At 69.1% G+C, this 55,301-nt stretch carries 56 protein-coding genes and 2 tRNA genes (2 of these 58 cut by a window edge); 15 read left to right on the top strand and 43 right to left on the bottom strand.

Annotated features, from left to right (window positions below; translation table 11 throughout):
- Both sciP and RN629_RS03485 read right to left on the bottom strand, forming a co-directional pair.
- On the bottom strand, positions 1–196 hold the 5' portion of the coding sequence (gene sciP / locus RN629_RS03490; RefSeq protein ID WP_407033941.1) for a CtrA inhibitor SciP. Its footprint begins 104 nt before the window's first position; only the first 196 of its 300 coding nucleotides appear in the window; its start codon is at positions 194–196; the stop codon falls past the left edge of the window.
- Positions 197–291: 95 nt separating this feature from the next.
- On the bottom strand, positions 292–522 hold the full coding sequence (locus RN629_RS03485; RefSeq protein WP_407033876.1) for a hypothetical protein: 231 nt from the start codon (positions 520–522) through the stop codon (positions 292–294).
- Between the two features lie 169 nt (positions 523–691).
- On the opposite strand from RN629_RS03485, the gene mnmA reads away from it, so the two are divergent.
- Complete coding sequence (gene mnmA / locus RN629_RS03480) at positions 692–1,798, top strand: tRNA 2-thiouridine(34) synthase MnmA (protein ID WP_407033875.1); 1,107 nt, start codon at positions 692–694, stop codon at positions 1,796–1,798.
- A 15-nt stretch (positions 1,799–1,813) separates the two neighbouring features.
- Entirely contained in the window at positions 1,814–2,083 is a 270-nt protein-coding gene (locus RN629_RS03475; protein WP_407033874.1) for a UvrB/UvrC motif-containing protein, read from the top strand.
- Positions 2,084–2,125: 42 nt separating this feature from the next.
- Here RN629_RS03475 and RN629_RS03470 read toward each other — a convergent pair whose 3' ends face one another.
- Together RN629_RS03470 and RN629_RS03465 are read right to left on the bottom strand one after the other, a co-directional pair.
- Positions 2,126–2,818: a VIT1/CCC1 transporter family protein gene (locus RN629_RS03470; protein WP_407033873.1), complete on the bottom strand. Its 693-nt coding sequence runs from the start codon at positions 2,816–2,818 to the stop codon at positions 2,126–2,128.
- A gap of 39 nt (positions 2,819–2,857) precedes the next feature.
- The gene (locus tag RN629_RS03465; RefSeq protein WP_407033872.1) at positions 2,858–3,571 is read right to left on the bottom strand and encodes a DUF4163 domain-containing protein; all 714 of its coding nucleotides are present in this window, start codon (positions 3,569–3,571) and stop codon (positions 2,858–2,860) included.
- A 108-nt stretch (positions 3,572–3,679) separates the two neighbouring features.
- Here RN629_RS03465 and RN629_RS03460 point away from each other — a divergent pair, with 108 nt between their 5' ends.
- The 3 genes from RN629_RS03460 to RN629_RS03450 all read left to right on the top strand — a co-directional run bounded on the left by RN629_RS03460 (position 3,680) and on the right by RN629_RS03450 (position 7,049).
- Positions 3,680–4,924, top strand: coding sequence for a putative DNA modification/repair radical SAM protein (locus tag RN629_RS03460; RefSeq protein ID WP_407033871.1), 1,245 nt, complete (start codon positions 3,680–3,682; stop codon positions 4,922–4,924).
- A gap of 68 nt (positions 4,925–4,992) precedes the next feature.
- Entirely contained in the window at positions 4,993–5,478 is a 486-nt protein-coding gene (locus RN629_RS03455; protein WP_407033870.1) for a hemerythrin domain-containing protein, read from the top strand.
- A 170-nt stretch (positions 5,479–5,648) separates the two neighbouring features.
- The gene (locus RN629_RS03450) at positions 5,649–7,049 is read left to right on the top strand and encodes a UdgX family uracil-DNA binding protein (protein ID WP_407033869.1); all 1,401 of its coding nucleotides are present in this window, start codon (positions 5,649–5,651) and stop codon (positions 7,047–7,049) included.
- Positions 7,050–7,234: 185 nt separating this feature from the next.
- Here RN629_RS03450 and RN629_RS03445 read toward each other — a convergent pair whose 3' ends face one another.
- On the bottom strand, positions 7,235–7,777 hold the full coding sequence (locus RN629_RS03445) for an aldo/keto reductase (RefSeq protein WP_407033868.1): 543 nt from the start codon (positions 7,775–7,777) through the stop codon (positions 7,235–7,237).
- Between the two features lie 123 nt (positions 7,778–7,900).
- Here RN629_RS03445 and RN629_RS03440 point away from each other — a divergent pair, with 123 nt between their 5' ends.
- Positions 7,901–8,536, top strand: coding sequence for a DedA family protein (locus RN629_RS03440; RefSeq protein WP_407033867.1), 636 nt, complete (start codon positions 7,901–7,903; stop codon positions 8,534–8,536).
- Here RN629_RS03440 and RN629_RS03435 read toward each other — a convergent pair.
- From RN629_RS03435 to RN629_RS03390, 10 genes are all read right to left on the bottom strand, one after another.
- On the bottom strand, positions 8,491–9,906 hold the full coding sequence (locus RN629_RS03435) for a hypothetical protein (protein WP_407033866.1): 1,416 nt from the start codon (positions 9,904–9,906) through the stop codon (positions 8,491–8,493). The genes RN629_RS03440 and RN629_RS03435 overlap by 46 nt on opposite strands.
- Before the next feature lie 83 nt (positions 9,907–9,989).
- The gene (tilS, locus tag RN629_RS03430; RefSeq protein WP_407033865.1) at positions 9,990–10,982 is read right to left on the bottom strand and encodes a tRNA lysidine(34) synthetase TilS; all 993 of its coding nucleotides are present in this window, start codon (positions 10,980–10,982) and stop codon (positions 9,990–9,992) included.
- Between the two features lie 195 nt (positions 10,983–11,177).
- Positions 11,178–12,137: a YbgF trimerization domain-containing protein gene (locus tag RN629_RS03425; RefSeq protein ID WP_407033864.1), complete on the bottom strand. Its 960-nt coding sequence runs from the start codon at positions 12,135–12,137 to the stop codon at positions 11,178–11,180.
- A 119-nt stretch (positions 12,138–12,256) separates the two neighbouring features.
- Positions 12,257–13,219, bottom strand: a complete 963-nt coding sequence (locus RN629_RS03420) for a helix-turn-helix domain-containing protein (protein ID WP_407033863.1) — start codon at positions 13,217–13,219, stop codon at positions 12,257–12,259.
- A 91-nt stretch (positions 13,220–13,310) separates the two neighbouring features.
- Positions 13,311–15,584 (bottom strand): phosphoenolpyruvate--protein phosphotransferase, encoded by a 2,274-nt coding sequence (gene ptsP, locus RN629_RS03415; protein WP_407033862.1) that lies wholly within the window; start codon positions 15,582–15,584, stop codon positions 13,311–13,313.
- 92 nt (positions 15,585–15,676) lie between these two features.
- A complete protein-coding gene (locus tag RN629_RS03410) occupies positions 15,677–16,834 on the bottom strand; it encodes a murein hydrolase activator EnvC family protein (RefSeq protein ID WP_407033861.1) in 1,158 nt (385 codons plus the stop codon).
- Positions 16,835–16,836: 2 nt separating this feature from the next.
- Positions 16,837–17,259 carry a 23S rRNA (pseudouridine(1915)-N(3))-methyltransferase RlmH gene (locus RN629_RS03405; protein WP_407033860.1) on the bottom strand — a complete coding sequence of 141 codons (423 nt, stop codon included), beginning with the start codon at positions 17,257–17,259 and terminating at the stop codon, positions 16,837–16,839.
- A gap of 18 nt (positions 17,260–17,277) precedes the next feature.
- Positions 17,278–17,682 carry a ribosome silencing factor gene (gene rsfS / locus RN629_RS03400; RefSeq protein WP_407033859.1) on the bottom strand — a complete coding sequence of 135 codons (405 nt, stop codon included), beginning with the start codon at positions 17,680–17,682 and terminating at the stop codon, positions 17,278–17,280.
- Between the two features lies 1 nt (position 17,683).
- Positions 17,684–18,295 carry a nicotinate-nucleotide adenylyltransferase gene (locus tag RN629_RS03395; protein WP_407033858.1) on the bottom strand — a complete coding sequence of 204 codons (612 nt, stop codon included), beginning with the start codon at positions 18,293–18,295 and terminating at the stop codon, positions 17,684–17,686.
- On the bottom strand, positions 18,292–19,566 hold the full coding sequence (locus tag RN629_RS03390; protein ID WP_407033857.1) for a glutamate-5-semialdehyde dehydrogenase: 1,275 nt from the start codon (positions 19,564–19,566) through the stop codon (positions 18,292–18,294). The genes RN629_RS03395 and RN629_RS03390 overlap by 4 nt, the downstream gene beginning before the upstream one ends.
- A 195-nt stretch (positions 19,567–19,761) precedes the next feature.
- On the opposite strand from RN629_RS03390, the gene RN629_RS03385 reads away from it, so the two are divergent.
- Positions 19,762–22,506, top strand: a complete 2,745-nt coding sequence (locus tag RN629_RS03385; RefSeq protein WP_407033940.1) for a [protein-PII] uridylyltransferase — start codon at positions 19,762–19,764, stop codon at positions 22,504–22,506.
- 376 nt (positions 22,507–22,882) lie between these two features.
- Here RN629_RS03385 and infC read toward each other — a convergent pair whose 3' ends face one another.
- Complete coding sequence (infC, locus tag RN629_RS03380) at positions 22,883–23,416, bottom strand: translation initiation factor IF-3 (RefSeq protein ID WP_037569087.1); 534 nt, start codon at positions 23,414–23,416, stop codon at positions 22,883–22,885.
- 114 nt (positions 23,417–23,530) lie between these two features.
- Entirely contained in the window at positions 23,531–25,534 is a 2,004-nt protein-coding gene (gene thrS, locus RN629_RS03375; RefSeq protein WP_407033856.1) for a threonine--tRNA ligase, read from the bottom strand.
- 341 nt (positions 25,535–25,875) lie between these two features.
- Between thrS and RN629_RS03370 the strand changes: the two genes are divergently transcribed.
- Positions 25,876–27,414: an MFS transporter gene (locus tag RN629_RS03370; RefSeq protein WP_407033855.1), complete on the top strand. Its 1,539-nt coding sequence runs from the start codon at positions 25,876–25,878 to the stop codon at positions 27,412–27,414.
- A gap of 91 nt (positions 27,415–27,505) precedes the next feature.
- On the opposite strand, the gene RN629_RS03365 is transcribed toward RN629_RS03370, so the two are convergent.
- Together RN629_RS03365 and RN629_RS03360 are read right to left on the bottom strand one after the other, a co-directional pair.
- Complete coding sequence (locus RN629_RS03365; protein ID WP_407033854.1) at positions 27,506–28,561, bottom strand: linear amide C-N hydrolase; 1,056 nt, start codon at positions 28,559–28,561, stop codon at positions 27,506–27,508.
- Positions 28,562–28,923: 362 nt separating this feature from the next.
- Positions 28,924–29,013, bottom strand: a tRNA-Ser gene (locus tag RN629_RS03360).
- Between the two features lie 166 nt (positions 29,014–29,179).
- On the opposite strand from RN629_RS03360, the gene RN629_RS03355 reads away from it, so the two are divergent.
- Positions 29,180–29,935 (top strand): EipA family protein, encoded by a 756-nt coding sequence (locus tag RN629_RS03355; protein ID WP_407033853.1) that lies wholly within the window; start codon positions 29,180–29,182, stop codon positions 29,933–29,935.
- Between the two features lie 222 nt (positions 29,936–30,157).
- Here the strand turns inward: RN629_RS03355 and RN629_RS03350 are convergent, their stop codons facing one another.
- A complete protein-coding gene (locus RN629_RS03350) occupies positions 30,158–31,477 on the bottom strand; it encodes a dihydroorotase (RefSeq protein WP_407033852.1) in 1,320 nt (439 codons plus the stop codon).
- A 47-nt stretch (positions 31,478–31,524) separates the two neighbouring features.
- Between RN629_RS03350 and ygfZ the strand changes: the two genes are divergently transcribed.
- Complete coding sequence (gene ygfZ / locus RN629_RS03345; RefSeq protein ID WP_407033851.1) at positions 31,525–32,256, top strand: CAF17-like 4Fe-4S cluster assembly/insertion protein YgfZ; 732 nt, start codon at positions 31,525–31,527, stop codon at positions 32,254–32,256.
- Positions 32,257–32,272: 16 nt separating this feature from the next.
- On the opposite strand, the gene RN629_RS03340 is transcribed toward ygfZ, so the two are convergent.
- The 19 genes from RN629_RS03340 to RN629_RS03250 form a co-directional block, all read right to left on the bottom strand.
- Positions 32,273–32,827 (bottom strand): PilZ domain-containing protein, encoded by a 555-nt coding sequence (locus RN629_RS03340; RefSeq protein WP_407033939.1) that lies wholly within the window; start codon positions 32,825–32,827, stop codon positions 32,273–32,275.
- Positions 32,828–33,099: 272 nt separating this feature from the next.
- Positions 33,100–34,227, bottom strand: a complete 1,128-nt coding sequence (locus RN629_RS03335; protein ID WP_407033850.1) for an OmpA family protein — start codon at positions 34,225–34,227, stop codon at positions 33,100–33,102.
- Positions 34,228–34,343: 116 nt separating this feature from the next.
- A complete protein-coding gene (locus tag RN629_RS03330; RefSeq protein WP_407033849.1) occupies positions 34,344–34,847 on the bottom strand; it encodes a DUF2793 domain-containing protein in 504 nt (167 codons plus the stop codon).
- Positions 34,847–36,979, bottom strand: coding sequence for a phage tail protein (locus RN629_RS03325; RefSeq protein ID WP_407033848.1), 2,133 nt, complete (start codon positions 36,977–36,979; stop codon positions 34,847–34,849). Before RN629_RS03325 ends, RN629_RS03330 begins: the two co-directional genes overlap by 1 nt.
- Complete coding sequence (locus RN629_RS03320; RefSeq protein ID WP_407033847.1) at positions 36,980–37,348, bottom strand: peptidoglycan endopeptidase; 369 nt, start codon at positions 37,346–37,348, stop codon at positions 36,980–36,982.
- Entirely contained in the window at positions 37,345–38,151 is an 807-nt protein-coding gene (locus tag RN629_RS03315; RefSeq protein ID WP_407033846.1) for a DUF2163 domain-containing protein, read from the bottom strand. The genes RN629_RS03320 and RN629_RS03315 overlap by 4 nt, the downstream gene beginning before the upstream one ends.
- A complete protein-coding gene (locus RN629_RS03310) occupies positions 38,148–40,421 on the bottom strand; it encodes a DUF2460 domain-containing protein (protein ID WP_407033845.1) in 2,274 nt (757 codons plus the stop codon). Before RN629_RS03310 ends, RN629_RS03315 begins: the two co-directional genes overlap by 4 nt.
- Positions 40,422–40,423: 2 nt before the next feature.
- Positions 40,424–40,963 carry a tail tape measure protein gene (locus tag RN629_RS03305; RefSeq protein WP_407033844.1) on the bottom strand — a complete coding sequence of 180 codons (540 nt, stop codon included), beginning with the start codon at positions 40,961–40,963 and terminating at the stop codon, positions 40,424–40,426.
- On the bottom strand, positions 40,956–41,156 hold the full coding sequence (locus tag RN629_RS03300) for a phage tail assembly chaperone (RefSeq protein WP_407033843.1): 201 nt from the start codon (positions 41,154–41,156) through the stop codon (positions 40,956–40,958). The genes RN629_RS03305 and RN629_RS03300 overlap by 8 nt, the downstream gene beginning before the upstream one ends.
- Complete coding sequence (locus RN629_RS03295; RefSeq protein WP_407033842.1) at positions 41,153–41,467, bottom strand: gene transfer agent family protein; 315 nt, start codon at positions 41,465–41,467, stop codon at positions 41,153–41,155. The genes RN629_RS03300 and RN629_RS03295 overlap by 4 nt, the downstream gene beginning before the upstream one ends.
- Complete coding sequence (locus RN629_RS03290; RefSeq protein ID WP_407033841.1) at positions 41,464–41,871, bottom strand: phage major tail protein, TP901-1 family; 408 nt, start codon at positions 41,869–41,871, stop codon at positions 41,464–41,466. The genes RN629_RS03295 and RN629_RS03290 overlap by 4 nt, the downstream gene beginning before the upstream one ends.
- Positions 41,872–41,884: 13 nt before the next feature.
- A complete protein-coding gene (locus RN629_RS03285) occupies positions 41,885–42,277 on the bottom strand; it encodes a tail completion protein gp17 (protein ID WP_407033840.1) in 393 nt (130 codons plus the stop codon).
- Positions 42,274–42,804 carry a head-tail connector protein gene (locus RN629_RS03280; RefSeq protein WP_407033839.1) on the bottom strand — a complete coding sequence of 177 codons (531 nt, stop codon included), beginning with the start codon at positions 42,802–42,804 and terminating at the stop codon, positions 42,274–42,276. Before RN629_RS03280 ends, RN629_RS03285 begins: the two co-directional genes overlap by 4 nt.
- Positions 42,805–43,061: 257 nt before the next feature.
- A complete protein-coding gene (locus tag RN629_RS03275; RefSeq protein WP_407033838.1) occupies positions 43,062–44,060 on the bottom strand; it encodes a phage major capsid protein in 999 nt (332 codons plus the stop codon).
- Position 44,061: 1 nt separating this feature from the next.
- A complete protein-coding gene (locus RN629_RS03270; protein WP_407033837.1) occupies positions 44,062–44,442 on the bottom strand; it encodes an HK97 family phage prohead protease in 381 nt (126 codons plus the stop codon).
- Positions 44,439–44,759 carry a DUF6127 family protein gene (locus tag RN629_RS03265; RefSeq protein ID WP_407033836.1) on the bottom strand — a complete coding sequence of 107 codons (321 nt, stop codon included), beginning with the start codon at positions 44,757–44,759 and terminating at the stop codon, positions 44,439–44,441. Before RN629_RS03265 ends, RN629_RS03270 begins: the two co-directional genes overlap by 4 nt.
- Positions 44,756–45,859, bottom strand: coding sequence for a phage portal protein (locus RN629_RS03260; protein ID WP_407033835.1), 1,104 nt, complete (start codon positions 45,857–45,859; stop codon positions 44,756–44,758). The genes RN629_RS03265 and RN629_RS03260 overlap by 4 nt, the downstream gene beginning before the upstream one ends.
- 160 nt (positions 45,860–46,019) lie before the next feature.
- The gene (locus RN629_RS03255; protein ID WP_407033938.1) at positions 46,020–47,330 is read right to left on the bottom strand and encodes a DNA-packaging protein; all 1,311 of its coding nucleotides are present in this window, start codon (positions 47,328–47,330) and stop codon (positions 46,020–46,022) included.
- Entirely contained in the window at positions 47,330–47,830 is a 501-nt protein-coding gene (locus tag RN629_RS03250) for a hypothetical protein (protein ID WP_407033834.1), read from the bottom strand. Before RN629_RS03250 ends, RN629_RS03255 begins: the two co-directional genes overlap by 1 nt.
- Positions 47,831–48,030: 200 nt before the next feature.
- On the opposite strand from RN629_RS03250, the gene RN629_RS03245 reads away from it, so the two are divergent.
- Positions 48,031–48,106: transfer RNA gene (locus RN629_RS03245), tRNA-Val, on the top strand.
- A gap of 71 nt (positions 48,107–48,177) precedes the next feature.
- Here the strand turns inward: RN629_RS03245 and mscL are convergent.
- Positions 48,178–48,630: a large conductance mechanosensitive channel protein MscL gene (gene mscL, locus RN629_RS03240; RefSeq protein ID WP_407033833.1), complete on the bottom strand. Its 453-nt coding sequence runs from the start codon at positions 48,628–48,630 to the stop codon at positions 48,178–48,180.
- Positions 48,631–48,737: 107 nt separating this feature from the next.
- Between mscL and RN629_RS03235 the strand changes: the two genes are divergently transcribed.
- Genes RN629_RS03235 through RN629_RS03220 form a run of 4 tightly spaced genes read left to right on the top strand, consistent with a single transcriptional unit; the run spans position 48,738 to position 51,429 of the window.
- On the top strand, positions 48,738–49,328 hold the full coding sequence (locus RN629_RS03235; protein WP_407033832.1) for a LemA family protein: 591 nt from the start codon (positions 48,738–48,740) through the stop codon (positions 49,326–49,328).
- 10 nt (positions 49,329–49,338) lie between these two features.
- Entirely contained in the window at positions 49,339–50,232 is an 894-nt protein-coding gene (locus tag RN629_RS03230) for a TPM domain-containing protein (protein ID WP_407033831.1), read from the top strand.
- Position 50,233: 1 nt separating this feature from the next.
- Positions 50,234–50,899, top strand: coding sequence for a TPM domain-containing protein (locus RN629_RS03225; protein WP_407033830.1), 666 nt, complete (start codon positions 50,234–50,236; stop codon positions 50,897–50,899).
- Positions 50,896–51,429, top strand: coding sequence for an NUDIX hydrolase (locus RN629_RS03220; RefSeq protein ID WP_407033829.1), 534 nt, complete (start codon positions 50,896–50,898; stop codon positions 51,427–51,429). The genes RN629_RS03225 and RN629_RS03220 overlap by 4 nt, the downstream gene beginning before the upstream one ends.
- A gap of 109 nt (positions 51,430–51,538) precedes the next feature.
- On the opposite strand, the gene RN629_RS03215 is transcribed toward RN629_RS03220, so the two are convergent.
- From RN629_RS03215 to RN629_RS03205, 3 genes are all read right to left on the bottom strand, one after another.
- Positions 51,539–51,820 (bottom strand): ETC complex I subunit, encoded by a 282-nt coding sequence (locus RN629_RS03215; RefSeq protein ID WP_407033937.1) that lies wholly within the window; start codon positions 51,818–51,820, stop codon positions 51,539–51,541.
- 12 nt (positions 51,821–51,832) lie between these two features.
- Complete coding sequence (gene hrpB, locus RN629_RS03210) at positions 51,833–54,298, bottom strand: ATP-dependent helicase HrpB (protein ID WP_407033828.1); 2,466 nt, start codon at positions 54,296–54,298, stop codon at positions 51,833–51,835.
- A 254-nt stretch (positions 54,299–54,552) separates the two neighbouring features.
- Positions 54,553–55,301, bottom strand: the 3' portion of a protein-coding gene (locus RN629_RS03205) for a polyprenyl synthetase family protein (protein ID WP_407033827.1). 262 nt of this gene lie beyond the right edge of the window; the window shows 749 of its 1,011 coding nt (coding positions 263–1,011); its start codon lies off the right edge, out of view; the stop codon is at positions 54,553–54,555.

The raw sequence follows: 55,301 nt of genomic DNA, 5'->3' as shown, positions 1-55,301 counted from the left end.
ACTCCTCGACCGTCAGGCCGTAACGATCGCAGACCTCGTCCACCGACAACAGGCCGCCATTGACGGCCGCCACCACCTCCGCCTTGCGGCGGACGACCCAGCGGGTCGTGCTGGGTGGCGGCAAGGTGTCGAGCGTCAGCGGTTCGCCGAGTGGCCCGATCACCTTGGCGGGGCGGATGTTATGGTTCTCGATCATCATCAACCTCGTCGGGGCTCCTTACCCCATTTTTCCTTTACGCCCCTTGATAACGGGGGCGCTTGAACATCAGCTTAAACCTGCTGGTTATCGCCTCATCCATCCGATCTCCACTGTATCAACGCCCTTGCCACCGTCCCGTTAAATGCCCCGTCGAGCGGCGCGAACAGGATCGGATCGGGGGCCTGGCGCGCAAAGCCCGCCTGCACCGCCGCGGTGCGGCTGGCCGCCTGCCGCGCGGTCACCCCAACCATCAGCACCGCCAGATCCGGCGGCAACACCGTCAGTTCGGTATCCCGATCAAACCGTGTGAAGCTGAGGTCCAAAAGCGCAATCCATCCCTGTCTGGTCAACGACCCGGTTATCGAACGGATATGAAAACCCGGTAAAGGCGCGAAGCCATTCGCGATTTTTCGGAACGGCGCGTCCCGATCCCGCGCATGCGGGGGCCGGCGATTTTTGCATGGCCCGTCCGAAAGCGCTATGGGCCGGACCATGGAGCAGATGGTGGATTTTCAGCTTGGGGGCGACCCCCGGGCCCGGCGGATCGTGGTGGCGATGTCGGGCGGTGTCGACAGTTCGGTCGTCGCCGCGCTGGCCCATGCCACCGGCGCGGAGACGATCGGCGTCACCCTGCAACTCTATGACCATGGCGAGGCCGTCGGCCGCGCGGGAGCCTGCTGCGCGGGCCGCGACATTCGCGACGCCCGCGCGGTCTGCGACCGGCTGGGCATCGCGCATTATGTGTTCGATCATGAGGACAGCTTTCGTGAGCAGGTCGTCGATCGCTTCGCCGACGAGTATCTGGCCGGGCGGACCCCCATTCCCTGCGTCCAGTGCAATATGGGGCCCAAATTCACCGACCTGCTGAAGCTGGCCCGCGATCTCGGCGCGGATTGCCTGGCGACCGGCCATTATGTCCGCCGGATCGCGGGCCCGAATGGGGCGGAACTGCATCGCGGCGTCGATCCCGCCCGCGACCAGAGCTATTTCCTGTTCGCGACCACGCAGGGACAGCTCGACTTTCTGCGCTTTCCGCTCGGCGCCCTGCCCAAGACCCGCGTCCGCGAGATCGCCGCCGAACTGGGCCTGGGCGTCGCCGCCAAGCCCGACAGCCAGGATATCTGCTTCGTGCCCGACGGCGACTATGCCGGGCTGGTCCGCAAGCTGCGGCCCGAGGCGGACACGCGCGGCGATATCGTCGACCTGTCCGGCGCCAAGCTGGGCGAGCATCGCGGCCTGATCCATTATACCGTCGGCCAGCGGCGCGGGCTTGAGATCGGGGGCAGCCCGGAGCCGCTCTATGTCGTCCGGCTGGAGCCCGACACCAAGCGGGTCGTCGTCGGCCCGCGCATCGCGCTGGCGGTGGAGGCTGCGCAGCTCACCGCGATGAACGTGCTCGGCCCGCTCGACGGACCGCTGACGGCCAAGGTCCGGTCCATGGCCATGCCCGTCCCCGCGCGGATGGTCGGCGACCGGCTGGTCTTCGACGCCCCGGAATATGGCGTCGCGCCGGGCCAGGCGGCGGTGCTGTATGACGGCGACCGGGTGCTGGGCGGCGGCTGGATCGCCGCGACCGAAGCGGCACGGATCGCCGCCTGAGGCGTTTCACCCGGCATGACCGGCCCGACCATCGATGACCTGCGCCGCAAGATGGAAGCGGCCGCCGAACGCCTCGATTTCGAGGAAGCCCGAATCCTGCGCGACCGGATCAACCTGCTGCGCGGCGGGGCGGAGAATGTCGAGGTCGACACCAGCGGCCTGACCCGCCAGCGACCCGGCGCGATGGGCATCGGCACCAGCCAGCCCCGCCCCGAACGCCCCATCGGCTGGGTCCCGCCGCCAAAACCCGATCCGATGACGAAGGGGCGCGGACGGCGGCGGTAACGCGCGCTCGGTGGCCTTGCCCGCGCGCGGGACGATCGGCCGCTAGATGGCCGCTCCCGCCAGATGCCCGATCGCCGCCGTCGCCGCCATGGCGAGCGCCCCCCAGATCAGGACACGCCCCGCGCCGCGCCACTTGCCCGCACCGCCCGCCGCCGCGCTGACCGCACCCAGCACCGCCAGGCACAGCATCACCCCGGCAACGATCAGCCCTAGTTCCGACCCATGCGGCGCAACGATCGCGAGCAGCAGCGGCACCGCCGCCCCCACCGCAAAGGAGGCCGCCGAAGCGAGCGCCGCCTGGACCGGCCTCGCCGCGCCGTCATCGGTGATGCCCAGTTCCTCACGCGCATGGGCGGCCAGCGCATCGCCCTGCATCAGTTCGTGCGCGACCCGGCGCGCGGTATCCTGGCTCAGCCCGCGCGCCTGATAGATGGCCGCAAGCTCGGCCTCTTCCGCGACGGGGTCTTCAGCCAGTTCGGCCCGTTCGCGGGCGAGATCGGCCTGTTCCAGATCGGCCTGCGAACTGACCGACACATATTCGCCCGCCGCCATGGAAAATGCCCCGGCGACCAGCCCGGCGAGCCCCGCGACCAGGATCGCGGAACGATCCGCGCCGCTGGCAGTGACGCCGACCACCAGGCTGGCGGTGGAGAGGATGCCGTCATTCGCTCCCAGCACGGCGGCGCGCAGCCAACCGGTCCGATCGACCCGATGCCATTCGCGATGCGGCCGCATCCTGTCCCTCCCTTGCATCAAATCCGCGTCATCAGCCCCTTATCGACGGCGAGCGGCAAAGGCCGACCGATATTCGGGCCTCGTCGCCGCGATGATCGCGGGCGTGACGGGCAAGGTGACCTCATAAGAACCCTCGGCATAGGAACCCGCGACATAGGGGTCGGCCATCAGGCCGATACGATCGATCGCGCGGCCATTGGTCGATCCCAGCAGCAGCGTCACGTCCTTGATCGGCGGGCAGGTGTTCATCGACGACACATTGCCCTGATTGCGCCGCCGCTGCTCGACCTTCAGCTTGGCACAGTAATCGACCCGTGTCGCCGACTGGAGCGCCGCCGCCGAGGTGAAGACGGCCTTCGTGTCGAGCCGCCGTCCCGCCGCCTTGTCCCACAGCAGCGCCGACGAGGCCGGCTGGCCATGCGCGCCCCCGGTATAATCATAGCTGTCGCCCGACAGGCTCAGGAAACGCGGGGTATCGGTCACGACCTTCCACGTCTTTTCGTAGGAATAGGGGCGGAAGGGAAAGCCCTCCTTCTTCGCATCGCGCCGGGCCGTCGCCGCGTCGCGCGCCATCTTTCCGCGGATCGCCGCCGCCTCGGCATCCAGGCCGCGCTTCAACCCCGGGATCCGCGCGGCCACCGCGGGATAGCTGTAGCTGAATTCATAATCGGCGGTCTTCGCCTTGCTGCCCATGGCCTGCGCCGTCACCGCCACCGGCGTCGCCAGCGCGAGCATCATCAGGATCGTGCGCATCGTCTTCTCCCCTCGAAACCGGACCGGAATGCCATTGCCCGTATGTACGCATGATGAGCGATCCGGCTCCCGCTTGCCGTCGCGGCCATAAGAACGTATAAGGAACAAATGGCACAGCTCGACACCCGCGAAAAGCTGGCGATCCTGGCGGATGCCGCGAAATATGATGCATCCTGCGCGTCTTCCGGCACGGCGAAGCGCGACAGCCGCGACGGCAAGGGAATCGGATCGACCGAAGGCATGGGAATCTGCCATGCCTATGCGCCCGACGGCCGTTGTATTTCGCTGCTCAAGATCCTTTTGACCAATAGCTGCATCTTCGACTGCCATTATTGCATCAACCGCAAGTCCTCCAATGTCCGCCGGGCGCGCTTTACGGCGCAGGAAGTGGTGAACCTGACCCTGGCCTTTTACCGGCGCAATTATATCGAGGGACTGTTCCTCTCGTCGGGTATCATCCGGTCCTCCGACTATACGATGGAACAGATTGTCGAGGTGGCGCGCAGCTTGCGCGAGGATCACGACTTTCGCGGCTATATTCACCTGAAGACCATCCCCGATGCCGATCCCGAACTGGTCCGGCTGGCGGGCGTCCATGCCGACCGCGTGTCGATCAATGTCGAACTGCCCACCGTCGGCGGGCTCCGGCGGCTCGCCCCGGAAAAGGACGCGTCGCGGATCGAGGGCGCGATGGCCGATGTGAAGACCGCGATCGACGACCGAAAGGACGCGGCGAAACGCTATCGGTCCGCCCCCGGCTTCGCCCCCGCCGGCCAGTCGACGCAGATGATCGTCGGGGCCGACGCCGCGACCGACCGCGACATCGTCGGCCGCGCGGCGACGCTCTACGATCGCTTCCGCCTGCGCCGCGTCTATTATTCGGCGTTCAGTCCGATCCCCGACGCCTCCGCCGTCCTGCCGCTCCAGCGCCCGCCGCTGCTGCGCGAGCACCGGCTCTACCAGTCCGACTGGCTGATGCGCTTCTACGACTATCGCCCCGATGAGGTGGCGGCGGCGGCGGACGAGGCGACGGGCATGCTGCCGCTCGACATCGATCCCAAGCTCGCCTGGGCGCTCAAGTTCCGCCAGCATTTCCCGGTCGATGTGAACCGCGCCCCGCGCGAGATGCTGCTGCGCGTGCCCGGGCTGGGGGTGAAGGCGGTGGACCGGATCATCGCCACGCGCCGATGGCGGCGGCTGCGGCTGGAGGACATTGCCCGGCTGACCGTCTCGATCGCCAAGCTACGCCCCTTTCTGATCGCGGCGGACTGGCGCCCGGTCGGCTTGTCCGATCGCGCCGATGTGGCGCCGCTGGTCAAGCCGCGCGCGAGACAGCTCGAACTCTTCGCCTGAATGAGAGTGATTCGCGGGTGAAACGGCGCTGCGGCTGCGCCGTTGGGATGCGCGAAGGAGATTGGATCATGGCCACCGCCGACATCTATGCCGATCTGAAGCGCGACCACGACAAGCAGCGCGACATGCTGAAGCAGCTCGCCGATCTGAAGGGCGACAGCGCGAAGCGCCGGACGCTGTTCGAGACCTTCCGCGTCGAGGTGCAGAGCCATGCGGCGGCCGAGGAAGAGTCGCTCTATGCGACCATGCTGGGCGAACCCGACCTGCGCGACGATGCCCGCCACTCGGTGTCCGAGCATAAGGAGATCGACGATCTGCTGGGCGAGATGATGGATCTCGACTTCGCTTCGGACGAATGGGAATCCAAATTCTTCCATATGCGTCACCGCTATGAACATCATATCGATGAGGAAGAGGAAGAGATGTTTCCCGCCGCCGAGAAGGAACTCGACGACGCGACCGAGCGGAAGCTCGCCGAAATCTATGAGGAGCGCAAGCCGATCGAGGCGAGGGACGCCAAGGCCAACCCGCCCGGCGGGAACGAGCGCGATTGATCCTTGAATGCGTCTACAATCCTCCCCGGCGCAGGGATGCGGACCTTGCGAAACAGGGTGGAGGGGGAGCGCGTCCAGCGGCGATCCGCGGGACACACCCGCTTCGGCAGGCCCATATCGGGGATGATCCGCTGGCGCACAGGCCGCAGTGTTGGGGCAAAGGCTGACCCGTGCGGATCGTCACTCTTCCCGCCGCCGATGACTTCGATGCGTGGCGCGACGCGGCGCGCGGGCTGATCGCCGATGGCGTGCCGCCCGACCAGGTGGTGTGGCAGGTCGGTCCGCAAGCAGCCGATCTGTTCGGGGCGATGGGTCAAGCGGTCGCCCTCCCTGCGCCAACGACCCGCTTCACCGTCTCGCGCGGCTTTCTCGACCTCGCGCGCAGCGTGATCCTGTCCAGCGATCCCGAGCGTTTCGCGTTGCTCCACACCGCGCTCGACCGGCTGCGCCACCAGCCCCGGTTGATCGAGGATCAGGCCGATCCGCTGGTCCGCCGCCTCGATCGGCTGGCCAAGGCGGTGCGGCGCGACATTCACAAGATGCGCGCCTTTCTCCGCTTCCGCGAAACCGGGGATGAGGGCGGGCCGCGCTATGTCGCCTGGTTCGAGCCCGAGCATCATATCGTCCGCGCCAATGCGGCATTCTTCGTCAACCGCTTCACCACCATGCGCTGGTCGATCCTGACGCCGGAGGTCTCGCTGCACTGGGACGGCCAGACCTTGTCCGAAGGCCCCGGCGCGACCAGGGCGGACGCGCCGGAGGGCGACCCGACCGAGGCGGTGTGGAAGACCTATTATGCCAGCATCTTCAATCCCGCCCGTGTGAAAGTCGGCGCGATGCTGAAGGAGATGCCGCGCAAATACTGGAAAAACATGCCCGAAACCGCGCTGGTCCCGCAGTTGATCGCCAGTGCGCAGGCACGCGAGACGCGCATGATCGATACCGCCAGGCAGGATGTCCGCGCCGGGCTTGGCGGCGATGCCCGGACGGCCTGGGCCGCGCTGCGCGACGAGGCGATGGGCTGCACGCGCTGTCCGCTGCACGGCCCCGCGACGCAGACGGTATTCGGTGAAGGTCCGGTGGACGCCGCCCTGATGTTCGTCGGCGAACAACCGGGCGACCAGGAGGATCTGGCCGGCCACCCCTTTGTCGGCCCCGCCGGTCAGGTCTTCGACCGCGCGGTGGCGGAGGCGGGGATCGACCGCGCGGCGGCGTACATCACCAACGCGGTCAAGCATTTCAAATTCGAACCGCGCGGCAAGCGCCGGATTCACGAATCTCCGAATGCGGGCGAAATCCAGGCCTGTCGCTGGTGGATGGAGCAGGAACGGCTGCTGATCCAACCCCGGGTGACGGTGGCGCTGGGCGCGACGGCGGCGCGCGCGCTGTTCGGCAAGGCCATGACCATCGGGCGCGAGCGGGGAAAGGCGCTACCCCTGCCCGATGGCGGCACCGCGGTCATCACGGTGCATCCCAGCTACCTGCTCCGCCTGCCCGACCCGGCCGCCAAAGAGGCGGAGTATGCGCGCTTCGTCCAGGACCTGAGGTTGGCGGCGGGATTGCTGGGCTGATCGATCGCGGGGGGGCTCCGGGTTTCCCTTGCAGTTGCGCAATTCCTGATCGGGCGTCCGACAAGACGGACATCATCGACGCGCGTGGGCGGCGCGCCACCCAGCCGGTGAACCCCGATCGGTTCGAGCCGCCTCGATTCGGGGATCGCGACGCAATGGCACGCCAACAACGACCGACACCCGCCTCACATCGTCCGCGGGTCCGATCCGATCCGTCCATCCGCAGCATCCAGCGCGTCGATCGCCGCCATATCCGCGTCGTCCAGCGTCAATTCGGTCGCCGCGAGATTGTCCGTCATGTGCGCCGCATCCGCCGCCTTGGGGATCACGGACAGGCCGTGGCCCAGATGCCAGGCCAGCACCACCTGGGCGGTCGAGCGACCATGTTTGTCGGCGATCCGCACGATCTCGGGCCGTTGCAACAGATCGCCGCCCCGCCCCAGCGGGCTCCAGCTCTGGGTCACGATGCCCTTGCGCGCGTGATAGGCGCGCGCCTCACGCTGCTGGAAACGGGGGTGGAGCTCGATCTGGTTGACCGCCGGCACCACGCCCGTCGCCACGCCGTCCTCGCCGTCGAGCGCCATGGTCAACGCGCCATAGGTCTCGACATCCAGCCGGCAGTCGATCGCATCCGCCGGATCGACGGTTCCGGGATCGACCTCCTGCTCCGGCGCGGCGGAGAGCGGCGCGGTGGCCAGCAGGACGGGGAAAACCGCCTGAAATACCACGCCCGATCCTGTCGTATGACCGGGAGTCGCGGCAACCCCGCTCCCAACCCTGTGCCAAAGCGACCGCGCCGCCGCCCCGGAGCGATTGACCCCCGTGCGCCAATCGCGCAAGTCGCTGACCCCATGGTCGAACATATTCTTTCCGCGCTGGCGGGCTTTGCCATCTGGGTCATTTCGACGGGGGGCTATCTGGGCGTGATGCTGCTGATGGCGATCGAAAGCGCCTGCATTCCGCTGCCGTCGGAAATCATCATGCCGTTCGCGGGCTATCTGGTGTCGACCGGCCAGTTCAACCTGTATCTCGCCGCGACCGCGGGCGCGCTGGGGTGTAATCTGGGTTCGATCGTCGCCTATGAGATCGGCAAGCGGGGCGGCCGCCCGGTGGCGGAGCGTTGGGGCCGCTATCTGCTGATCGGGCCGGGCGAGTTGGACGCCGCCGATCGCTTCTTCGCACGATATGGCTCGATGGCGGTGCTGATCGGGCGGCTGTTGCCGGTGATCCGCACCTTCATCGCCTTCCCCGCCGGGGTCGCGCGGATGAAGCTCGTGCCCTTCCACCTCTACACCTTCATCGGCAGCTGGCCCTTCTGCCTCGTACTGACCTTTATCGGGCGCGAACTGGGCGACAAATGGAATTCCGACCCGCGCGTCAAGGCGTTCTTCCACCGCGCCGACCTGGCGATCGGCATCGTGCTGGTCGCGCTGATCGCCTTTTACATCTGGCACCGGGTACGCGGGCTGAAGCGCGCACAGCGCTGAACCAGCCAGAGCGCGAGCGGGAGGACAAGGGCCGCCCATAGGGCAAGCCCTGCCCAGGGCGTCCAGCCCCACCATTCGGACGGGACGGTGCGCAGGTCGCCGGGCAGGAAGCGCAACTGCATCACCGCCTGCCACCAGGCCCAGCGATATTGCGGCGGCGCGAAGATCTCGGCCGCCGCGATGGTCAGGTTGATCGCGATGGACGCGATGAGCAGCATGGCCAGCGCCACCCGCTCGCGCCGATATCGCGCGCAGGCCCAGAGCGGCGCCAGCCCCAGCGCAGCGACACCCGCCAGCGGCATGGCATGGCGCGGGCCCGTGGCATTGCCACCGTCCCAATAGACATAGGCCGCGTTCACCAGCAGCGCGACCAGCACCACGCCAACGGCGGTCAGCGCCAGCCCCCGCGTCGCGCGCTCCCGACCCAGCCGCCACAGGCCGGCGGGAGCGAGCAACAGGATCGGCGCGACCCAGATCAACCCGCGCGGCGGCCCGATCAGGATCTCGCCCAGGATCAGCGGATGCGGGACGGTCAGGCCGAACAGCCCCTGATTCATCCCCGCGAACCCGACCACGCCCGAATAGCCGATGCGGAACAGCGTCCCGAAGGCGAAGAGATTATAGGCGAAGAGTGGCAGCAGCCCGATCATGCCCGCCACGAAGAACGGCCACAGCGTTCGGGGCTGCGCGCGATGCCGCCACAGCGCCCAGAGGCCGATGATCGATCCCGCCAGCACCGCCTGATATTCGATCACCACGGCGAAGCCGAGCGCCAGCCCGGCGACCACCAATCCTCTGGTCCCTCCCCGCGCGATACCGGCCAGGGCGATGACGAACAGCGCGGCCACCGGCGCATGGCCCAGCAGCGTCGTCGAATAGCCCCAGATCGGCGTGCCCAGCGCATAGCCCAGCGCCCCGAACAGCGACGCCGCCGCGCTGCCCGTCAATGCGAGCGAAAGATCGAATAACGTCACCGCGGCCAGCGCGGTCAGGAGCGCCGCGCCCAGGGCCGCCGCGACCCGGGTCCGCAATTTCAGATATTCGACGAAACCGGGATCGAAGCCGTTCGGATCATGCCGGGCGGCCCGATCGCCGGTGATGGCGTCGGTCAATGCCACCGCGGGCAGCGCGAGCAGCGTCATGCCCGGCGCCTTGTCGAGATAGACATGCTCGCCAAACTGCGCCTTGTCGATGGTCAGCGGCGCGAAGGGATCGATGGTCGCGGTGCCATCCTCCACCATGCGGATCGCGGCGAACAGGCGGGTGGCATTGTTCGGGTTCAGTTCCCACGAACCGAACCAGGCGGCGGAAAACCAGACCAGCAGGAACAGGCCGATCCGAATACCCCCCAAGCCCTGCGATCGCATCATCGGCGTCCCCCTCCTGCCTTCCCCCGCCGCTATCGGGGCGATGGCCGGGGCGCAAGGCAATCGCCCTCCGCCGGTGCGGACGATCAGCCGGTGCGGCGGGGCGGCGCGGGCCGGAAGCGCCAGATGCCCGAGCGCACGCTGGCGATCACCCCCGCCTGGGTCGCGCGCCGACCGTCATGGAGCGCGTCGAGCAGTTTTTCGATATTGGCCGCCTCCGACCAGGTCGGCGCCTCGATCGCGGCGGCAGCGCGCACCTCCCCGATCGCGCGACGCGCCAACCGGCGGCCCAGTTCACGCGGCAGGTCGGCGGCGCCGATGCGGACATTGTCGCCATCGATCTGCGCCCGCTCGCGCCACAGCCAGTCGACGGTCGCGCGCAGATCGGCATCCGCCTCGGCCAGTTGCGCCGCCGCGCGCGCCATCTGCGCCACGCCCAGCCATTCATGGCCGTCGAGCAACTGGCGAAAGCGCGTCCGATCATGGCGCGGATCGCTATTGGCCGGATCGTCGACGAATGGCGCTTCGGCGCGGCGGACGATCCGACGCAGTTCGGCGCGCCGCCAGTCGAGCAGCGGCCGCAGGATGGTCGCCCCCGCGATCACGGTGCGCGCCCGCACCCCCGACAGGCCTGCCAAGCCCGCGCCGCGCGCCGCGCGCATCAGGAACGTCTCGGCCTGATCGTCGGCATGATGCGCGGTCAGGATCACCGGCGCACCGATCGCACCCGCACAGGCGGCCAGCAGCGCGTAGCGGCGCTCACGCGCCTGCGCCTGGATGCTCGCCCCCGCGATCGCGCTGTCGGGGCGCAGGATATGGTGCGGCACGTCCAGCGTCGCGCAGTGCGCCGCGACCATCCGCGCCTCGTCCGCCGCTTCGGGCCGCAATCCGTGATCGACCGTCGCCACCGCGATCCGCCCCGGAAACGCCCCGGCCGCGAGCGTCAGCATCGCCATGGAATCGGGGCCGCCCGAAACCGCCAGCAAGATGGGGGCGGGATCGGTAGACGGATCGTGTAGGATCGTCAGATCGGCGGTGAAACGCGCGATCTGATCGACGGCCGTGGCATCGGTGGCCATGATGCTCTCAAAACTGGTCAGGGATTGGTTCGCTCTGGCCCTTCGATGGTGCGGGCGCAAGCGATTTCACGACCTTTCGTCCCGCCCGCGCCGCACTGCACCCGGCCAGTCGGTGGCTCTGGCGCGACCGGGGATCATCGCGGTACGATATTTGGGAACGCGCAGGCTCGCCTTCCCAAACCGGCTTTCACGCCATCACTTGCACTTGGCCGCGACGCGCCCGGTTTCGACATGCCCCTTCATCGTGGCGGACAGCTTCGCACCATAGACGTCGGTCAGTTCGTCATAGACCTTGCACGCATCGGCAGGCTTGTTCAGCTTGGTCAGCGCCTGGCCCAGATAGAGGAGGCTGTCGGGCGCGCGCTCACCGTCCGGGAACTTCTTGTAATTCTCGTAAAAGGCCATCGAGGCGAGGCTCGGCTTGCCCGAGTCGAGATAGGTCCGGCCGAGCAGATTCTGCGCGTAGCTGGCGCGGCGGCTCTTGGGATAGTCGGCGACGACCTTCTTCAGCTGGATTTCCGCCTCGCTATACCGTTTGGCGGCCCAGAGGCGATAGCCATAGAGATAGGCATCCTCGGCGGCATCGCCGGTTGCGGGCTTGTCGACCGCGGCATTCGCCGCCCCGTTCGCCGCCCCGCTGCCCGCTGGTGTCGCGGCGGTGTCGCCGGTCGCGATCGCCGTCGCGGCCGAGGTCCGTCCGGGGCGTGTCTGCCCGGTACCGGCAGGCACCGACATGGCGAGCGGCGTGCTCTGCCCGGCGGGCGCGATCGGCGCGGGGCCAGCCTCCAGCGCCTTCAGGCGGGCGTCGGTCGCGCGCTTATAGGCGTCGAACTGGTCCTGCATCTGACGGACGCGATGGCCATTCTGCTCGATCTGGCCGGTCAGGCCGGCCATCTGCTCCTCGAGCGAGGTGACGCGCGAGGTCAGGTCGGCCAGCGCGCTGGTCGCGGGGACGCCGGCCGCCTGGACCTGGGTCTGCGGCGCAGAGACCTGCGGCTGGACATATTGGCCCGCGCCGCCCGGAAAGACCTTGCGCTGCACCGCGCGCATCTCGCTTTCCAGCTTGGTGACGCGCCCTTCGACATTGGACTGGGCCGAGACCGCAGCGGGAAGGACAAGAACGGCCGCGACACCGGCCAGCAACAGGTTACGCATCGGTCTCACCCCCCGGTGGGATAGTGGAACAAGGAATGGGGGATTGTGATGAATCCCCCCGGGTTTCGCCAGCCCTAAAGGCACCGGACCCGAAGGCCCCGGCCCTGAAGATATGACGGTTACAGATCAGCCGGACCCGTGGCGGCGGGAGACGGCGACGGGGCGGCCGCAGGGGTCGCACCGCCGGTCGTGGTCGACTCGCTCCGCTCGCGGCGCGACGACGCCGCGCGCGCGCTCGTCCGTGCGGGCGTGGCGGTTTCACGCGCGGCGCGCGGCGCGGCTTCGACCGGAGCGCCCGACAGGCGGGCCGCGATCGCCGTGCCGTCGATATGGACATCCTTGATCGCCCGCGATCCATCGCCCAGCGGCGGCACGGCCGCCCCGTTCAGCGTGATCTCCAGCTTGTCCGGGCGGCCGACATTCACCATCGGGCCCTTGGCATCGGCGGGCACTTCATATTGCTCGCCGGGCTTCAACGTGCCCATCTTCAAGGTCTTGTTGTCGGCGTCATAGACGCGCAGCCAGACATCGCCCTTGGCGGTCAGCACGACCTTGCCACCCGTCACCGGCGCGGCGCTGGGCGTGGGGGCGGGGGCCGGGGTCGGCGCGCCATCGGCCAGCGGCGTCGCGGCGGGCACCTCCTGCGCCGTATGATCGCGGCGGAACAGGTCCGTGCCGTACCACAGCCCCGCCAGGATCAGCAGCGCCAGCGCCAGTCCGACGCCCAGGATCGCGATGCCGCGCGACGGCACGCGGGCCGGATCGGCGATGTCCTGCGGCACATATTCGCTGGTGCGGCGGCCCATGCGATCGACATCGGCGCGCACCGCCTGCGCGATCGCGACCTCATCGGCGCCGACGGCCCGTGCATAGGCCTTGGCGAAGCCCACGGCATAGGTCGCCGAGGGCAGACTCTGATAATCGGATGCCTCGATCGCCGCGAGATGGCGGCTGGGAACGCGCGTGCGGGCGCCGATATCACCGAGCGACAGCCCCTGTGCCTCCCGGGCGGCGCGCAGGACGTCACCGGCGCGGGCGGGGGCCGACGGCGCGACATCGTGGCCGGGATTGACCTCGTCCATTCTCAACTCCGAAGTGACCATGGCCCACCCCATGGTCGCGGCCGTTCTTTCAGAGGCCCGGCCTCAAGTCAACGCGAAGCCCACCGCTTCGTCAGGCCAATTCGACACCATTCGTCGCAGCCCAGGCTCCAAGCGCCCCGCGCATGTCGCGCACCGGCTTGGCCAGCAGCCTCGCCATTTCCTGCGCGATCCCCGCACGGTCGAGCGAGCGGATCATCGCCTTGACCGGACCGACCGCCGCCGGGGTGATCGACAGGCGATCGAAACCCAGTCCGATCAGCGCCATAGCCTCCAGCGGCCGTCCGCCCATCTCGCCACACACGCCCACGCGCACCCCCGCCTCGCGCGCGGGTTCGACGACGCGGCGCAGAAAACGCAGGATCGACGGGCTGAGCCAGTCATAGCGTTCGGCCAGCTTGGGATTGGCGCGGTCGGCGGCGAACAGAAACTGGGTCAGGTCGTTGGTGCCGATCGACAGGAAATCGACATTCGGCAGGATCAGGTCGAGCTGTTCGGCCAGCGCGGGCACCTCGAGCATCGCGCCATAGCGTATCTCAAGCGGCAGGCGACGCCCGCGCCCGTTCAGCCAGACCCGCTGCGCCTCGAACAGCGCCTTGGCCTCGTCGAACTCCCACGCCTCGGACACCATGGGGAACATCACGTGCAGCGTCCGCCCCGCGCCCGCCTCCAGCAGCGCGCGGGCCTGCGCCTTCATCAACCCTTCGCGCTCCAGCGCCAGCCGCAGCGCGCGCCAGCCCATGGCGGGATTCTCCTCATCCCCGGCCTCGACGTTCAGATAGGGCAAGGCCTTGTCGCCGCCGATATCGATGGTGCGGAACACCACCGGGCGATCGCCCGCCGCCTCCATCACGTCGCGGTACAAACGCTGCTGACGCTCGCGCTGCGGCAGGGTCGCGGAAACGAGGAACTGGAACTCGGTGCGGAACAGGCCGATCCCGTCCGCCCCGGTGGTGTCGAGCGCGGCGGCATCGTCGCGCAGCCCGGCATTGACCATCAGCGTGATACGATGCCCGTCCTTCGTCACCGGCGGCACGTCGCGCAACGCCGCAAAGGCCGCGCGCCTTTTTTGCCGCAACGACAGCTTGGCGTCGAACGCCTCCTCCATCGCCAGCGTCGGGCGGACCAGCACGCTGCCTTCGTTCACGTCGAGCAGCAGGTGATCGCCGTCCGCAATCTGCCGCCGGACATCGCGCACCCGGCCCAGCACCGGCAGGCCCATGGCGCGCGCGACGATGATGACATGCGCGGTCAGCGATCCTTCCTCCAGGATCACGCCCTTCAGCCGCCGCCGGTCATATTCCAGCAACTCGGCCGGGCCCAGGTTGCGCGCGATCAGGATCGTGTCCTGGCGCAGCCCCATCTGCGCCGCCGTGCCCATCTGGCCCGACACGATGCGCAGCAGCCGGTTGGACAGATCCTCCAGATCGTGCATCCGGTCGGCGAGCAGCGGGTCGTCGATCTGGCGCATCCGCTGGCGCGTGCGCTGCTGCACCCGCTCGATCGCCGCCTCGGCGGTCAGCCCGCTGTCGATCGCCTCGTTGATGCGCCGCGCCCAGCCCTCGTCATAGGCGAACATCTTATAGGTCTCGATGACCTCGACATGCTCGCCCGCGACGCCGAACTCGGCCTCGCGCGCCATGCGGTCGATCTGCTCGCGCATCTTGTCGAACGCGGCATAGACGCGGCGGCGCTCGGCATCGATATCCTCGGCAACCGTATGCTCGATGACGATGCGCGGCTGGTGGAACACGGCGAAGCCGCTGCCCATGCCCTCGACCAGCTTCTGCCCGGACAGCCGGATCGACGCGGTCATCTGCGGCCGCGCGCCCGCCGCGCCCGCCGCATCGATCAGCCCGGCATTGGCGATCAGCTCGGACAGCACCATCGCGACGGTCTGCAACGCCTCGATCTCGACATCGGCATATTTGCGCGGTTCGCTATGCTGTACCGCCAGCACGCCCACCGCCCGCTCGCGCCGGATGATCGGCACGCCCGCGAAGCTGTGGAACCGGTCCTCGCCCGTCTCCGGCTTATAGGCGAAGTCGGGATGGCTGGCCGCTTCGTCGAGGTTCAGCACCTCGACATCCTCGGCGATGGTGCCGACCAGCCCCTCGCCCAGCGCCAGCTTGGTGACATGTACCGCCTCCTCGGCCAGGCCGCGCGTCGCGAACAGTTCCAGCACGCCTTCGCGCAGCAGGTAGATCGAACACACCTCGCTGCCGATAGCCTCGCCGATGATCTGGACGACCTGGTTCAGCTTGGATTGGGCGGGGTTGCGCGACGCCATCACGTCGTGCAGGCGGACGAGAATCTCGCGGGCGGATGCGGCGGCCGAAACGGGCATGACCACAGGGCTATCAGACCCGATGCGGGGGTGTCATGCGCTAATATCGCAGTCGCGTGTCTTTATGTTTCCGGGCCGCCTCGCTGCGATCATCAGCCGAGCAGCGCGGCGATATCGATCGGCCGGCCGTCGCGGCGCAGCTCGACCGTGACCCCCGGCACCGTGCCGCCCCGCGCGCGCATGGCGCGACCCAGCACCGCCCCGCCCTCGACCCGCTGCCCCGGCCGCACCGCGATGCCGCCCAGCCCGGTCACCAGGCTGGTCCAGCCATGGCCATGGTCGAGGATGACGATGCCGCCATAGCCGCGAAACGGCGCGGCATAGCGGATCATCCCCGCCGCCGGGGCGGTGACCGGCGCCTGCGCATCGGTAGCCAGCGTCAGCCCGCGCGCCCGGACCCCCGAATCGGAGATTTCGCCAAATCCCGTCGCCACCCGCCCGCGCACCGGCAGGCGATAGGTGCCCGCCGGGATCGCCGCGCCGCGCAGACCGGGGGCCAGCGGCCGTGCGATCGGCCCGGGCAGCGCGGCCAGATCGCTGGCGGTCGCCTGCGCCTCGCCGCGCTCGGCCATCTGGTCGATCAGGTCGCGCGCCGCCTCGCCCAGGGCCAGGGCACGATTGGATTCGTCGATGGCGCTGCGCCCGAGCACATCCGCGCGCCCGCGATGCCGGGCCTCCAGCGCGGCCAGCGCCTTGCGCTCGCCCTCCAGCTTGCTGCGCGTCGCGGTCAGCGCGTGTGCGGCCAGCACTGCCTGCGCGCGCACCCGCCGCGTCGCCGCCAGTTCGTCGCGCACCGCCTGCGCCCGCCCGGCGACGACCGGCGCGATGGTGCCGAACACCGCGCGGACATGCGCCAGATCGGCGACCGTCCCCGGCTGCGCCACCGCCGCGATCGGCGGGCGCGCGGCCATGTCCTGCATTGCCGCCAGCAGATGCGCGAGCGGCGCCTGCGCGCGGGCCAGCCGCTCCTGCTGCCGCGCCAGCAGCCCGGCGACCAGATCGACCCGCGCCTGCGCCGCGCGCACCTCGGCCTCGGCGGCGGTCACGCGCGCGGCGACGGCGCGTTCCCGCGCCTGGGCGATCGCGGCGGCGTCTCGCTCCGCCCCGGCCTGTTGCTCCAGCACACGCGCACGCGCCTGCGCCGCCGCCGCCCCGGCCCGCGCCTCGCCCAGTCGGCGCTGGTCGGCGGCGATGTCGGTCGCGCCCAGCAGCAACAGGGCCGCCAGCGCCGCTCCGCTCCGCCGGCCCATGCTCATCCTTCGCGGTGATAGGGGTGGTTGGCCAGGATGCTGGTCGCCCGGAACAGCTGCTCGGCCAGCATCGCGCGCGCCATCATATGCGGCCAGGTGGCGCGGCCATAGGAGATCAGCAGGTCGGCGCGCGCGCGGTCGGCGTCCTCGAACCCATCGGCCGCGCCGATCATGAATCGGCATTCGCGCACGCCGTCGTCGCGCCAGCGCTCCAGGCGCCGCGCGAAATCCATCGAAGAAAGATTCTCGCCCTTCTCGTCCATCAGGACCAGACGCACCTGTCCCTCCAGCGGCGGCACCTTGCCACCCGTGTCGGGGAGTTCAGTGACCTTGGTGGGCCAGCCGATCCGCTTGAGATAGCGGTCGACCAGTTCGGCCTCGGGCGAACGGCCGATCCGCCCGCGCGCGACGATATGCAGCAACACGGGCGGGCTCTGGACGCGTCAGAGCTGGCGGTCGGCCGGGCTGGCGGGGGGTGTCGGCGCATCGCCGAACGCCCACATGCGCTCCAGATTGTAGAAGGTGCGCACCTCGGGCCGGAACAGGTGGACGATCACGTCATTGGCGTCGATCAGCACCCAGTCGGCGGTCGGCAACCCTTCGATCCGCACCGAGCGGCCGAATTCGGCCTTGATCTTCTCGGCGAGCTTCATCGCCATCGAGGCGACCTGCCGGGTCGAACGACCACTGGAGATCACCATGTAATCCGCGATCGACGATTTTCCGGCGAGCGGGATCGAGATCGTTTCCACCGCCTGGTCGTCGTCGAGCGAGGCGAGAATGAGGCGGTGCAGCGCCTCCACCTCTTCGGGATCGGACGGACGCGGCGATTGCGGGGAAGTGGCCAAGTTAGCTCCTGCGTTGGGGGACGGTTCGGCCCATATGCCGAAACCAGTCCGGATCGCGGGCCCGAAGGCCCGTGGCGGAAGTCGGGTCGGGTCGGAAGCGCAACAGCACGAAGGCCGGCAAACTCCACATCGTCCAGTTCTTCGCCTGGCCCGGACGCTTCTGGAAACGCCTGAACCAGCCCAGCGCGGGTGTCGCGTGGGCGGCGACATTGTACCCCGGACGGTCGACAACCGCAATCGGGATCGCGCGGGCAATCGCACGCCACGCCCGCCAGCGATGAAATTGCTGCAGATTGTCCTCGCCCATCAACCAGATGAAGCGATGGCGGGGATAGCGGCGAAGGATCGTTCGGACGGTGTCGATGGTATAGCGGGTGTGCAGGTCGCGCTCGATCGCGCTCGCACGAATGGGCGCGCGGCGCGCCATGATCCGTGCCGATTCCAGCCGCGCGGCGAAGGGGGCCATGTCCCCCGCCCCGTCCTTCAGCGGATTGCCCGGCGATACCAGCCACCAGACCTCGTCCAGGTCGAGCGCGCGCATCGCGTCCAGGGTGATGCGGCGATGACCGCGATGCGCGGGATTGAACGACCCGCCGAGCAGCCCGATCCTCAACCCGAAGTCCCGCCGCGAATCTGGCCCGCGCCGCGCCCGATCCATTTATAGGTGGTCAACCCTTCGAGCGCGACCGGCCCGCGCGAATGCAACCGCCCGGTGGCGATGCCGATCTCCGCGCCCAGCCCGAACTCGCCGCCATCGGCGAACTGGGTGGATGCGTTCCACAGCACGATCGCGCTGTCGACCTGGCGCAGGAAGCGTTCCGCGACCTCCGCATCCTCCGCCACGATCGCATCGGTATGGTGCGATCCATGCGCGGCGATATGCGCCATCGCCCCGTCCACCCCCTCGACCAGCGCGACGCTGGCGATCGCATCGAGATATTCGGTATCCCAGTCCTCGGGCGTGGCGGGCTCCAGCCCCGGCACGATCTCGCGCACCGCATCGTCCCCGCGCACGGTGCAGCCCGCCTTCATCAGCGTCGCGACCAGCTCCGCCGGATGGCAATAGGCGGCGTCGATCAGCAACGTCTCCATCGCACCGCAAATGCCGGTCCGCCGCATCTTGGCGTCGCGCACGATCCGCGCCGCCATGGCCCGGTCGGCCGACGCGTCGACATAGACATGGTTGATCCCGTCCAGATGCGCCAGCACCGGCACCCGCGCCTCCGCCTGCACCCGCGCGACCAGGCTCTTGCCGCCACGCGGGATCAGCAGGTCGATCAGCCCGTCGGCGGCCAGCATCGCCCCCACCGCCGCGCGATCGGTGGTCGGGACCAGTTGCACCGCATCCGCCGGACCGCCCGCCGCCGTCCACCCTTCCACGAAGGCGGCGTGGAGCGCGCGGTTGCTGTGCACCGCCTCGGACCCGCCACGCAGGATCGCGGCATTGCCCGCCATCGCACAGAGCGCCGCGGCGTCGACGGTGACATTGGGGCGGCTTTCATAGACGATCCCGATCACCCCCACCGGCACGCGGACGCGTGACAGATGAAGGCCGTTGGGCCGGGTGCGCGCATCGATCCGTTCGCCGACCGGATCGGGCAGCGCCGCCACCGCCTCGACACCCGCGACGATGCCGTCGATCCGCCGCTCGTCGAGCTTCAGCCGGTCGAGCATCGCGGGCGACAGGCCGTTCGCGGCCCCCGCCGCCATGTCGCGTGCATTGGCGTCGAGAATGGCCGGAGCCGCCGCGCGAATCGCGCCGGCGGCGGCGCGCAACGCCCGGGCCTTGGCCTCGGTCGGCATCTGCGCCAGCGTCCGCGCGGCGATGCGCGCGCGCTGCCCCATGTCGGCGATCAGGGCGGGAATGTCGTGATGGTCAGCCATGGCCTGTTCGCTAACACGCCCGAAGCACAGGCACCAAAACAAGAATCGTCCGCCATGGCAAAGGCAGGCGGCAGCGCGCGCCGTCTTGCGGAAAGGGGTTTCCTCATCGCCTTTCGACGACGCCCCGCGCCGGACGGCGAGGGAATGACGTCATCCCCTCTCCATTTGTCCGTTCGCAGCCCCTATGACATGGTCATGCTCAGCCGTTTCGAATCCCTCCCCAACCGCCGCGCCATCGTCGACCGCCGGGCCCTTGCCGAACAGGTCGCGGCGCTGGGCGTCACCGGGCCGGAAGGGCGGACCCGGGTCACGCCCGTGCTCCGCGCCGCACTGGACGCGGGGCGGCAGGAGGTGGCGCGACGCCTGTCCGTCCACCCGTCGCGCGGGTTGGAAGCGGCGGCGGCGCAGGCCTATCTGACCGACCAGATCCTGCGCGTCCTGTTCGATTTCACCACCGATACGCTCTATCCCCTGAGCAACCCGACGGCGGGCGAGCGGCTGACCCTCATCGCGGTGGGCGGCTATGGCCGGGGGGAGATGGCCCCCTATTCGGACGTCGATATCGGTTTCCTCACCCCCTTCAAGCAGACGCCCCATGCCGAACAGGTCATCGAATCGATGCTCTATTCGCTTTGGGACCTGGGGTTGAAGGTCGGGCATTCCAGCCGCTCGATCGACGAGACGATCCGCCAGGCCAAGGCCGACGTCACGGTGCGCACCGCGCTGCTGGAGAGTCGCTATCTGTGCGGCGACCTGGCGCTTTACGACGAAACCACGCGCCGGTTCAAAATCGAGATCCAGACCGATTCGCATCGCCAGTTCATCGCCGACAAGCTGGCCGAACGCGACCTGCGCCACCGCAAGATGGGCGACAGCCGCTATGTCGTCGAACCCAATGTGAAGGAGGGCAAGGGCGGGCTGCGCGACCTGCACGCGCTCTTCTGGATCGGCAAATATGTCTATGACGTCGACCGCGCCGCCGACCTGATCGAACGCGGCCTGTTCACCCGCGAGGAGTATCGCCAGTTTCACCGCGCCGACAATTTCCTGTGGGCGGTGCGCTGTCACCTCCACATCATCACCGGGCGGGGCGAGGATCGCCTGACCTTCGACGTGCAGCGGCAGGTGGCCGAGCGGATGCGCTTTTCCGACCGGCCGGGCAAGGCCAAGGTCGAGCGTTTCATGCAGCTCTATTTCCTTCAGGTGAAGACGGTCGGCGCGCTGACCGGCGCGTTCCTAGCGCATCTGGATGAACGGTTCGCGGCGCGCGGGCATCGCTTCGGCCTGCCCACCATCCGCCGGCGACCGCGCCGGTTGAACGGCTTCGTTCTGGATCGCGGCCGGCTGGCCTTGCCGCGCGACGATTTCTTCCAGGAAGACCCGGTCCGGCTGATCGAGATCTTCCAGCTCGCCGATCGCTACGAACTGGAGGTGCATCCGCTGGCGATGCGCGCCGCATCGCGCGATGCCAAGCTGGTCGACGATGTCCGCGCCGATCCCCGCGCCAACGCGCTGTTCCTCGACGTGCTGACCAGCCCCCGCGACCCCGAACTGGTGCTGCGCTGGATGAACGAAGCCGGGGTGTTCGGCCGCTTCGTCCCCGATTTCGGCCGTGTCGTGGCCCAGATGCAGTTCGACATGTACCATCATTACACGGTGGACGAACACACGATCCGCGCGCTGGGCCTGCTCTCCCGGATCGAGCGGCAGGACCTGACCGAGGAACATCCCGTCGCCTCCGCGATCATCGGCCAGATCGTGTCGCGCCGTGTCCTCTATGTCGCGGTGCTGCTCCACGACATCGCCAAGGGGCGCGGCGGGGATCACTCGATCCTGGGGGCGGCGGTCGCCGAGCGGCTCTGTCCCAGGCTGGGGCTGAGCGATGCCGAGACGGAGACGGTCGCCTGGCTGGTCCGCTGGCATCTCCTGATGTCCGCCACCGCGTTCAAGCGCGACCTGTCCGACTTCAAGACGATCCTCGATTTCTGCGAGACGGTGCAGAGCCCCGAACGGCTTCGCCTGCTGCTGCTCCTCACCATTGTCGATATCCGCGCGGTGGGGCCGGGTACGTGGAACGGATGGAAGCGGCAGTTGCTCGCCGACCTGTACGAGGCGGCCGAGGAGGTTCTCCGGCTCGGCCACAAGCAGCGCGGCCGGACCGAGCGGATCGCCGCCAAGCAGGCGCGGCTGGCCACAATATTGGGCTGGCCGGAGGCGCAGCTCGCCGCGCATGTCCATCGCCTGCCCGAGGCCTATTGGATCGCCGAGCCCGACGATGTGCTGGCGCACAATGCGCGCCAGATGGCGGCGGCGGGCGATGCCCAGCTTTCGATCGACGCGCAGGTCTATGGCGAGCGGGGCGCGACGCTGGTGTCCATCTATGCCGCCGACCATCCGGGGCTGTTCTACCGCATCGCGGGCGCGATCCATGTGGCAGGAGGCAACATCATCGACGCGCGCATCCATACGACGCGCGACGGCATGGCGATCGACAATTTCCTGGTGCAGGACCCGCTCGGCCGCCCGTTCGACGATCCGGGCCAGCTCGCCCGGCTGCGCCGCGCGATCGAGGATGCGCTGGCCAATCGCAGCAAGCTGGCCGATCGTCTGGTCGCCAAGCCCGCCGCGCGGCCGCGCTCGGATGCCTTTCCGATCGTGCCCAACGTGCTGATCGACAATCGCGCGTCGAACCGCTTCACCGTGGTCGAGGTCCATGCGCGCGATCGCCCGGCGCTGCTCAACCAACTGGCGCACGCGCTGTTCCAGTCGAAGGTGACGATCCATTCGGCGCATGTCGCCACCTATGGCGAGCGCGCGGTCGACGTGTTCTATCTGACCGACCTGACCGGGGACCAGATCACCAATGGCGGGCGGTTGAAGACGCTGGAGAAGCGGTTGCTCGGGGCCGCGGCGGGGGAGGCGATGGAGGTGGCGGCGTAAGGGCCCGCTCATTCCGTTCCGCCACAGGTCCGGCGAAGGGGCGATCGTTGCTCGCGGAGATAGCCCCCTTCCCTCACCACCACCCCGGCGAAGGCCGGGGCCCAGTTACCTCGTCGTCGGTGGTGCGCTATATCGCCAGCGTAGAAGATCGGCGGTGTCGCACCTTCGCTGGCTTTACCGCAACTGGCCCCCGGCCTGCGCCGGGGTGGTGCGGGTGTTGGGCAAGGGGTGAAGCGTACTTGGGTGAACGGAGATCGGCAGGCACATCTCCCCCGCCTCTCAACCATCCCTCCCAAAACAAAACCCCCGGCGGCCCGAAGGCCCCGGGGGTCTGGAAAGCATCGCGCCGGGGATCACATCCCCGAGTCGCCTCGCATCACTTCGGCGCCAGCACCATCAGCATCTGGCGGCCCTCCATGCGCGGATAGGCTTCGACCTTGGCAACCTCCGCCACCTGCTCGGCAACGCGCTGGAGCACGTTCATGCCCAGCTGGCCGTGGCTCAGCTCGCGACCGCGGAAGCGCATGGTGACCTTCACCTTGTCGCCCTCGCCAATGAATTCGACCACCTTCTTCATCTTGGTGTCGTAATCATGGTCGTCGATATTCGGACGCATCTTGATCTCCTTGATCTCCTGCGTCTTCTGCGACTTGCGGGCGAGGTTCGCCTTCTTCTGCGCCTCGTACTTATACTTGCCGACATCGAGGAACTTGGCGACGGGCGGGTCGGCGTTCGGCGACACCTCGACCAGGTCGAGGCCGAGTTCCTGAGCCTGTGCCATTGCTTCGCGCGTGTACATCACGCCGAGATTCTCGCCCTCATGGTCGATGACGCGAACCTTGGGGCTTTGGATCCACTCGTTGAATCGGGGACCGTTCATCGGCGGCGCCTGCATAGGACGGCGCATCATGGGAGGACGTATGGGTATTTCTCCTGTGGCAATTACCGACGCAATATAAGCGATCAGGCATAAATTGGGAAGGGCGAGACAGGCGTCCCGCCCTTGGGTTCAACAGATTGTGGTTCAGCCGCGCAAGTCGGGCGGAGTCGCCTCCCTGCGCAGCATCGCGATGGCCTCGTCGAGCGTCATGACCTCCTGCGCCTGGCTTCCCAGACGACGGACGGCCACCTTGCCTTCCTCGGCCTCGCGCTTGCCGACGACCAGCAGCACCGGCACCTTGGCGACCGAATGCTCGCGCACCTTGTAGTTGATCTTCTCGTTGCGCAGATCGGTCTCGACCCGGATGCCCGCCGCGGCCAGCCGCGCCGCCGCCTCGTCGGCATAGCCGTCCGCATCGGACACGATCGTCGCGACCACCGCCTGCACCGGCGCCAGCCACAGCGGGAAGCGGCCCGCATAATGTTCGATCAGGATGCCGATGAACCGCTCATAGGATCCGAAGATCGCGCGGTGGAGCATGATCGGGCGATGCCGCTCGCCATCCTCCCCGACATAGGAGGCGTCGAGGCGCTCGGGAAGCACCCGGTCCGACTGGATGGTGCCGACCTGCCACGTGCGGCCGATCGCGTCGGTCAGATGCCATTCCAGCTTGGGCGCGTAGAAAGCCCCCTCGCCCGGCAATTCCTCCCAGCCATATTGCTCGGTCGCCAGCCCGGCCTGGACCACCGCGTTGCGCAGTTCCTCCTCGGCCTGGTCCCACATCGCATCGGAGCCGAACCGCTTTTCGGGGCGCAGCGCCAGCTTGATCGAATAGGTGAAGCCGAAATCCCTGTAGACCCGGTCCGCCAGTTCGCAAAAGGCCCGCACCTCGTCGACGATCTGGTCTTCGCGGCAGAAGATATGCGCGTCGTCCTGGGTGAACTGGCGCACGCGCATCAGGCCGTGCAGCGCGCCATGCGGCTCGTTGCGGTGGCAGCAGCCATTTTCATACAGGCGCAGCGGCAGGTCGCGATACGACTTGATCCCCTGACGGAAGATCAGGACATGCGCGGGGCAGTTCATCGGCTTGAGCGCCATCCACTGGGCGTCGTTCGACACCAGCGGCCCCGCATCCTCGGTATTGGGCACTTCGTCGGGGATGACGAACATGTTCTCGCGATACTTGCCCCAGTGGCCCGACTGTTCCCACTGGCGCGCGTCCATCACCTGCGGCGTCTTGACCTCGCGATACTCCGCGCCGTCGATGGCGCGGCGCATATAGCTCTCCAGCTCGCGATAGATGCGGAAGCCCTTGGGATGCCAGAAGACCGAGCCATGCGCTTCCTGCTGGAGGTGGAACAGGTCCATCTCGTTGCCCAGCTTGCGATGGTCGCGCTTGGCGGCTTCTTCCAGCCGCGTCAGATGCTCGGCGAGTTGCTTCTTGTTGAGCCAGCCGGTGCCGTAGATGCGGCTGAGCATCGCGTTCTTCTGGTCACCGCGCCAATAGGCGCCCGACACGCGGGTCAGCTTGAAGGCATTGGGGTCGAGCTTGCCGGTCGAGGCCAGATGCGGGCCCCGGCACATGTCGAGCCACGCATCCTCGCCCTTGCCGGCGCGATAGACGGTCAGTTCCTCGTCATCGGGCAGCTCGGCGGCCCATTCGGCCTTGAAGGTTTCGCCCTGCGCGGTCCAGCGCGCGATCAGTTGCTCGCGGGTCCAGACCTCACGAATCAGCGGCTCGTCACGCGCGATGATCTTGCGCATCTCGGCCTCGATCGCGGGCAGGTCCTCTTCGGTGAAGGGCCGATCCTTTGGCGCGAAGTCGTAATAGAAGCCGTCCTCGGTCGCCGGGCCGAAGGTGATCTGCGTGCCGGGAAACAGCGCCTGCACCGCCTCAGCCAGCACATGCGCGAAATCGTGGCGCGCGAGTTCGAGCGCGTCGGCCTCGTCCTTCGCGGTCACCAGTGCGAGCGCGGAATCGCCCTCGAACGGGCGCATGATGTCGCGCAGTTCGCCATCGACGCGCGCGGCGATCGCGGCCTTGGCCAGGCCGGGTCCGATCGCGGCGGCGATGTCCGCGGGGGTAGTCCCGGGCGCGACCTCACGGACGGAACCGTCGGGCAGCGTGATACGGAACATCGCGGACATGGAAACAACTCTCTTCGATTAATGCGAATGAAGCGCCCCGCGAAGCCGCCGGGCGCGCGGGGTCTATAGGGAAGAATCCCCCCCGCGTATATGGGGTGGCCGGAACGCGTCCGAAGGGGCCATTTCCCCGCCCCGCCCCCGGCCCTGCCCGCTGGCTTCGCCCGATTTCGCTGTCACACCACGCGGAAGCGGTCCTATGCGATGGTCCCAAAGGGATGGTCCCTGTGGAGCGGCCGCCTTATGGATGGCGACTCCCGTTGCGCGGGTTCGACACACGGATACCCGACCGGCATGGACCGTTCCAGATGCAATACGGGGGCGACAAGGACCGTAATGCCGCGATGAATCTTCATTTGCCCGAATCCCTGGCGCGTCTGCGCCCCCGGCGACGCGGGATCGCCACCGTCCATGCCGAACTCCGCGACGGCATCGTCCCCGCCGGGGACCGGATGGCCAAGACCACCGATCTCGGCCCGCAAGAGGCTCCCAGCCGCAACTATCGCACCGTCGCGCTCATCATCGCCTGCGCGATGTTCATGGAAAATCTGGACGCCACCGTGCTCGCCACCGCGCTGCCCACGATGGCGCGCGATTTCGGCGTCCGCGCGCCCGAGATGAGCGTCGCGCTGACCTCCTATCTGCTGGCGCTCGCCATCTTCATCCCGGCCTCCGGCACCATGGCCGACCGGTTCGGGGCCAAGCCGGTATTCCGTACCGCGATCATCATCTTCGTCCTCGGCTCGATCGCCTGCGGCCTGTCGCCCAACCTGCCGATGATGACCGCCGCGCGCTTCTTCCAGGGGATGGGCGGGGCGATGATGATGCCCGTCGGACGGCTGGTCCTGCTGCGCTCGGTCGCCAAGCGGGACATGGTGTCGGCGCTGTCCTGGCTCATCATGCCCGCGCTGATCGGCCCGATCCTGGGGCCGCCGGTGGGCGGGTTCATCGTCACCTATCTCGACTGGCGCTGGATCTTCTGGCTCAATCTGCCGATCGGGATATTGGGCGTGGTGCTTGTCGGTCGCTTCATCGCCGATATCCGGGCGGAGGTGACGCATCCGTTCGACAGGCCCGGCTTTTTCCTGTCCGCCATTTCGCTCGGATGCCTGCTCGCCGGGCTGGAAGCCGGCAGCCGCTCGGGCGCCAGCGCACTCACCTTGGCCCTCGTCCTGATCGGGCTGGTCGCGGGGGCCTTTTATCTGCGCCACGCCCGCCATGCGGCGCATCCGATCCTCGACATCACGCTGATGCGCCTGCCCACCTTTCGCCTGTCGGTGATCGGCGGTTCGCTGACCCGCATCACCCAGGGCGCACAGCCCTTCCTGCTGCCGCTGATGATGCAGCTCGGGTTCGGGATGAGCGCGGCACAGAGCGGGACGATCACGGTGGCGACGGCCATCGGCTCGTTCGGCATGAAGAGCATGGCCCAGCGCATCCTGCGCCGGTTCGGCTTCCGCTCCAGCCTGATGGTGATCGGCGCGCTGTCGGCGCTGTCCTATGCCATCTGCGCCTTTTTCCGGCCCGGATGGCCGGTGCCCGCCATATTCGCGGTGCTGGTCGTGTCGGGCTTTCTGATGTCGTTCAATTTCACCGCCTACAACACCATCGCCTATGACGAGGTGGACAAGAGCCGGATGAGCGCGGCGACCAGCTTCTACGCGACGTTCCAGCAATTGATGCTGTCGCTCGGCATCTGCATCGCGGCGACCGCGCTGCACACCGCGATGCGGATCGGCGGGCGGATGACGCCCGACTTCGGCGATTTCTCGGCGGCGTTCCTGACGGTGACGCTGATTTCGCTGAGCGCGATCTTCGTCAATGCGCGTTTCGACCGCAACGCCGGCGCGGAGATCAGCGGGCGGCCCGCGCGCCAGGGCTGATCATCCGCGCATCCCGCGGCTAATGGCCGGTCAAAGGCCGGGCCGCGACCACCGAGCGCCGCCGCTACAGCGGCACTCGGCGGCCAGGCCCTTATTCGGCCGCCATGAAGGCGAACGGCTTTTCAGGGACGAACTGGCTCGACACCTCGCCGGACAAAATACGCGCCATGTCCACGCCAAGGTCCAGCTTGCGGACCTGCGCGCCTTCGGAGAAATCGAGCTTCTTCACATCCACCCAGAAGATATTGGGCGATGTTGCGGATTCGCCAAAGAAGACCTTGCTCTTCTGGTCCGCCACCACGCGCCAGCGGGTGGTGGAGAGATTGGGCGCCTCGGGAAGGCTCACGCCATAAGGCGCCGAGGCGTTGCGGATCACGCTGAACACCGCGGCGGCGGCAATCCTCGGGTCATCGCTCTGGGTCACGGCATTGATGTAGAAGCCGGCGCGTACGAACCGGTCTTCGGACCGTCCGCTGCCGGGCAGGAATTTTAGAGGATCGACCGCGCTCCAATATTTCTGAAGCGCGAGCTGATCGTCAAAGGGCGGGTCGTTCGTCACCACCTGATAGGCTCGGTTGTGATGGATGTTCAGCTTTCCGCCGATCCACTCCAGAACCGCGCTGTCGCCGCTCGCATCCGAGAGCGTCAGATGGAGCGGGGCGAGGCTGCCGGGCCGTCCGGGCACTTCGCCGGACACGATCTGCATCGGATGGGCGCGGGTATATTCAACGGCTTCGGACACCGTTGCGAACTGGTCGAGATAGAATTGCGCCCAGATCGCCAGCGACATGCGCGGCGTGGTCTTGTCGTCCTTGGGAAAACCGGTGCTGGTGAGCCATAGCAGGCTGGCGTTGAGGCCTGCCTCGTTCATGCCGTCCACGGTCGAAATGTCGTAGCCGGAGACGGCGAGGCTGCCATATTTCGACGTCCATTTGACCGAGCGTGGACCGGCGGCGCCGTTGCGCTTCATCCCGCGCGGGAAAACCCAGAAGTTGCTGACCATCGGGTCCTTGAAGTCCATGTTCCGGCCCGTGATATTTCGTCCGCCGGGGCCGTGATAGACGACCCGCGTACAGGCCTGGGCATCGGCGGCGATCAACGTCGCTGCGGCGGTCAAGGTAGCGAGCATGGTCGTGAATCGAGACATGTTACCCCCAATCGTCAGAAAACTACGGCAATCCTTATCGCCGATCAGAACCGATGAGTCATGCCGATAATCGGAATATTCAAGTACAGAATATGGACGCTTTCGCGGAAACTATAGTCAAGTACTGGAACTTTTTAGCATACAAAGCGTAGGCGATCTCCCGAATAGAAAATCTGCACAATCGGTGTAGGAAAGACGGCCTTTCCACCTGCCGCGGATGATGAGGACGACAGGCCAAATGCGGCCGTTGCCGGTGTCAGGACATAGGGGCTGTAGCGTTGAGGCAGCCGCCCGCGCTCTCCCCCGGCGGAAAGCGGCCGGCAGAGGCGCCAAGCACTATTCGGAAGGTTCAGCGGCGCAAATGGCGGAGACGGAGGGATTCGAACCCTCGGTACGGTTTCCCGTACGACGCTTTAGCAAAGCGTTGGTTTCAGCCACTCACCCACGTCTCCGGCTGCGGCGAGGTGCGGCTATAGCGGGGCCGGTGGAGGCAATCAACCGGGATTGGACAGGATTTTATGCGGAAAATCGACCAAAGCGTGCTTTGTCATTCATTGCACTGCAAGGCGCCGGCTGGTTAACGTCCGGCATTCGGTTCGCCGGGGGAGTTTGAAGGTCATGCGTTTCGTTCGTCTGGGTCTGTCGGTTCTGTGCGGCCTGTGTGTCGCGGCGGCGGGCCCCGCCCTGGCGCAGGTGCGCACCATCGATCCCAACCAGGGCATTGACAGCGATCTGGGCACCCAGCCCTCGCGCCCCGCCCAGCGCACCACGACGCCGGTCGCGCCGGTCCAGATCACACCCTCCACGCAAGTGCCGATGGACACCCCCTCCAACACGACGCCACCCGCAACGACGCCGGATTCGCCCGCGACGCAAACCACCCAGGCCGCCGACACGTTCGAGCGCGACGACCTGCTCGCGGCAGGCGAAGGCGTGTTCGGCAAGGGGGCCGAGGGCCTGGCGGGGATGATCGAGCGCATCCTGCGCGAACAGGGGCGCCCCAACGCCTATATCGCCGGGCGCGAGGCGTCGGGCGCGTTCGTGGTGGGGCTGCGCTATGGCTCGGGCATCATGACGCACAAGGTGGAGGGCCAGATGCCCGTCTACTGGACCGGGCCGTCGCTGGGCTTCGACATCGGCGGCGACGCGAACAAGGTCTTCGTGCTGGTCTATAACCTGTACGACACCGAGGAGTTGTTTCATCGCTTCCCCGCGGCCGAGGGGCGGCTCTATTTCGTCGGCGGCTTCGCGGCGACCTATCTGCGGCGCGGCAATGTGGTGCTGATCCCGGTGCGGCTGGGCGTCGGTTGGCGCGCGGGCGTCAATGTCGGCTATATGAATTTCACGCACAAGTCGCGGTGGCTGCCCTTCTGATCCCGTCGGCTATCTTTTGATCCCGTCGTCGGGGGGCCGGTTTCCCCTGCCCTTCGGAGTCACCCCGACCGACGGCCGCTTTCGGGTTTGGCCGTCCAGCCGTTCAAGCGCGGTCGCATGGGCACCCGGCGGGGCCTTTCCAGGCCAGACGCGCAGCCTCCGCAGCGGGGATCGGGACGGGATGGCAGTGGGCGACCGGCAGGGTCGCCCACCGCGCCACGTTCATCCGAAATCGACCGCTTCGAAACGAAGCGGCGCGCCGGTCGGGGCGGCGGCCAGCTGGTCCTCCCACATCGCGACCTGACCGCGCACGATCGTGCCGATCGGCTTGCCGGTCAGCTCCATGCCGGTGAAGGGCGACCAGCCGCACTTGGACTGGAGCCATTGCTCCTCGACCGTCCAGCGCTTCCGGAGGTCGACGATGGTGAAGTCGGCGTCATAGCCCGCGGCGATCCGTCCCTTGCCGACGATGCCGAAGATGCGCTGCGCGCCCGCGCTGGTCAGTTCGATCACCCGCTGGAGCGACAGGCGGCCATGGGCCACATGGTCCAGCAGCAGCGGCAGCAGTGTCTGCACCCCCGGCATGCCGCTGGGGCTGCCCGGATAGGGCTTGGCCTTTTCCTCCAGCGTGTGCGGCGCGTGGTCCGATCCGATCACGTCGGGCACGCCCTGGTTGAGCCAATACCACAGCCCGTCGCGATGCGCGCCCGAGCGGATCGGCGGGTTCATCTGCGCCAGCGTGCCGAGGCGCGGATAGGCCTCCTCGCCCGCCAGCGTCAGATGCTGCGGCGTCACCTCGCAAGTCGCGATGTCCTTGTGACCCGCAATATATTCCAGTTCGGCAGGCGTCGTGACGTGCAGGATGTGGATCCGACGCCCGGCCTCGCGCGCCAGCCGCAGGATGCGGCGCGTGGCGAGCAGCGCGCTTTCGTCATCGCGCCAGACGGGATGCGACGACGGATCGCCCTCGACCCGTTCGCCCGCGCGCGCGTTCATCCGGTCCTCGTCCTCGGCGTGGATGGCGACGCGGCGATGGCCGGCGGCGAGCACCTCGGCCAGCCGTCCATCCTCCGACACCAGCAGATCGCCGGTCGAGGCCCCCATGAAGATCTTGACCCCCGCCGTACCCGGCATCCGCTCCAGTTCGGCCAGATCGCGCGCATTGTGGTTGGTCGCGCCGACATAGAAGGCATGATCGCAGAACATCGTCCGCGCGCGGACCAGCTTGTCGGCGATGGCTTCGGCCGAATCGGTATTCGGCTTGGTGTTGGGCATTTCGAAGACCGCCGTGACGCCGCCCATCACCGCCGCGCGGCTGCCGCTGGCCAGGTCCTCCTTGTGCATCAGGCCGGGCTCCCGGAAATGCACCTGCGTGTCGATGACGCCGGGCAGGATGTCGAGGCCGGTGCAATCGATCACCCGTCCTGCATCACCCCGCGCCCCGATCTCGACGATCCGCCGGTCGCGGATGCCCACATCGGCCCGCACCGGGCCGCCGGGGGTGTGCACGGTGCCGCCGGAGAGAAGCAGATCAAAGGTCATGGCAAACGGGCCTTTCACGTATGGTCCCGCCTCCCTACCTTGCCGCCATGAACGATACCACCCCGGCCACCACCCTTTCCGACCGCCGCCTGATCCGCCTGTCCGGTGAGGATGTGCGCGGCTTTCTCCAGGGGCTCGTCACGCAGGACGTGACGGGGCTGGCCCCCGATGCGCCGCGCTGGGCGGGACTGCTGACGCCACAGGGCAAGGCGCTGTTCGACTTCATCCTCTGGGCCGATGGCGACGCCGTGCTGATCGATGCGGAGGGCGACCAGGCCGAGGCGCTGGCACGGCGGCTGGCCCTGTATCGGCTGCGGCGGGCGATCACGATCGCACCGCTGGACGATCTCGCGGTGCATTGGAGCCGATCCGCCGAAGGGCGTCCGGACGATCCGCGCCTGCCCGAACTGGGCAAGCGGTGGCTCGCCCCCGCCGGTGTGCCCGCCAGCGGTTGGGTCGCACATCGCCTGTCGCTCGGCGTGATCGAGGGCGTGGGCGAGCTTGGCGCGGGCGAGACCCTGTGGCTCGAATGCAATGCGCGCGAACTGAACGGCGTCAGCTTCACCAAGGGCTGCTATGTCGGACAGGAGAATACCGCGCGGATGCATCATCGCGCGAAGGTCAATCGCCGTCTGGTGGTCGCGCCGCTGGGCGAAGCTGGGGCACGGACGCGGGCGCGCTATCCCGATCTGGGCCTGATGGTCGAACATCGCCGCGTGGAGGCGCTGGGCGATGCGCTACGCCCTGCCTGGCTGGCCGAGGCGCTCGCCCAGGACTGAGCCGCGATCCGCGCGGCTATTTGCTCGGCGCGGGCATCGCCAGGGCCGCGGCGATCTGCTGCGTCGAAGCGGTCAGCAATGGCGGCACCTGCATCGCGATCACCACCGCCGCCGCGACGGCAAAGGCACAGATCGCGCCGAATTGCAGCCGGCTGGAAAGAATGCGGCTCTGCTCGTGTCGATACGCCTGATCCGGGTGGCGCGGTGCCCGGTCTAAACTGGCCGTAGCGCGCCGCCCGGCGCGCCGATCGCTGGTATCCGGGCCTTGGGCCGGGCGGCGATCGAGTCGAGGCTCGCGGATGAGAATATCGGCATCGACAATGTCCTGTGCCCGCAAGCCTGAAAAGCGATCGCGCCGCCAGACGATCCGCCCGATCACGACCTGATGTCCACGACGGATATCGACATAGTCACCGGGCGCCAGCGGATCGTCGCAACTGATCATCATGCCGCGCGACGAGATATTGTGGATGCACGCATCCCCCCAGGCGCGCTCGGTCTTGATCCGGCACGGGATGTTGACCTGGCGACGCGCCTCGCGATGTCTGAACGTCTGCCCTCGGCGCGGAATGACCTGTCCCCCAGCTTGCCGGCTTTGCGTAAGCGTCAGGCCCCAATAAATGGTGAATCGATTTTCAGGGCCGCGCGGCCCCCGATCGGCCGGGATAAGGCGGCCGAGGCGTCACGCCCGGAGGCGGGGGACACGATCAGCAAAGACCCTGCACCATGTCACGCCAATCCCGCGCGGACGGGCATCGCCCGCTACCGAAAGCCGGGCCATAAAAAAGGAGGCCGGCTTTCGCCGACCTCCCTCTTTTGCAATCAGCCTTGGCTGAGCGTGGCTTATTGGCCAGCGCCCGGACCGTAGGTGATTTCGACGCGACGGTTCTGGACCTCGCGGACGCCGTCCGCAGTCTGAACACGCAGCTTGTCGCGCTGTTCGCCGAACGCCTCGGTCGAGATCGAGCCATCGGGGATCGAACGCGACGTCATGTACGCCTTCACCGCGTCGGCACGACGCTGCGACAGACCCATGTTGTAGCGCGGCGTACCCGAGGTATCGGTGAAGCCGGCAACCATCACGCGGGCATTGCCGCAGCTCTGGTACTGGGTGATCGCGTTGTCGAGGATCGACGCCGCTTCCGGGGTGACGTCCGACTTGTTCCATTCGAAGAACACGATGAACGGACCCGGCGAGCAGACCACGGGCTCCGGAGCCGGAGGCGGGGGCGGCGGGGGGGGAGGCGGCGGCGGCGGGGGCGGCGGCGGGGGGGGCGGAGCCGCCGGTTCGCCGAAGTTGTAGGTCACGCCACCCAGGATCGAGTGCGACCGGAAACGACCGTCGAAGTTGTTGTTCGCCACGTCGACCAGCTTGACGCTCTCGGCGTTGAAGAAGCGATACTTCAGCGTCGCGTCGAGATGGTCGGTCAGCGGCGCACGGATGCCCGCCAGAGCCTGCCACGCGAACACGGTGTCCGAGTCGTCCAGGAAGTTGGCCCGACGGTTCAGGGCGTACTTCGCCTTGACGCGCGCCACACCGACACCGCCGCCGACGAAGCCCTGAATGCCGTCATCGGGACCGAAGTCGAGCAGGCCGTTCAGCATGAAGCTGAGCGCCGAGGTCGAACCACCGGCATAGTCATAGTTGCCGGCCGGAACGGTGCCAGCACCGATGCCGGTGTTGGTCAGCGTGGTCGAGCTCAGGCCGTCGAGGGTCGCACGGCGATAGCCGACTTCGGTTTCGAGGCGGAAGCCGCCGAAATCGTAACCCATAACGGCGTCGACGTCGTAACCATAATCATGGTCGACGCTGGTAACGCCCTTGCGCGTGGCGCCGGCGACATCATAATCGATGTCTTCGACGATCATCCCGCCGCCTTCGATGCCGACGTACCACGACTTGTCGCGGGCGAGGGCAGGCGAAGCCAGAGCGGTGGAGGCGAGTGCCAGAACAATGGCAAGCTTCCGCATCATAGTCCCCTTTCTTGGTTGTCACTACGGACAGCGCAAACTCACTATCGGAGGGTTGGTTTCCACGCAAGCAAACAAAAGCCCCGGACTGTGGCATTAAAAGCACAGATTTTCCATTATCCTGCGGCGATCAAACCATGTGTCCTAAGCGCTTCCAATAGCGTGGAAACCACGGTTCGTACTTCGGAATCAACCACTTGGCCGCCGACCGGATCCGCGATCGCCGATTGTTGCGCGCCAATCACGGTTTTTTCGCCGATCCGGAACCCGCGTCCCACGACCAGACCGATGCGCCAGGCATCGCCGTCCCATTCGGCACGGCAGGAATCGGCCTTGCTCCAGACCGCCAGGCCGAGGCGCGGCGCGACGAACCGCCAGCCGCCCTCGGTCCATCCGGCCAGGCGATCGGCCTGCCCGGCCCAGTCGTCGACCGGCTGCGCGCCGACGATCCAACCCTGCCCCGGCATCGGGTCGGCGGGCGGGGCGTTCCGCCCCACCGCCTCGACACAGGGCTGGACGATCAGGTCCAGCGCCGCCAGCGCCTCGTTATGGGTGATTTCCTTCTGCGCCTGCCCGGCCACCAGAAAGGGCAATGCCCAGCGCGCTGTCGAATCCACCATCATCCTTCCTCCCCAATGATACCGAGAAGCGGTCGCGATACGGCGACCATCCCCATCTGGCGGATCGCCACCCGCGTTCCGTCCGCGACCGCGCCGCGCCAGCGCGGCTCCGTCACCTCCTCATCCCGGTCGCCGATGGTCAGGCGATAGCGCTCCACCTCCTCGCCCAGCGGCGCGTCCACGCCGTCGATCCAGCGCCAGCCGTTGCGGCTCCGCCGCGTCCAGCCGAGCGTGACGCGACCGTCCGCGCCGCGACGGCACCGCCAATGCACCGGCGCGGGCGGACACACCGACAGGCCGGTCAGCATCGCGGCGGCCGAAACCCCCTCCGCGCCATCCCCCACGCCATGCGCCAGGACCTGCACCCGCCGCCCCAGCGCGGTGGCGGGCAGGTCGAGCATGCGCGTCGTCGCGGCGTCGAGCAGGACGAAGCCATCGCCCACCCGCTGCGCGCCCACCGCCGCCTCGGTTCCCCGCAGGCCCCGCCGCAACGCGCTCAGCCGCCAATGCCCGTCGCCCAGCGGCACGGCGCGCGCGAACTGGATCAGTTCATCGCCGAGCCAGGCCAGATTGGCCCCGGCGTCGAGCGCGGCGGCATCGGCGTCGGCCAGATCCTCCGCCAGCCGGACGATGATCCCGCCGCGCCGGTCGATCAGTGCCGTCGCGCTCCCCGGCGACAGGTCGACCAGGCGCCCCATCACCCCCGGCAGCGCGCTGGGGCCGATGCTGGTCCAGCCGTCCGCATCGTCCAGCCGATAGGCGAGCGCGGCCTGTCGCCAGCCGGGTCCGCCCGCCGAAACGATCGACAGGCGCGGACCGGCCAGCAACTGGTCGTCCAGCGGCGGCATCTCGAACACCGCCAGCCGGGTCGTCCCGATCGTCCGGTCGACCGCCCGGACCGCGCGCCCCGGCGAGGCGGACAGGCGCGGCCCCGCCCGGCCCAGCGGCACGCAGGTGAGCCGTACCGCCATCGCCTCCCATCCCGCCTCGACAACGCGCCAGCGCCCCGCCTCGCCCGCGATCGCAAGGACGGTGCCGGGCGCGATCGCCACCGACTCGGGGCCCAGGGTCACGATCCGCTTCACCCGCTCGGCCATGATCCGCGCCAGCCGGTCCTGCGCCAGCGTCCGCGCCGTCGCCGCGTCGATCGCCGCCGCCAGATCGAGCCGATCGTCGCGCACCCCGCCAGCGCGCCGCGCCTGCTGCACCCCGATCTGATAATCGCGTGCCGGGTCGTAATAGGCGATGGTGACGCTGGCGGCGATGCTCGCCTCGCCCGCCATCTGCCGCTGGCCGCGCCGCCCATGGCCCGTGGCGGCCATCGCCTCGTCGACGACGGCCAGCGCCGGGGTGGCGGCCGCGTCGGGCGCGACCAGTCGGATGCCGTCGCCTTGCGCCACCCATTGGCCGCCGCTGACATCCGCGAGCAGTTCCAGCACGGCGCGGATGCTGCCCCCGCTCGCGGCAAAGCCGGTCAGCGCCGCCCCCGGATCGCCCGGCCGGACATGCGGCGACATCGCCTGCGCGATGGTGCCGCAACGCACCAGCCCTTCATCCGCGACCAGTTCGAAGGTCAATTGCGGGATGCGATTGCCGAACTCGGCCAGCGCCAGCCCCTCGAACACCGCATAGGCCAGCCCATGATAGGCGGGTGCCTGCGCCCCCTCGACCGAGGCGATCAGCGGATCGACCGCCTGGTCCTCGCCACCGGCATGCAGGCGGAAGCCGGTCGCGACCTTGAAATCGCCCCCCTCGCCGCGCAGGAGCCGGCCATCGGCCCAGATGCGCCCCACGCGCCGGATCGGCCGCGCCGAAAGGGCGACCGCGAAATTGGCGGTGTAGCTATAGCTTTCGACGCCCGGCCGTCCCTTGCCGCCGCCGCTGACGCCCCGGCTTTCGATCAGGTCGGTCGCCCAGATCACCGGCCCAGCGACGCGCATCGTGCCGAACAGCGCGGGCATCTGCGTCCCGTAGCTGGAGGTCTGGACCGCCAGCTCGGTCAGGCGCGGCCCCTGCCGCCGGCGCGGGCCCAGCACCGCATGGTCGACGCGGTTGCCGATCAACGCGCCGATCGCGCCGCCGACCGGCCCCAGCAGCGCGCGGCCGACCGCGCCCAGAACCAAGGTCGCCATCTATCCCTCCCCCTTCCAGCATCCCAGCAGCGGCCAGGGCGGCGTGCCCGGCCGCCAGACGACACGGCGCAGGGCGGCATCGGCATGGACGATCCCGTCCGCCACGCCGATCGCCAGATGCAGCTGCCCCGGCCCCGCGCGCAGCAGCAGGACGCCGCCCGCCCACGCACCCCCCCGTGAGAATCGCGTATCGAGCAGCGCCATCGCCCGCCCCGCATGCCCGCTGCGCCAGCCATAGCCGCTGGGCGCGTCCCGCCCGGTCGCCGCCGCGACCAGCCCGACACAATCCAACCCATGCGCCGGATCGCGTCCATGCAGCCGAAAGCGCACGCCGATCAGTGCGCGCGCCGCGTGCTCCACCCGGCTCATGCGCCGGGATAACGGGTGAGCAGGTCGATCCCCGGCAGAAAGGGCTCGCCGCGAAAATGAACGCCGTTGCCGAACCGGCCGGTGCAACTCTCCCATCGCTTGTCGCACCCCTCGACCAGTTCGATCAGCGGCGTGCCCTCCACCGCGAAGGCGGGCGCGGCGGCGAGCCACAACTGGCGTCCCTCCGATCGCAGCACCGCCGCCTCCAGCCCGGCATTGGCCCCGCCGAACCAGACCAGCCGCCCGTGGCCATAGGCATTGGCGACCGGCTCGACCGCATCGACGGTCAGCATCGCCTCGCCATCCCAGCCGGTGACGCGGGCAAAACGCCGCCGCCCGGCCATCGGCACGCGACATCGCCGGTCGCCCAGGGTGGCGCGGCAATCGGGGCTGGTCTCCTCCGCCACCGGCCGTTCGAGCAGCGCGCCCACCCCGCGCAGTTCGGCGCTGAAACCGCCCTCACCCAATTGCACCGCGCCGATCACCCCCTCGCCCAGCGGCACGGGCGCGGCCTCGCCAGTCCAGTCGACCGCCATCACCGCCACCGCCGCGCCGTCCCAGCGCCCGGCGATCAGGTCGCGCTCGCCGATCGCGGCGCTGGTCAGCGCGCCGCTGGCTTCCATCCCCTCGGGGTCGAGCCCGTCGCCGCGCAGGATCGCGCTGGGCGTCAGGCCTGGCGCGGCGCGGTAGAGCACCCCGTCGCGCCACAGATCCCGATCATGGCCGGTCAGCCCGATCGTCACCCCGTCGCGCCGTTCGATCCGCCAGCACAGGACCCAGCCGGTCAGCGTATCGCCGCTCATGCCTCGCGCACCTCGACCAACGGGACCGACGCCGCCTCGCCCGCCTGAAACCCGCTGAGCGCGACGCTCAGCCGATCCTCGGCGAAGCGGACGGGCACGTCGAAGAGGAAGTCGGCGGTGATCGCCACCCCCGCCACCGGCGCGCTGTCGAACACCAGCCAGCCGCCCGGCTCCAGCGTGAAGCCCGCCGCGCTCCGGCCATCGACACGGACACGGATGCTGCCCGCGACCGGCCGGGTGATGCGCCGCGCCTGATCGCCATAATGGCGGACCAGCGCGAAACGGCGGGTGGCGCCGTCACCGGTGCCGATCCGTTCGTCGGAACCCGCGCTGTCGAACGGGTCGCGCAGGCGAAAGCCGCGCGCCGGGCCCAGCCGGGCGCGGAAGAAATCGAGCAGCAGCGCGATGTCCGCCGCCGAGCGGATGCCCGGCCCGACGTCATAACCCGTCCGCGCCTCGCCCCAGGCGGCGTTGCGCGCCTCGCGCCCGCCCGCGCTGGTCAGGATCGCGGTGGAGAAGCCCGGACTGACCTCCGCCGCACGGCCGAGCGCCAGCGGGAACAGCACATCGTCAAAGGCCTGCATGGTGTCCTCGCCCCCTTCCCAACAGGTGAAACCGTCGCGCATCACCTGCGGCATGGCCCACAGGAAGGTCGCCGCGACGCCGCGCGCCCGCGCGATTTCGGCCGCCGCGACGATCGCGCGCCACTGCGCGCGCTGATCGGCGCGCAGCACGAAGCCCGAAAAATAATGTTGCCGCTCCGGCGGATAGCCCAGCCGCGCCTCGGCCAGCGCCACGCCCTTGCGGGTCGACACGCTGTCGCCCTCGGTCACCCAGTCATAATCCTCGAGCTGCAGCACGTCGAAGGCGGGGCTGGCCCAGCCGACCGGCATGTTGGCGCGCGGCGCCTCGGGGGCCTGCGCGTCCAGCACGGTGGGCAGATAGGTCAGCAAATGGGTGATGCAGCCGGGCGCCGCCGCCTTCGCCGCCGCGCACAGGGCAGCGGTCGACGCCGCCAGGCATGCGCCCGCCCGGTCGAGCGTGGCGCGCTCGTCCGCGCTCCTGGCGCCCCGGATGCTCGCCATCGGAACGGGCGCGAAGGCCGCGACCGCCGCCGCGTCGTACAGGCAGGGTGCGCCATCCTCAGGCCGCACCCACCACCACGGCTCGCCGACCTGGAACCGGGGCGAAAGCCCTGCCTCTGCCCCGATCGCCAGAAAGGCGGCGGCGACGCTGCGCAGATAGGCCATGGCCCCATCCTGTGCCGGGCTGAGCAGGGTGGAAGGCGGCGACCAGCCGGTCAGGGCGGGCGCGCCATCCGCCGATCGCTGCTTCCAGTCGTTCCAGCAATGCGCGTCGAACAATTCATAGGACAGCGACCATATCAGCTCATAGCCGAGCGCCTGCGCCCCCGCCGCGAAGCCGCGATGCCAGGAAGCACAGGCGCTGTTCAACGCGCCGCCGGCCAGGCTGACATACAGCCCCTCGCCCAGCGGTTCGAGCCGGAAATAATGGCTCATGCCGACATAATGGACGATCCCGCCGCGATAGCCGAGGTGCAGCATATTGCGCAGCAATCGCGTAGGTGTCAGGTGGTAGCTGTCGTCATAGCCGCTGGCGATCCGCAACCCCTGTTCGGGCAGGACCGCCGCGCCGATGCCGAGTACCGCGCCGGGCCCGTCGCAGACGATCCCGGTCATCTCCGCCCAGCCCTCGACCGGGCGGTCGAGCAGTCGCGCGCCCGCGTCATATTCGGGCGCGACCAGCGACACGAACATCCGGTCGACATCGCCCACCCAGACGGGATCGCGATCCTCCGGGAATTTGAACCCGCCCGCCAGTTGCGCGAAGTCGATCACGACCTGCGCATCCTCCGTGCTGCCGGTCGCATAGTTCCACAGCCGGACATACCAGCTACGCGCGGCGCCGCTTTCGTCCCGCCCCTCGATGGTCAGGGTGGGGCCGTGCCGCGCGTCGAGCGGCTTGATGCCGCCCGAGCGCCAGCGGAAGCGCAGCCGACAGTCGCGATAGTCGCGCACCGTGTCGTAGCGCAGCAGGGGATGGTCATGCCGGTCCGCCGAGTCCCAGATCAGCCCCGCCAGATCGTCGGCGCGATAGAAGACCGCATCGACGCGCAGGGCATCGGGCGCGGTGGCGACCACCGCCGCCATCATCGGCCGCGGGAAATCGACCGTCCAGTAGCGCGGGTCGAAGCGCGACAGCCGGTCCTCGCGCTGCGCCTTGCGGGCATCGCACAGCCAATAATCCATGGTCAGTCCTCCGCCAGCGCGGCGCGCACCGCGCGCGCGACCTGTCGGCTGGAGCGTTGCAACACCGCACCCGTCTCGCCCGCCGGGGCGTGGATGGTGATCGCCACCCGCACATCGCGCCCGGCGCGACCGGACCCCGGCACCTCGATCCGCCCGCTGGTCGTCGGCACGAAGAGTTCGGGCCCGCGCTCGCCGACCCAATAGGGCCGATCGGGCGCCACCGGCCCGCCCGTCGCCCGCCCCGGCAGGCCGGAGACCAGTCCGCCCAGCAGCCCGAGCAGCCCCTGCCCGCCACTCACCTGTCCCACGCCCTCGCGCAACGCGGCCCGCGCGATCGCGTCGAGCGCGGACAGCGCGGTTGCCTTCAGTTCGTCGAACCCGAACCGGCCGGTCCGCACCGCGCGCAGCAGCGACGTCTCGATCGTCCGCGCGCCCAGTTCGGCCGCGTCGCCCAGCCCGCGCGACAATTCGGCGCGCATCGCGGCCATGTCCGCCTGGAAGCCGCGCAGGTCGAGGCGCGGCGTGACATCCTGCTCATCCATCGGGGTACATCTCCCGCAACCGGGCCAGCGTGGCGGGGGAAGGCGGATCGCCTTCCCCACGCCCCGCCCCCGTCATCGCCGCCACCACGGCATGAAGCTCGGCCGGCGTGGCGCGCCAGAAGCGGTCGGGCGACCAGCCCAGAACCGCCCCGGCCATCCCCGACAGCCGCGCCGCCTGCTCGGCAAAGGTCATCGGCCGCCCAGAATCTGGCGCAGCAGTTGACGCAGCACGGGCGCCAGCGCCGCCAGCCCCAGCTCGATCAGCGCTTCGCCCAGCTGCTCGCGACTCAACCCTTCGGGCATGTCGTGCAGGCAGTGCCAAATCAGCGCCGCCGCCTCGCCCAGCGACAGCTTGCCCTCGGCCGCGCGCTCGACCAACGCGAAGAGCGGGCCCAGTTCGCCCTCGGCAGCGACCAGCGCCTGAAAGCTGGGGCGGACGGTCAGCTCGGTGCCGCCGACGCGCAAGGCCGCCTCGCCGCGGATCGGATTCGCCGCGCCGCTCATGCCGCCACCACCGCGCCGGAGCTTTCCAGCGCGAGCGTGTAGGTCCGCTCGCCATTGAAATCGCCCGCATAGTCGAGGCGCGTGACCAGGAACCGCCCGGTCATCGATCCACCGCTCTCGAAACTCAGGCGATAGGTCTCGATCGTTCCCGCCAGCGCATGGCCGCGCATCCGCGCCTCCGCCGCCGATCCGGTGAAGACGCCCGCGCCCGCGACGCTGACATGCCGCACGCCCGCGCCCGACAGCAACTCGCGCCAGCCGCCCGAATCCTTGCTGGTCACCACCACCGTCTCGCCGTTGATCGAAAGCTGCGTCGTGCGCAGCCCGGCCATGGTGGCAAAGGCGGGCGGCTCGGCCCCGTCCCCGATCTTCAACAGAAAGGCACTTCCCTTTTCGATCGCCATATCCCGTCTCCCCCTATTGTGCCGCGCGCCACAGCCGCGCGCGCCATTCGATCGTCACGGCCCAGCGGGGCCCCGCGCCCCGGACGAAGCGGGTCGTGGTCGCGACCAGCCCGGCCACCCGCCAGCCGTCCGCCAGCATGGCCGGCAACCGCACCGCCTCCGCCGCCGCCACGACGGCGCGCAGCCGCACGGGCCGCTCCCCCTCATCGGTCAGCGTCGCGGGCCAGCGCAGTTCGCGCCCCTCCACCCCCGCCGCGCCCCAGTCGCTCTCCAGCGGCTCGCCCAGCACGACCTGCGGCACGCCGCCGCGCACCGGGGGGGCGTCGAACACCGCGACCGACAACGGGCGCAGCGCGGTGCCCAGCGCGGTCAGCAACCCGGCGCGCATGGCTTCGCGCGCGCTCACGCCGCCCATGCCCGCCGCGCGTCCAGCCGCATCCGCCGCCAGGGCCGCCACAGCGCCGCGACGGCGGCGGGCGGCTCCGCACTCGCCGCGCGATTGTCGAACAGATGCGCGCCCATGATCGCCACGCCATGCGCGATTTCGGGCGGCAGGCCGTCCCATTCCTCGACCAGGCCCACACGGCACCGGACGACGACCACCCCCTCCGCGCGGATCCAGCAGCGCCCATCGTCATCGATTCGCGCGCTGTCCGATGGCACGGCCACGCCATCCGCATCGGCCACCGACAGGATCGTCCGCACCGGCACCAGGCCCAGCGCGCGCCAGTCGCCCCCGCCGATCAGCCGCTCGCGTCCCTCTCGCGTGATCAACCGCTGGGCACAGAAACTCTCCGCCAGGCCCAGCGCCGTCGCCGCGACTCGCGCGACAACCGCCTCTTCATTCCCCTGTTCCAGCCGCAGCAACATGCGCACGGCGTCCGCCGCCGCCGCCACGACAGCCGCCGGCATGGGCTCCATCGTCCCGCTCATCGCGATTTTCTCCCTCGCCGATACAATTTGGCAAAGCTGCGACACATGACCGTCACACTTGTGGTGCAGAACCAGTCCTAGCCGCTGCCCGCTTCCCCCTTGGGCACGGCCATGCCGCCCCGCGCCCCCCCGGCCGGGTCCGGCATCCTCCCTGAACTACGGGGCAGCCCCCTGCCGGCTGCCCCGATTTTTCTCCGCCCGCGCGATACCGGCCCACTCGATACCGGCCCACTCGATACCGGACGCCCTGTTCAGGCTCAGTTGGTCGAGAATTTCATCAGCTTGATCGCCTCCGAGTCGCTGACGCAGCCGCCGACCCGGCGCGTGGCGTAGAAGGTCACGAACGGCTTGTTGCTGTACGGATCACGCAGGATCGCGGTCTCCGCGCGTTCGGTGACCAGATAGCCCGCCTGAAAATTGCCGAAGGCGATGGCGTACTGGTCCAGCGCGATGTCGGGCATCTCCTCGGCCTCGACCACCGGATAGCCCAGCAGCGTCGCGGGCTGCCCCGCCGCCAGCCCCGGCGCCCAGAGGAAATGGCCATCGGCCGTCTTCATCTTGCGAATCCGCGCCGCCGTGGTGGCGTTCATCACGAAACACGCCCCCTGCCGATAGGGCGCGCGCAGGCTCTGGACCAGATCGACCAGCCGTTCCTCACCCCCATCGGCGAACGCCCCGCTCGCGCCGCTGGCCAGATATTGCAGCGTGCCGAAGGGCCGCACCCCGTCCCTGGCCGTCGAGACCGGATTGGTCAGGAACCCGCGCGGCCGGTTGACGCCCGTGCCGTTCACAAAGGCGGCGCCCTCCGCCTGCGCGAATTCGGTCGCGATCTCGCCCGCGAGCCAGCCCTCGACGTCAAAGGCCGCATCGTCGAGCATCGCCTGGCTGGCCGAAGGATTGGCGTACAGCTCGCCCATAGGCGGCGCGAGTTCGACGAAAGTCGGCGTTGCGGTTTCGGGCCGCGCCGCCGTCTCGCTCGCCCAGCCGGAGGGCGTGCCGCCGGTCGTCACCAGCTTGCGATAGCCCGCCGATCCCACGGTCACGACATTGGCGATGCCGCGAATCGGCGAGGCGGTCTTCAGGACCGCAGCGATCGCGGCATCGATCTCCCGCGGCACGGCGAAACCGCCACTGTCGCCGGTGGTGCCGGTAAAGGCCTTCATCTCGACGGTCGCGCCGCTGCGCACATAGCCGTCAAAGGCGCCGCCTCCACGGACCGTCGCGCCGTCCAGCACGGGTCGTTCGATCACGTCCATATCAATCCCCCTTGGTTGAAATCTGAATCACGCGGGCGCGCGGCTGCATCGGCACCGTCACCAGGCTGATCTCGATGAGGTCGGCCGACAGGATCGCGCGGACGCCCCCCTGATGGACGGCGCGCGGGCGATATCCGACCGACAGGCCCGCGACCGTGCCCACCCGGACCATCGCGGCGAGCGCGGGATCCTCCACCGCCCCCGCCACCGACAGGCCGATATCGTCCTCGGCCAGCGCGGTGATCCGCCCCATCGGGCTCCCCCGATGCTGCCAGAGGAGCGGCACCGGCGGCGCATCGGCAAAGGCCCCGCGCCGCATGACGTCGCCCGCACGGTCCATCCGGTCCCAGATCGCGGCATAGCCGGTGAAGGTCAGGCTCATTTCAGCCCGTCCTCCATGCCCAGCCGCATCGCGATCCCGGCCAGCAGCAGCGCGCCGAGTAGCCGCGTCAGCCAGCCGACCGCACTTTTCCACACCGACGACCTGGCCTCGCGCCAGGCGGACAGCAGCTCGCGCAGTTCGGCGACATCGCCCGCCGCGTCCGCATCGGCGAGGCCCAGCCGGGTCAGCGCCCGCGTCGCGCCCAGCTCGCCCGCTTCCTCGGCAATGGCGCGCAGCGTCACCAGATCCGCGCCACCATCGGCGGCCTGCGCGATCAGCCGCGCCAGCACTTCGGCGTCCAGACCGGGGCCGTTCATGACAGGCCCACCATGGCGCGCTTCTCCGCCGGATCGAGGAAATCGGCCGCGGCCGCCATCGCCCAGAGCATCTGCCGTTCCTCGGCCAGCGCGGTGACGCGGTTCACGTCGACCGACAGGCTCGCGCCCGCGAACCAGCCCGCCAGTCCCTGGGCCAGCCCGCTCAGGATCGCGCCGGCCAGCGGCAGGATCGCCTGTCGCCAGAGCGCGCGATTGGCCTCGCGATAATTGGCGTAGGTGTTGTCGCCGGGCAGGCCGAGCAGCATCGGCGGCACGCCAAAGGCCAGCGCGATCTCGCGCGCCGCCGACGATTTCGCGGCGATGAAATCGAGTTCGGCGGGCGTCAGGCTCATCGCCTGCCATTTGAGCCCGCCCTCCAGCAGGAGCGGTCGCCCGGCATTGCCGCTGCCCGCAAATCCCTCCATCTCGACGCGCAACCGCTCGAACTGGTCGGGGGTCAGGGTCGAACCGTCGCCCGGATCATAGACCAGCGCGCCGGAAGGCCGCGCCGCATTGTCGAGCAGCGCGCGGTTCCAGGCGGTGGCGGCATTGTGGATCGCGATCGCCCCCGCCGCTGCGCCAAGGCAGCCGAGACCATAATGATCGTCGAGCGGGTGGCAGCTCTTCAGATGCACGACCTGCGGCTTGACCGGATCGACTGGCAAGGTGGTCACCCGTCCACCCGCGCGATAGAGAAAGGCGGCGGGCCAGCCGCTCGCGTCCAGCTCCATCGTGACGCGTTCGGGGCGCAGCGCGAACAACTCGGCGACCTGGCCCTCGGCATCGCGCAGGATCTGCACATAGGCATTGCCGTGCAGCAGCAGATGCGCGGCCACCGTCTCCAGCAGCGCCTGCCCCTCGCAGCGCGCCGCGACCAGCGCGATCAGCTCCGGGTGAGAGGCCGCCAGCGGCGCATCGGCCAGCCCGCCCGCGACCATGCGCACCGCGCGCTGCGCCACCGGATTGCGTAGATATCCCTCCCGCACCTGGCTTTCATAGGAGGGTGCCGCCCCGGTCAGCGGCACCCCCGACCGGGCCAAGCCCAACCCGAGCAGCGGACGCGCGGCCCCCCGCCCGGTCTTGCGACCGAACATCCTCATCGTCATCACTCCTCAAAAATCGCTCGTCCCCGGCACGGGGAGGTCGCAGTCCGCAGGACTGACGGAGGGGGGCTCCCCATGGGTCAGCCCTTTTGGCGATCCCCCTCCACCACCGCTGCGCGGCGGTCCTCCCTCCCCGTTGCCGGGGAGGATCACGCGCTCACAAATTCCGGATCCCCGGCGGTCCCCGCCCGGACAGCATCAGCTCGGTCAGCGCCCAGACCAGCGCGTCGGCACGATCCGGCGAGCGGCCCGGCCCCTCATAGGCCCCCGCCACCCCCAGCCCGCAGAGTTCGTCCTCCAGCGCCGGAAAGCCGCGGCTATGCCACACCCGCCCCTGCGCATAGAGGAACGACACCGGCTCCGCCCGCGCCGCCTTCCCGATCGAGGCATAGACCAGATGCACCGGCAGGGTCGGGTCGGCGAGCCGCAGCACGCTCTCCACCATGTCGCCGCCCTGGTTGCGCTCCGCCACCACCCGGTCCGCGCGGTGGCGCCGGGCACAGCCCGCAACCCGCGCCGCCCAGCCCTCGGGCGAGAGTCCGGCCTCGCTCGCATCCTCCAGCACATAGCCATGGCCGTCGCGCCCCAGCCCGACCGCGACGATCCCGCAGGCGTCGCCACCGCTGGTCGCGGGCGGATCGACGCCGACCACCACCCGATCGAGCGCGGGCACCGTCTTCGCCCGCTGCCGGTCGAGCAGCGCGCGGGTCCACAAGGCCCCCTCGCGATCGTCGACCATCTCGCCGTCCAGTTCCTGCCGCCCCAGCCGCGTATCGCCATATTGCGCCAGCATCGCGTCCTGGAAACTGTCAGGCAGATGGGCATTGTCGCTAGTCCGCCCGATCGTCTCGACGCAATCGGGCAGCGCCATGACCTTGCGCATGAGCGGCGTCGCGCGCGGCGTCGTCGTGACCAGCACGCGCGGGGTGTCCCCCAGCCGGAGCGTCATCATCAGATTGTCCCACCCGGCCTCCCCCTTCCACTTGCCCAGTTCGTCGCACCAGGCGGCATGATGCTGCGGCCCGCGCAACGCCTCGGGCGCCGCCGCCGAATAGGCGAAGCCGATCGCCCCGGACGCGAAATGCACCTGCCCCAGGCTGCCGATCCAGCGCGGGCTCTCGTCCTTGCGCGCCACCGCCAGCAGCCCGCTTTCGCCACGCACCATCACGCGTTCGACATCGCGCAGCGTCGCGCCCATCAGCGCGATTCGCGCGCCCGGATGGTCACGGGCGAGCGCGCTCACCCATTCCGCCCCCGCCCGCGTCTTGCCAAAGCCGCGCCCCGCCCGGATCAGCCAGACGCGCCAGTTGCCTGGCGGCGCGACCTGTCCGTCATGCGCCCATAATTCCCATCGCTCGACCAGTTCGCGCTTCTGCCCCGGCGTCAGCGCCGCCAGCGCATGCTCGCGCGCCGCCGGTTCCAGCATGGCCAGCGTGGCGAGCCGCATTGCCGCATCCTGCTTCGCCATCATGCCATCCCCTTCAGTCGCCGCCGCGCGAGACCATCAAGCGCACGCTCCAGCGCCGCATCGGTCTCCGCCGCGCTCGCCCGCGCCGCATCGCTCCCGGCGTCCCCGGCCTGGGCCAGCACATCGCGGCGCGCGAGGAGCTTCAAATAGAGTTGCACCTCGGTGGCCGCGAGCGGCGGGGAGATGGAGAGGCCGGCGGTCCCCGCACCGGCCTCTCCACCCTCCACCTCCCCGCCGCCAGCCCCGGCCTCATCCCCGGCCGCCAACAGGGCGAGCATCCGGCGCAGCAGCCCTTCCTCGACCAGCGCGTGCGCCGCGCCGATCGCCGCGTCCCAGGCCTCGCCAAAGGCCGGGTCGCGCCGCCGCAGCGATCGGGCCGCGCCGGGCGTCTCTCCCACCGCCCGCGCCGCCACCCCCGCATCGGCGCTGATCGCCAGCGCGGCCAGGAATTGCCGTCGCCGCGCCGACGTCCACCGCGTGCCCTCCCCCTTACCGGCCATCCCCGCTCCCCCGAAGCATCGAGGACCGTCACGGTCGTTCCCATCGACCGTACCGCCCTCGATGTTCCTGTTATGTACCGAACGAGGCCGATCTTGTATCCAACAAAAGAACCAAATGGGTTTGCTCCGTGCCAAGGGTGCGCAAAAGCACCTTGCCAGACGCATAGCGCATCGGCATTAGGCGTGGCTTCCCGAACGGGGGGCGCTTAGCTCAGCTGGTAGAGCGGCTCGTTTACACCGAGTAGGTCGGCGGTTCGAACCCGTCAGCGCCCACCATTTTCCGCCAATATGTCAGATGGATGTCCGGCACCCCGATCATCATCGGGGCACCGGGGGACGACGTCGCGTTACGGACGCCGCGCGCGCAGTTCGTCGCGGATCTCACGCAACAGCCCGACATCGGCGGGCTCGACCTTGGGCTCTTCGGCAACCGCGGCCTTTTCCTTCTCGAACAGCGCGGTCGCGCGGTTCACGGTGCGGACCAGAAGGAAGATGATGAAGGCGACGATCACGAAATTGACCGCCTGGGTCACGAACGCGCCATAGCCGAGCAGCGGCACGCCTGCCTTCTTGAGCGCCGCATAATCGCTCAGCGACCCCGTATAGCTGACCGGAACCGGCCCCATGCGCAGGAAATAGCTGGAGAAATCCAGCCCGCCGAAAATCTTGCCGATGACCGGCATCAGGACGTCATCGGTCAGCGAGGTCACGATCTTGCTGAAGGCCGCGCCGATGATGACCGCCACCGCCAGGTCGAGGACATTCCCCCGCGCAATAAAGGCCCGAAATTCCTTGAACATCGCCAACTCCCACTGTTCACAAGGCGTCAGGGTATCGTCGCTTTTCCCCTTCGCCAAGCGGCGCTCGCGTCTTATATAGACGATACAGTTGATGGAGGATTTGTCGAATGCGTCGTTCCGCCCTTGCCCTGACCCCGGTCGTGATGGCCGTCGCCCTGTCGGGCTGCGGCATGAACAGCGTGCCGACGGCGGAGGAAAACGCCAAGGCGAAATGGGCCGATGTCCAGGCCGCCTATCAGCGTCGCGCCAACCTGATCCCCAATCTGGAAGCCACCGTGAAGGGCGCCGCCGCCTCCGAAAAGGCGATCCTGACCGACGTGGTCAACGCCCGCGCCAGGGCGACGTCGGTGCAGGTCAGCGGCGAAGACCTGACCGACCCCGCCAAGATGCAGCAATTCGCGCAGGCACAGGGCCAGCTCAGCGGCTCGCTCGGCCGGTTGCTGGCCAATGTCGAGGCCTATCCGAACCTGAAGAGCCAGGACAATTTCCAGACCTTCATGAGTCAGCTCGAAGGGACGGAGAACCGGATCAACATCGCGATCGGCGATTACAACAAGGCGGTGCAGGCCTATAACACCCGCATCCGCACCTTCCCCGACGCGATCGGCGCCAAGGTGTTCTACGGTGCCAAGCCGATGACGCCCTATCAGGCGACGCCCGGGGCCGAGAATGCGCCGAAGGTCAGTTTCGACAACTGATCGGGCGGCCATGACCCGGTTTGCCCGATGGCTTCGCCCGCTTCTCGGGCTCTGGCTGGTCCTCTGCGCCGTGCCCGTCATGGCGCAGACATTCCCCAAGTTCGACGGGCTGGTGGTTGATGCCGCCAACAAGCTCGATCCCGCCACCAGGGCACAGCTCGAACAGAAGCTGGAGGCGCTGCAAAAGGATACGGGCCGCCAGCTGGTGGTCGCGACGATCCCCGACCTGCAGGGCTATCCGATCGAGGATTATGGCTATCGACTCGGCCGCGCCTGGGGCGTCGGGCTGAAGGATGCCGACAATGGCGCGATCCTGTTCGTCGCGCCCAATGAGGGCAAGGGCCAGCGCGGTCCCCGGCTGGAGGTCGGGCGCGGGCTGGAGCCGATCCTGACCGATGCCTGGTCGTCGCAGATGATCCGCACGCAGATGATGCCGCGCCTGCGCGAATCGGGCGACATTCCCGGCGCGATGACCGCGGGCACCGATGCGGTGATCGCCCAGTTGCGCGCCTCGCCCGAAGAGGCCAAGGCCAAGATTGCCGAGGCCGCCAGGCAGTTCGACGCGCGCCGACGCGGCGGCGATGCCAACGGCTTCCCGATCCTGATCGTCCTGGTCGTGTTCATCGGCGGGTTCGTCGTCCTGACGCTGATCCGTCGGCGACAGGGGCAGCGTTTCCATGACGACGATGATGATGATCGCGGTGGCGGCGGCGGGGGTCGGCGCGGCGGCGGGGGCTGGCCGATCATCCTCTGGGGCCCCGGCTGGGGCAGTGGCGGATCGGGTCGCGGCTGGGGGTCGGGCGGCTCCTCCGGCGGGGGCAGCGACGGGTCGTGGTTCGGCGGCGGCTTTACTGGCGGCGGCGGCGGTGATTTCGGCGGCGGCGGCGCTTCGGGGGATTGGTAGGATGTTGAGCGAAGCCGATAGCGATCTGATCACCGCCGCCGTGGCGCGGGCGGAGGCGACGACCGATGCCGAGATCGTCACCATCGTCGCGTCCCGGTCGGACGAATATCGCGATGTCGCGCTCTGGATCGCGAGCGGTGCGATGCTGCTGGTGCCGCTCTTCGCGGCGCTCTTTCCGAACCTTGGGCTGAAGCTGCTCGCACTGGTGCATGAAGGGTGGAGCGCGCCGGGCGAGGACCTGATCCTCGGCGTGCTGATGATCGCGCAGATCCTGGTCTTCGCGCTGGTCTTCGCACTGCTCGGCACCGTCACGCGCCGGATCGCGCTCGTGCCGCGCGGCATCCGCCATGCCCGCGTCCGGGCGCGCGCGGTGCTGCTGTTCCGCGTCGCGGCGGAGCGGCGGACCGACAGCCGCTACGGCGTGCTGCTCTACCTGTCAGAGGGCGAGCATATGGCCGAGATCGTCGCCGACTCCGGGCTGACCGGCAAGGTCGGCCCCGAAATCTGGGGCAAGGCGATGGCGGCGATGCTGCCCCATGTCGCGGATGACCGGATCGGCGAGGGAATGAGCGCCGCAGTCGAGCGGATCGGGCTTGTGCTGGCCGAGCATTTCCCCAAGACGGCGGCCGATACCAACGAACTGCCGGACAGACCGATCTCGCTATGACCGATCCCCGTATGGACGCCCCCCTCGAAACCATGGCCGAGGGGCGGTTTCTCGCGCTGCGCAAGCGTGGCACCTGGGAATATGCCGACCGGCCGCGCGACATCCGCGCGGCGGTGATCCTCGCGATCGAGGACGACCATATCCTGCTGGTCGAGCAGTTCCGCATTCCGCTGGGCGCGCCGTGCCTGGAAATGCCCGCCGGGCTGATCGGCGACGAGACCGAGGGCGAAGCGGTGCTGGACGGGGCCGCGCGCGAGTTGGAGGAGGAAACAGGCTATCGTCCCAGCCGGATCGAGGCGCTGGGCGACTATTGCTCCTCGCCGGGCATGACGTCGGAACGCTTCACGCTGGTCCGCGCGAGCGGGCTGGTGAAGGTCGGCGAAGGCGGCGGCGATTCGGACGAACAGATCGTCGTCCACCGCGTAGCGCTGTCCGAGATTCCCGCCTTCATCGCGATGCGCCGCGCGGCGGGTGTGGCGATCGACGCCAAGATGCTGTTGCTGATGGGGGCCGGAATTCTCGGCCGTTGACGTCGCGCGGAGGGCCATCGCCTGCGGCGGTGAGGCCCTTCGGACGATCACCCGCCGGTGCCCTCGCGAACGATCGGGGAAGCCCCCGGCCCTCGCCGGGGGTCACCGCTCAACGGAAATTGTCGGCGTAGCTCTGCAACTTGAGCGTCTTCTGCGGCGTCGGGACCACATGATGGTCCAGCCCTTCGCGCTGGCAATAGGCGATCGCCTCTTCCAGCGTGGCGAAGGTCAGGCGGACCTGTTCGCGCGTATCGCCGCTGCCGGCCCAGCCGGTCAGGGGATCGGGCAGCTTCGCCTCGGTGGGTTCGAATTCGAGTTGCCAGCGATCGGTCCGGTACTTGCCGGACTGCATCGCGTTCTTGGGGCGCTGGAAGATGCGAGCGGTGGCCATCATGCGTGTCCCTTATCGCGAACCGGCGGCTCTTGCATCCGCCTTTTTCGTGCGCAGTGTCGCGGACGCCGCCGCCGCGTCGTCCGGCCAGGGATGGCGCGGGTAGCGCCCGCGCATTTCCTTGGCCACCGCGCTCCAGCTTCCGGCCCAGAAGCCGGGCAGGTCGCGTGTCGTCTGGATCGGTCGCCCGGCGGGTGAGGTCAGGCTGAGGACCAGCGGCACGCGTTCGGTGCCGATCACCGGATGCTCGGCCAGGCCGAACAGCGCCTGCACGCGGAGTTCGACGCGCGGGCCGCCCTCGGCCGCATAGTCGATCGCATGGGTGCTGCCGGCCGGGCTGGTGAAATGCGCGGGCGCGATCGAATCGATCCGGCGCTGGTCGTTCCAGTCGATGAGGTTGCGGATCGCCTCGGCCAACGCCCCCGGCGCGATCGCGTCCAGCCGCCTTTTGCCCGCCACGAGCGCGGGCAGCCAGTCGTCGAGGCGTTCGAGGAGGGTCGCCTCGTCCAGCGCCACCCCGGCATAGGCGGCACGCGCCCGGTACGCCGCCGCCGCATCGCTCCACGGCAATAGCGACAGGCCATGGGTCCGCACACCGTCGACCAGCGCCGCCGCCACCGCCTCGGCCGACGCGCCCGAGTCGGGCCCGCTCGACAGACGCAACGCGCCCAGCCGCCGTTCGCGCAGGGCCTCCACCCCGCCGGTCGCCGGGGAGAAGGTGACGCTGCGTCGAGTCTCGATCCGGTCGGCGAACAGCGATTCGATCGTGGGCAGGTCGAGCGGCGCGGCGGACAGGATGCGCGCCCCCGACGCCGCCCCCTGCGTCTCGCCCACCGCCAGCCATTCGTTCGCCGCCAGCGAGGACGCCGGATCGAGCCGAAAGCCGCGCCCGCCGACGCTCGCCCAATTCTCCGCCATGGCGTCGCGCCGCCGCGCCACCCGGTCGGGATAGGCCAGCGCGAGCGCCACGCCGACCGGATGATCCCATGTCTCGCGCTCGGCTGCCGCACGCGCGGCCGGCCTGGGGGCGAGGCTCGCCCAGCGTCTGGCCATTCCCCGCGCCGCCTCCGCCTTGGGACCACGCTCGGTCCGCCAGCGACGCAGGCGTTGCTCCAGATCGGTGTCGGGGCCCCCGATCCCCCGTTCGCCCAGCAGCACCGCGACATCGGCGGCGACCGAGGCAAGGTCATGCTCGCCCGCGCGGATCAGCATATGCGCGAGCCGTGGCGGCATGGGCAGCGCGGCGATGGCCCGGCCATGCGCGGTCGGACGTCCCGTATCGTCCAGCGCCTCCAGCACGGTCAGCCGGGCCCGCGCCTCGTCGATCGCGGCCTGGGGCGGCGGGTCGAGCCAGGGCAGCGCGCGCGGATCGCTCACCCCCCACAGCGCGACGCCCAGCAGCAGCGCCGACAGGTCCGCTTCCAGTATCTCGGGCGGGTCGAAGCGCGGCAGCCCCGCCGTCGCCGCCTCTTCCCACAGGCGATAGGCGATACCGGGCGCCTGACGCGCGGCGCGCCCGGCGCGCTGGATCACCGCGGCCTGGCTCGCCCGCTCGGTCACAAGCCGGGTCATCCCCGCCGCGCGATCGTAGCGGGGACGGCGGGCGAGACCGGAGTCGACCACGATCCGCACGCCGTCGAGCGTCAGGCTGGTCTCGGCGATCGAGGTGGCCAGCACGATCCGCCGCCGCCCTTCCGGGTCGCGTCGGATCGCCGCGCGCTGCGCCGCCGGGTCGAGCGAGCCATGAAGCTCGTGGATCGCGATATCGGGCGGCAGCGTCGCCAGCCGCTCGGCCGTGCGCGCGATCTCGGCGGTGCCGGGGAGGAAGGCGAGGATGTCGCCCTCCGCCTCATCGGCCAGCGCGCGACGGATGGCGGCGGCGACCGAATCCTCGATCCGCGCCTCGGCGGCCCGGCCGAGGTGGCGCAGGGTCAGCGGGTGGCTGCGCCCCTCGCTCTCGATCACCGGCGCCTCGCCCATCAGGCTGGCGAAGCGGCGGCCGTCCAGCGTCGCGGACATCGCCACGATGCGCAGATCGGACCGCAGCCCCGCCTGCGCATCGAGCGCGAGCGCAAGGCCGAAATCGCCGTCCAGGCTGCGCTCATGCACCTCGTCGAACAGCACCGCCGCCACGCCCGCCAGCTCCGGGTCGGACTGGATCCGCGCGACGAAGATGCCCTCGGTCACGACGGTCACGCGGGTCGCCGCGCTGACCTTCGTATCCATGCGCGTGGCATAGCCGTAGGTCCGGCCGACCGGCTCACCGGCGAGCGCCGCCATCCGTTCGGCCGCCGCGCGTGCGGCGAGGCGACGGGGCGACAGGAGCAGCACCTCGCCCGCGCACCACTTCTGGTCGAGCAGCGCGGGGGCGATGGCGGTAGTCTTGCCCGCGCCCGGTGGCGCGACGAGGACGGCATTGGGTCGGTCCGCGAGCATGGCCAGCAGCTCGGGCAGGACGGCGGTGACGGGCAGGGTCATGCGGATGCGATAGGGCGTTTGGGGGTTGCGGTGAAGAACCCTGCCCTCCGTTCAGCCTGAACGGAGGCGGGGATTGAGGGTCACCGCCCTCCCCCTCGGCACCACCCCGGCGAAGGCCGGGGCCCAGGCTCCATCAAGCTCGTGGCGCGCCAGGCGATGCGGGGAAGGCAACCGCCCAGTGCCATCGTCAATTCACCGAAACCAACCCCCGGCCTTCGCCGGGGTGGTCATTTACCAGAGTGGCGGAAAAGACCTCAGTATGCCCGCGCGACCGCGAATTCGACGGCTTCGACCATCGCCGCCTTGGCGGGACCGTCGGCAAAGCCGCGGATCGCCTCGATCGCCAGCGCGCCGTAATGGCGGGCGCGGGCCATGGTGTCGTCGACCGCCCGGCTCTTGCGGACCAGGGCCACGGCATGGGTGAAATCCTCGTCCGAGGTCCGCCGACCCTCGACCGCGTCCTTCCAGAACTGCCGGTCGTCGTCGTTCGCCCGCGCATAGGCCAGGATGACCGGCAGCGTCATCTTGCCCTCGCGGAAATCGTCGCCCGCGTCCTTGCCCATCGTGCCCGCGTCCGACGTATAGTCGATCGCATCGTCGATCAGCTGGAACGCGATGCCGAGGTTCCGGCCATAGGCCTCCAGCGCCAGTTCCTCCGCCTCGGGCCGCTCGGCGATCACCGCCGCGATGCGGCAGGCGGCGGCGAACAGCGCGGCGGTCTTGGCGTCGATGATCGACAGATAGCGTTCCTCGGCGAGCCCCACCTGCCGCACGGCGGTCAGCTGGTTCACCTCGCCCTCGGCGATCACCGCCGAGGCGCCCGACAGGATGTTGAGCACTTTCAGGCTGCCCGCATCGACCATCAGCTGGAACGAGCGGCTGAACAGGAAGTCGCCGACCAGCACGCTCGCCGGATTGCCCCAGATGATGTTGGCGGTCCGCCGCCCGCGCCGCAGGTCCGACCCGTCGACGACATCGTCGTGCAGCAGCGTGGCGGTGTGGA

It is taken from the genome of Facivitalis istanbulensis, assembly GCF_040560405.1.
GTDB lineage: Bacteria > Pseudomonadota > Alphaproteobacteria > Sphingomonadales > Sphingomonadaceae > Sphingomonas > Sphingomonas istanbulensis.
Note: the sequence above shows the minus strand (reverse complement) of the source record. Positions and strands in the feature narration are given on the sequence as shown.

Coding starts and splice junctions, on each gene's coding strand:
- mnmA (WP_407033875.1), top strand. CDS start 692: ATGGAGCAGATGGTGGATTTTCAGCTTGGGGGCGACCCCCGGGCCCGG.
- RN629_RS03475 (WP_407033874.1), top strand. CDS start 1,814: ATGACCGGCCCGACCATCGATGACCTGCGCCGCAAGATGGAAGCGGCC.
- RN629_RS03470 (WP_407033873.1), bottom strand. CDS start 2,818: ATGCGGCCGCATCGCGAATGGCATCGGGTCGATCGGACCGGTTGGCTG.
- RN629_RS03465 (WP_407033872.1), bottom strand. CDS start 3,571: ATGCGCACGATCCTGATGATGCTCGCGCTGGCGACGCCGGTGGCGGTG.
- RN629_RS03460 (WP_407033871.1), top strand. CDS start 3,680: ATGGCACAGCTCGACACCCGCGAAAAGCTGGCGATCCTGGCGGATGCC.
- RN629_RS03455 (WP_407033870.1), top strand. CDS start 4,993: ATGGCCACCGCCGACATCTATGCCGATCTGAAGCGCGACCACGACAAG.
- RN629_RS03440 (WP_407033867.1), top strand. CDS start 7,901: ATGGTCGAACATATTCTTTCCGCGCTGGCGGGCTTTGCCATCTGGGTC.
- RN629_RS03435 (WP_407033866.1), bottom strand. CDS start 9,906: ATGATGCGATCGCAGGGCTTGGGGGGTATTCGGATCGGCCTGTTCCTG.
- tilS (WP_407033865.1), bottom strand. CDS start 10,982: ATGGCCACCGATGCCACGGCCGTCGATCAGATCGCGCGTTTCACCGCC.
- RN629_RS03425 (WP_407033864.1), bottom strand. CDS start 12,137: ATGCGTAACCTGTTGCTGGCCGGTGTCGCGGCCGTTCTTGTCCTTCCC.
- RN629_RS03420 (WP_407033863.1), bottom strand. CDS start 13,219: ATGGACGAGGTCAATCCCGGCCACGATGTCGCGCCGTCGGCCCCCGCC.
- ptsP (WP_407033862.1), bottom strand. CDS start 15,584: ATGCCCGTTTCGGCCGCCGCATCCGCCCGCGAGATTCTCGTCCGCCTG.
- RN629_RS03410 (WP_407033861.1), bottom strand. CDS start 16,834: ATGGGCCGGCGGAGCGGAGCGGCGCTGGCGGCCCTGTTGCTGCTGGGC.
- RN629_RS03390 (WP_407033857.1), bottom strand. CDS start 19,566: ATGGCTGACCATCACGACATTCCCGCCCTGATCGCCGACATGGGGCAG.
- RN629_RS03385 (WP_407033940.1), top strand. CDS start 19,762: ATGCTCAGCCGTTTCGAATCCCTCCCCAACCGCCGCGCCATCGTCGAC.
- infC (WP_037569087.1), bottom strand. CDS start 23,416: ATGATGCGCCGTCCTATGCAGGCGCCGCCGATGAACGGTCCCCGATTC.
- thrS (WP_407033856.1), bottom strand. CDS start 25,534: ATGTCCGCGATGTTCCGTATCACGCTGCCCGACGGTTCCGTCCGTGAG.
- RN629_RS03370 (WP_407033855.1), top strand. CDS start 25,876: ATGAATCTTCATTTGCCCGAATCCCTGGCGCGTCTGCGCCCCCGGCGA.
- RN629_RS03365 (WP_407033854.1), bottom strand. CDS start 28,561: ATGTCTCGATTCACGACCATGCTCGCTACCTTGACCGCCGCAGCGACG.
- RN629_RS03355 (WP_407033853.1), top strand. CDS start 29,180: ATGCGTTTCGTTCGTCTGGGTCTGTCGGTTCTGTGCGGCCTGTGTGTC.
- RN629_RS03350 (WP_407033852.1), bottom strand. CDS start 31,477: ATGACCTTTGATCTGCTTCTCTCCGGCGGCACCGTGCACACCCCCGGC.
- ygfZ (WP_407033851.1), top strand. CDS start 31,525: ATGAACGATACCACCCCGGCCACCACCCTTTCCGACCGCCGCCTGATC.
- RN629_RS03335 (WP_407033850.1), bottom strand. CDS start 34,227: ATGCGGAAGCTTGCCATTGTTCTGGCACTCGCCTCCACCGCTCTGGCT.
- RN629_RS03330 (WP_407033849.1), bottom strand. CDS start 34,847: ATGGTGGATTCGACAGCGCGCTGGGCATTGCCCTTTCTGGTGGCCGGG.
- RN629_RS03325 (WP_407033848.1), bottom strand. CDS start 36,979: ATGGCGACCTTGGTTCTGGGCGCGGTCGGCCGCGCGCTGCTGGGGCCG.
- RN629_RS03320 (WP_407033847.1), bottom strand. CDS start 37,348: ATGAGCCGGGTGGAGCACGCGGCGCGCGCACTGATCGGCGTGCGCTTT.
- RN629_RS03315 (WP_407033846.1), bottom strand. CDS start 38,151: ATGAGCGGCGATACGCTGACCGGCTGGGTCCTGTGCTGGCGGATCGAA.
- RN629_RS03310 (WP_407033845.1), bottom strand. CDS start 40,421: ATGGATTATTGGCTGTGCGATGCCCGCAAGGCGCAGCGCGAGGACCGG.
- RN629_RS03305 (WP_407033844.1), bottom strand. CDS start 40,963: ATGGATGAGCAGGATGTCACGCCGCGCCTCGACCTGCGCGGCTTCCAG.
- RN629_RS03300 (WP_407033843.1), bottom strand. CDS start 41,156: ATGACCTTTGCCGAGCAGGCGGCGCGGCTGTCGGGGATGGCCGGGGCG.
- RN629_RS03295 (WP_407033842.1), bottom strand. CDS start 41,467: ATGAGCGGCGCGGCGAATCCGATCCGCGGCGAGGCGGCCTTGCGCGTC.
- RN629_RS03290 (WP_407033841.1), bottom strand. CDS start 41,871: ATGGCGATCGAAAAGGGAAGTGCCTTTCTGTTGAAGATCGGGGACGGG.
- RN629_RS03280 (WP_407033839.1), bottom strand. CDS start 42,804: ATGAGCGGGACGATGGAGCCCATGCCGGCGGCTGTCGTGGCGGCGGCG.
- RN629_RS03275 (WP_407033838.1), bottom strand. CDS start 44,060: ATGGACGTGATCGAACGACCCGTGCTGGACGGCGCGACGGTCCGTGGA.
- RN629_RS03270 (WP_407033837.1), bottom strand. CDS start 44,442: ATGAGCCTGACCTTCACCGGCTATGCCGCGATCTGGGACCGGATGGAC.
- RN629_RS03265 (WP_407033836.1), bottom strand. CDS start 44,759: ATGAACGGCCCCGGTCTGGACGCCGAAGTGCTGGCGCGGCTGATCGCG.
- RN629_RS03260 (WP_407033835.1), bottom strand. CDS start 45,859: ATGAGGATGTTCGGTCGCAAGACCGGGCGGGGGGCCGCGCGTCCGCTG.
- RN629_RS03255 (WP_407033938.1), bottom strand. CDS start 47,330: ATGGCGAAGCAGGATGCGGCAATGCGGCTCGCCACGCTGGCCATGCTG.
- RN629_RS03250 (WP_407033834.1), bottom strand. CDS start 47,830: ATGGCCGGTAAGGGGGAGGGCACGCGGTGGACGTCGGCGCGGCGACGG.
- mscL (WP_407033833.1), bottom strand. CDS start 48,630: ATGTTCAAGGAATTTCGGGCCTTTATTGCGCGGGGGAATGTCCTCGAC.
- RN629_RS03235 (WP_407033832.1), top strand. CDS start 48,738: ATGCGTCGTTCCGCCCTTGCCCTGACCCCGGTCGTGATGGCCGTCGCC.
- RN629_RS03230 (WP_407033831.1), top strand. CDS start 49,339: ATGACCCGGTTTGCCCGATGGCTTCGCCCGCTTCTCGGGCTCTGGCTG.
- RN629_RS03225 (WP_407033830.1), top strand. CDS start 50,234: ATGTTGAGCGAAGCCGATAGCGATCTGATCACCGCCGCCGTGGCGCGG.
- RN629_RS03220 (WP_407033829.1), top strand. CDS start 50,896: ATGACCGATCCCCGTATGGACGCCCCCCTCGAAACCATGGCCGAGGGG.
- RN629_RS03215 (WP_407033937.1), bottom strand. CDS start 51,820: ATGGCCACCGCTCGCATCTTCCAGCGCCCCAAGAACGCGATGCAGTCC.
- hrpB (WP_407033828.1), bottom strand. CDS start 54,298: ATGACCCTGCCCGTCACCGCCGTCCTGCCCGAGCTGCTGGCCATGCTC.